The sequence below is a fragment of the Marinobacter xestospongiae genome, assembly GCF_023156385.1.
Classification (GTDB): Bacteria; Pseudomonadota; Gammaproteobacteria; order Pseudomonadales; family Oleiphilaceae; genus Marinobacter; species Marinobacter xestospongiae.
Genome location: NZ_JAKZAK010000016.1, coordinates 56,701 through 114,371, shown reverse-complemented (window position 1 = coordinate 114,371; position 57,671 = coordinate 56,701). Strand labels below are relative to the sequence as shown.

53 protein-coding genes and 1 tRNA gene (2 of these 54 only partly in view) are annotated in these 57,671 nt (G+C 63.0%); 33 read left to right on the top strand and 21 right to left on the bottom strand.

Features of this window, described 5'->3' with window-relative positions; genetic code table 11:
• The 8 genes from MLD24_RS12860 to MLD24_RS12825 all read left to right on the top strand — a co-directional run.
• Window positions 1-462 carry the end of a DUF4347 domain-containing protein gene (locus tag MLD24_RS12860; RefSeq protein ID WP_248166941.1) on the top strand. The gene continues 4,143 nt to the left of window position 1, outside the view, so 462 of the gene's 4,605 nt are visible here — the last part of the coding sequence; its start codon lies beyond the left edge, outside the window; the stop codon is at window positions 460-462.
• Window positions 463-530: 68 nt separating this feature from the next.
• On the top strand, window positions 531-1,202 hold the full coding sequence (locus tag MLD24_RS12855) for an outer membrane beta-barrel protein (protein ID WP_248166940.1): 672 nt from the start codon (window positions 531-533) through the stop codon (window positions 1,200-1,202).
• Between the two features lie 217 nt (window positions 1,203-1,419).
• The gene (locus tag MLD24_RS12850; protein ID WP_227172879.1) at window positions 1,420-2,190 is read left to right on the top strand and encodes a metalloregulator ArsR/SmtB family transcription factor; all 771 of its coding nucleotides are present in this window, start codon (window positions 1,420-1,422) and stop codon (window positions 2,188-2,190) included.
• Between the two features lie 10 nt (window positions 2,191-2,200).
• Window positions 2,201-3,241, top strand: coding sequence for an ACR3 family arsenite efflux transporter (gene arsB, locus MLD24_RS12845; RefSeq protein ID WP_248166938.1), 1,041 nt, complete (start codon window positions 2,201-2,203; stop codon window positions 3,239-3,241).
• Window positions 3,238-3,966, top strand: a complete 729-nt coding sequence (gene arsH, locus MLD24_RS12840) for an arsenical resistance protein ArsH (RefSeq protein WP_425562310.1) — start codon at window positions 3,238-3,240, stop codon at window positions 3,964-3,966. Before arsB ends, arsH begins: the two co-directional genes overlap by 4 nt.
• A 20-nt stretch (window positions 3,967-3,986) precedes the next feature.
• Window positions 3,987-4,991 (top strand): ArsJ-associated glyceraldehyde-3-phosphate dehydrogenase, encoded by a 1,005-nt coding sequence (locus MLD24_RS12835; protein ID WP_248166936.1) that lies wholly within the window; start codon window positions 3,987-3,989, stop codon window positions 4,989-4,991.
• Between the two features lies 1 nt (window position 4,992).
• Complete coding sequence (gene arsJ, locus MLD24_RS12830) at window positions 4,993-6,243, top strand: organoarsenical effux MFS transporter ArsJ (protein WP_248166935.1); 1,251 nt, start codon at window positions 4,993-4,995, stop codon at window positions 6,241-6,243.
• Between the two features lie 28 nt (window positions 6,244-6,271).
• On the top strand, window positions 6,272-6,514 hold the full coding sequence (locus tag MLD24_RS12825) for a Rho-binding antiterminator (protein WP_227172883.1): 243 nt from the start codon (window positions 6,272-6,274) through the stop codon (window positions 6,512-6,514).
• Window positions 6,515-6,660: 146 nt separating this feature from the next.
• On the opposite strand, the gene MLD24_RS12820 is transcribed toward MLD24_RS12825, so the two are convergent.
• Window positions 6,661-6,734: transfer RNA gene (locus MLD24_RS12820), tRNA-Gly, on the bottom strand.
• A gap of 147 nt (window positions 6,735-6,881) precedes the next feature.
• Here MLD24_RS12820 and MLD24_RS12815 point away from each other — a divergent pair.
• From MLD24_RS12815 to MLD24_RS12800, 4 genes are all read left to right on the top strand, one after another.
• Window positions 6,882-9,275: a sensor domain-containing diguanylate cyclase gene (locus MLD24_RS12815; RefSeq protein WP_248166933.1), complete on the top strand. Its 2,394-nt coding sequence runs from the start codon at window positions 6,882-6,884 to the stop codon at window positions 9,273-9,275.
• 131 nt (window positions 9,276-9,406) lie between these two features.
• Complete coding sequence (locus tag MLD24_RS12810) at window positions 9,407-11,131, top strand: potassium/proton antiporter (protein WP_248166931.1); 1,725 nt, start codon at window positions 9,407-9,409, stop codon at window positions 11,129-11,131.
• A 145-nt stretch (window positions 11,132-11,276) separates the two neighbouring features.
• On the top strand, window positions 11,277-11,750 hold the full coding sequence (locus MLD24_RS12805) for a L,D-transpeptidase family protein (protein ID WP_227176181.1): 474 nt from the start codon (window positions 11,277-11,279) through the stop codon (window positions 11,748-11,750).
• A gap of 217 nt (window positions 11,751-11,967) precedes the next feature.
• Window positions 11,968-12,249 carry an Lpp/OprI family alanine-zipper lipoprotein gene (locus MLD24_RS12800; protein WP_227172886.1) on the top strand — a complete coding sequence of 94 codons (282 nt, stop codon included), beginning with the start codon at window positions 11,968-11,970 and terminating at the stop codon, window positions 12,247-12,249.
• Window positions 12,250-12,349: 100 nt separating this feature from the next.
• Here the strand turns inward: MLD24_RS12800 and MLD24_RS12795 are convergent, their stop codons facing one another.
• From MLD24_RS12795 to MLD24_RS12770, 6 genes are all read right to left on the bottom strand, one after another.
• Window positions 12,350-13,147, bottom strand: a complete 798-nt coding sequence (locus MLD24_RS12795; protein ID WP_227172887.1) for a slipin family protein — start codon at window positions 13,145-13,147, stop codon at window positions 12,350-12,352.
• A 22-nt stretch (window positions 13,148-13,169) separates the two neighbouring features.
• The gene (locus MLD24_RS12790) at window positions 13,170-14,636 is read right to left on the bottom strand and encodes an NfeD family protein (protein WP_248166929.1); all 1,467 of its coding nucleotides are present in this window, start codon (window positions 14,634-14,636) and stop codon (window positions 13,170-13,172) included.
• A gap of 265 nt (window positions 14,637-14,901) precedes the next feature.
• Entirely contained in the window at window positions 14,902-15,999 is a 1,098-nt protein-coding gene (locus MLD24_RS12785; RefSeq protein ID WP_248166928.1) for a L,D-transpeptidase family protein, read from the bottom strand.
• A gap of 85 nt (window positions 16,000-16,084) precedes the next feature.
• Window positions 16,085-16,651, bottom strand: coding sequence for a TMEM165/GDT1 family protein (locus MLD24_RS12780; protein ID WP_227172890.1), 567 nt, complete (start codon window positions 16,649-16,651; stop codon window positions 16,085-16,087).
• 290 nt (window positions 16,652-16,941) lie between these two features.
• The gene (locus tag MLD24_RS12775; RefSeq protein WP_248166952.1) at window positions 16,942-18,333 is read right to left on the bottom strand and encodes an MDR family MFS transporter; all 1,392 of its coding nucleotides are present in this window, start codon (window positions 18,331-18,333) and stop codon (window positions 16,942-16,944) included.
• A 25-nt stretch (window positions 18,334-18,358) separates the two neighbouring features.
• Window positions 18,359-18,784, bottom strand: a complete 426-nt coding sequence (locus MLD24_RS12770; RefSeq protein ID WP_227172891.1) for a MarR family transcriptional regulator — start codon at window positions 18,782-18,784, stop codon at window positions 18,359-18,361.
• Window positions 18,785-19,237: 453 nt separating this feature from the next.
• Here MLD24_RS12770 and MLD24_RS12765 point away from each other — a divergent pair, with 453 nt between their 5' ends.
• The 4 genes from MLD24_RS12765 to MLD24_RS12750 all read left to right on the top strand — a co-directional run bounded on the left by MLD24_RS12765 (window position 19,238) and on the right by MLD24_RS12750 (window position 24,134).
• A complete protein-coding gene (locus tag MLD24_RS12765) occupies window positions 19,238-20,122 on the top strand; it encodes a helix-turn-helix transcriptional regulator (protein WP_227172892.1) in 885 nt (294 codons plus the stop codon).
• 71 nt (window positions 20,123-20,193) lie between these two features.
• On the top strand, window positions 20,194-21,918 hold the full coding sequence (locus tag MLD24_RS12760; RefSeq protein WP_248166926.1) for an ExeM/NucH family extracellular endonuclease: 1,725 nt from the start codon (window positions 20,194-20,196) through the stop codon (window positions 21,916-21,918).
• A gap of 94 nt (window positions 21,919-22,012) precedes the next feature.
• Complete coding sequence (locus MLD24_RS12755; RefSeq protein ID WP_248166924.1) at window positions 22,013-22,903, top strand: alpha/beta fold hydrolase; 891 nt, start codon at window positions 22,013-22,015, stop codon at window positions 22,901-22,903.
• 142 nt (window positions 22,904-23,045) lie between these two features.
• Complete coding sequence (locus tag MLD24_RS12750) at window positions 23,046-24,134, top strand: AraC family transcriptional regulator (RefSeq protein ID WP_248166923.1); 1,089 nt, start codon at window positions 23,046-23,048, stop codon at window positions 24,132-24,134.
• Between the two features lie 21 nt (window positions 24,135-24,155).
• Here MLD24_RS12750 and queE read toward each other — a convergent pair whose 3' ends face one another.
• Together queE and queC are read right to left on the bottom strand one after the other, a co-directional pair.
• The gene (gene queE / locus MLD24_RS12745; RefSeq protein ID WP_248166922.1) at window positions 24,156-24,812 is read right to left on the bottom strand and encodes a 7-carboxy-7-deazaguanine synthase; all 657 of its coding nucleotides are present in this window, start codon (window positions 24,810-24,812) and stop codon (window positions 24,156-24,158) included.
• Window positions 24,800-25,477, bottom strand: a complete 678-nt coding sequence (queC, locus tag MLD24_RS12740) for a 7-cyano-7-deazaguanine synthase QueC (RefSeq protein ID WP_248166921.1) — start codon at window positions 25,475-25,477, stop codon at window positions 24,800-24,802. Before queC ends, queE begins: the two co-directional genes overlap by 13 nt.
• Before the next feature lie 152 nt (window positions 25,478-25,629).
• On the opposite strand from queC, the gene MLD24_RS12735 reads away from it, so the two are divergent.
• Complete coding sequence (locus MLD24_RS12735) at window positions 25,630-26,151, top strand: 3'-5' exonuclease (RefSeq protein WP_227172898.1); 522 nt, start codon at window positions 25,630-25,632, stop codon at window positions 26,149-26,151.
• A gap of 55 nt (window positions 26,152-26,206) precedes the next feature.
• On the opposite strand, the gene MLD24_RS12730 is transcribed toward MLD24_RS12735, so the two are convergent.
• Entirely contained in the window at window positions 26,207-26,383 is a 177-nt protein-coding gene (locus MLD24_RS12730; protein ID WP_227172899.1) for a hypothetical protein, read from the bottom strand.
• An 859-nt stretch (window positions 26,384-27,242) separates the two neighbouring features.
• Between MLD24_RS12730 and MLD24_RS12725 the strand changes: the two genes are divergently transcribed.
• The gene (locus MLD24_RS12725; protein ID WP_227172900.1) at window positions 27,243-27,515 is read left to right on the top strand and encodes a hypothetical protein; all 273 of its coding nucleotides are present in this window, start codon (window positions 27,243-27,245) and stop codon (window positions 27,513-27,515) included.
• Between the two features lie 23 nt (window positions 27,516-27,538).
• Here MLD24_RS12725 and MLD24_RS12720 read toward each other — a convergent pair whose 3' ends face one another.
• The 3 genes from MLD24_RS12720 to MLD24_RS12710 are packed head-to-tail and all read right to left on the bottom strand — an operon-like array spanning window position 27,539 to window position 32,131.
• Window positions 27,539-27,955 (bottom strand): response regulator, encoded by a 417-nt coding sequence (locus MLD24_RS12720; RefSeq protein WP_248166920.1) that lies wholly within the window; start codon window positions 27,953-27,955, stop codon window positions 27,539-27,541.
• A 15-nt stretch (window positions 27,956-27,970) separates the two neighbouring features.
• Window positions 27,971-28,522 carry a hypothetical protein gene (locus MLD24_RS12715; protein ID WP_248166919.1) on the bottom strand — a complete coding sequence of 184 codons (552 nt, stop codon included), beginning with the start codon at window positions 28,520-28,522 and terminating at the stop codon, window positions 27,971-27,973.
• A 42-nt stretch (window positions 28,523-28,564) separates the two neighbouring features.
• A complete protein-coding gene (locus MLD24_RS12710) occupies window positions 28,565-32,131 on the bottom strand; it encodes a 7TM diverse intracellular signaling domain-containing protein (RefSeq protein WP_425562311.1) in 3,567 nt (1,188 codons plus the stop codon).
• 174 nt (window positions 32,132-32,305) lie between these two features.
• Between MLD24_RS12710 and MLD24_RS12705 the strand changes: the two genes are divergently transcribed.
• Window positions 32,306-33,349: a hypothetical protein gene (locus MLD24_RS12705; protein WP_248166918.1), complete on the top strand. Its 1,044-nt coding sequence runs from the start codon at window positions 32,306-32,308 to the stop codon at window positions 33,347-33,349.
• Here the strand turns inward: MLD24_RS12705 and MLD24_RS12700 are convergent.
• The gene (locus MLD24_RS12700) at window positions 33,343-33,588 is read right to left on the bottom strand and encodes a hypothetical protein (RefSeq protein ID WP_248166917.1); all 246 of its coding nucleotides are present in this window, start codon (window positions 33,586-33,588) and stop codon (window positions 33,343-33,345) included. The two genes, MLD24_RS12705 and MLD24_RS12700, sit on opposite strands and share 7 nt — an antisense overlap.
• Before the next feature lie 333 nt (window positions 33,589-33,921).
• Here MLD24_RS12700 and MLD24_RS12695 point away from each other — a divergent pair, with 333 nt between their 5' ends.
• Complete coding sequence (locus tag MLD24_RS12695; protein WP_227172905.1) at window positions 33,922-34,266, top strand: hypothetical protein; 345 nt, start codon at window positions 33,922-33,924, stop codon at window positions 34,264-34,266.
• 21 nt (window positions 34,267-34,287) lie between these two features.
• Here the strand turns inward: MLD24_RS12695 and MLD24_RS12690 are convergent, their stop codons facing one another.
• Window positions 34,288-35,574: a serine hydrolase domain-containing protein gene (locus MLD24_RS12690; RefSeq protein WP_248166916.1), complete on the bottom strand. Its 1,287-nt coding sequence runs from the start codon at window positions 35,572-35,574 to the stop codon at window positions 34,288-34,290.
• Between the two features lie 131 nt (window positions 35,575-35,705).
• On the opposite strand from MLD24_RS12690, the gene MLD24_RS12685 reads away from it, so the two are divergent.
• The 8 genes from MLD24_RS12685 (at window position 35,706) to ybaK (ending at window position 44,263) form a co-directional block, all read left to right on the top strand.
• Window positions 35,706-36,524: a M90 family metallopeptidase gene (locus MLD24_RS12685; RefSeq protein ID WP_248166915.1), complete on the top strand. Its 819-nt coding sequence runs from the start codon at window positions 35,706-35,708 to the stop codon at window positions 36,522-36,524.
• Window positions 36,525-36,700: 176 nt separating this feature from the next.
• Window positions 36,701-38,107: an OmpP1/FadL family transporter gene (locus MLD24_RS12680; protein WP_248166914.1), complete on the top strand. Its 1,407-nt coding sequence runs from the start codon at window positions 36,701-36,703 to the stop codon at window positions 38,105-38,107.
• Window positions 38,108-38,144: 37 nt separating this feature from the next.
• Window positions 38,145-38,510, top strand: a complete 366-nt coding sequence (locus tag MLD24_RS12675; protein WP_248166913.1) for a c-type cytochrome — start codon at window positions 38,145-38,147, stop codon at window positions 38,508-38,510.
• A gap of 217 nt (window positions 38,511-38,727) precedes the next feature.
• Window positions 38,728-40,098 (top strand): D-arabinono-1,4-lactone oxidase, encoded by a 1,371-nt coding sequence (locus MLD24_RS12670; RefSeq protein ID WP_227172910.1) that lies wholly within the window; start codon window positions 38,728-38,730, stop codon window positions 40,096-40,098.
• The gene (locus MLD24_RS12665) at window positions 40,098-41,417 is read left to right on the top strand and encodes a DSD1 family PLP-dependent enzyme (RefSeq protein WP_248166912.1); all 1,320 of its coding nucleotides are present in this window, start codon (window positions 40,098-40,100) and stop codon (window positions 41,415-41,417) included. The genes MLD24_RS12670 and MLD24_RS12665 overlap by 1 nt, the downstream gene beginning before the upstream one ends.
• Window positions 41,418-41,473: 56 nt before the next feature.
• Window positions 41,474-42,589 (top strand): phospholipase A, encoded by a 1,116-nt coding sequence (locus tag MLD24_RS12660; protein ID WP_227172912.1) that lies wholly within the window; start codon window positions 41,474-41,476, stop codon window positions 42,587-42,589.
• A 361-nt stretch (window positions 42,590-42,950) separates the two neighbouring features.
• Complete coding sequence (locus tag MLD24_RS12655; protein WP_248166911.1) at window positions 42,951-43,766, top strand: DODA-type extradiol aromatic ring-opening family dioxygenase; 816 nt, start codon at window positions 42,951-42,953, stop codon at window positions 43,764-43,766.
• Between the two features lie 29 nt (window positions 43,767-43,795).
• Entirely contained in the window at window positions 43,796-44,263 is a 468-nt protein-coding gene (ybaK, locus tag MLD24_RS12650) for a Cys-tRNA(Pro) deacylase (RefSeq protein ID WP_248166910.1), read from the top strand.
• Here the strand turns inward: ybaK and MLD24_RS12645 are convergent, their stop codons facing one another.
• The 3 genes from MLD24_RS12645 to MLD24_RS12635 all read right to left on the bottom strand — a co-directional run bounded on the left by MLD24_RS12645 (window position 44,264) and on the right by MLD24_RS12635 (window position 46,841).
• A complete protein-coding gene (locus MLD24_RS12645; RefSeq protein ID WP_248166909.1) occupies window positions 44,264-44,647 on the bottom strand; it encodes a RidA family protein in 384 nt (127 codons plus the stop codon).
• Window positions 44,648-44,716: 69 nt separating this feature from the next.
• Window positions 44,717-45,979 (bottom strand): NAD(P)/FAD-dependent oxidoreductase, encoded by a 1,263-nt coding sequence (locus MLD24_RS12640; protein ID WP_248166908.1) that lies wholly within the window; start codon window positions 45,977-45,979, stop codon window positions 44,717-44,719.
• A 13-nt stretch (window positions 45,980-45,992) separates the two neighbouring features.
• Complete coding sequence (locus tag MLD24_RS12635; RefSeq protein WP_227172917.1) at window positions 45,993-46,841, bottom strand: IclR family transcriptional regulator; 849 nt, start codon at window positions 46,839-46,841, stop codon at window positions 45,993-45,995.
• A 234-nt stretch (window positions 46,842-47,075) separates the two neighbouring features.
• Between MLD24_RS12635 and hutG the strand changes: the two genes are divergently transcribed.
• From hutG to MLD24_RS12610, 5 genes are read left to right on the top strand one after another with little or no spacing between them, the layout of a single operon-like run.
• Complete coding sequence (hutG, locus tag MLD24_RS12630) at window positions 47,076-48,029, top strand: formimidoylglutamase (protein WP_248166907.1); 954 nt, start codon at window positions 47,076-47,078, stop codon at window positions 48,027-48,029.
• Window positions 48,030-48,083: 54 nt separating this feature from the next.
• The gene (locus MLD24_RS12625; protein ID WP_227172919.1) at window positions 48,084-49,052 is read left to right on the top strand and encodes a TAXI family TRAP transporter solute-binding subunit; all 969 of its coding nucleotides are present in this window, start codon (window positions 48,084-48,086) and stop codon (window positions 49,050-49,052) included.
• Window positions 49,030-49,524: a DUF1850 domain-containing protein gene (locus tag MLD24_RS12620; protein WP_248166906.1), complete on the top strand. Its 495-nt coding sequence runs from the start codon at window positions 49,030-49,032 to the stop codon at window positions 49,522-49,524. Before MLD24_RS12625 ends, MLD24_RS12620 begins: the two co-directional genes overlap by 23 nt.
• 21 nt (window positions 49,525-49,545) lie before the next feature.
• The gene (locus tag MLD24_RS12615) at window positions 49,546-51,786 is read left to right on the top strand and encodes a TRAP transporter permease (RefSeq protein WP_248166905.1); all 2,241 of its coding nucleotides are present in this window, start codon (window positions 49,546-49,548) and stop codon (window positions 51,784-51,786) included.
• An 18-nt stretch (window positions 51,787-51,804) separates the two neighbouring features.
• Entirely contained in the window at window positions 51,805-52,563 is a 759-nt protein-coding gene (locus tag MLD24_RS12610; protein WP_248166904.1) for an IclR family transcriptional regulator, read from the top strand.
• Between the two features lie 67 nt (window positions 52,564-52,630).
• On the opposite strand, the gene MLD24_RS12605 is transcribed toward MLD24_RS12610, so the two are convergent.
• From MLD24_RS12605 to MLD24_RS12595, 3 genes are all read right to left on the bottom strand, one after another.
• Window positions 52,631-55,192 (bottom strand): TonB-dependent siderophore receptor, encoded by a 2,562-nt coding sequence (locus tag MLD24_RS12605; RefSeq protein ID WP_248166903.1) that lies wholly within the window; start codon window positions 55,190-55,192, stop codon window positions 52,631-52,633.
• A gap of 106 nt (window positions 55,193-55,298) precedes the next feature.
• Window positions 55,299-56,834: a hypothetical protein gene (locus tag MLD24_RS12600; protein WP_248166902.1), complete on the bottom strand. Its 1,536-nt coding sequence runs from the start codon at window positions 56,832-56,834 to the stop codon at window positions 55,299-55,301.
• Between the two features lie 263 nt (window positions 56,835-57,097).
• Window positions 57,098-57,671, bottom strand: partial view of a FecR domain-containing protein gene (locus MLD24_RS12595; RefSeq protein WP_248166901.1) — the 3' portion only. The gene runs 419 nt beyond the window's last position; only the last 574 of its 993 coding nucleotides appear in the window; its start codon lies beyond the right edge, outside the window — the gene reads right to left on this strand; the stop codon is at window positions 57,098-57,100.

Below are 57,671 nucleotides of genomic sequence, written 5' to 3'. Positions count from 1 at the left end.
ACCCTGGCCGCCGTCAGCGCCGAAAGCGCCCTCAAGGACCTGGTGCAACTGAATGCCCCGGAAGACCGGCCAGACGACCTGGAGATGCCCCTGGGGCTGCTGAGCTTCGGTGCCGAGCTGGAACAAGGCAGTGACAGCGCCACGTTTGAGCTGTACCTCAATGGCGATCTCAACATCAACGGCTACTGGAAGCAGGACAGCAACGGTGACTGGGCCAACCTCGCCAGCGAGGCCTACGGTGGCAGTGTCAGTCAGGTCAACGACCGCCTGCTGCTCACCTTCACCATTGAGGATGGCGGCCAGTTCGATGACGACGGGCAGGTCAACGGCGTGATCACCGATCCGGGAGCACCGGGCTTTCGTGCGCCAGTACCGGAGCCTGAGCCCGAACCGCCGACGCCACCAGGAGCCTTCGATGGCCTGCCGATGGACACCTACTTCGACTGGTTTAACCTTGGATAACAGCTATGTTTAGAAACATCGGCCCGGACACAGGCCAGGAAACAACTAATGAAAACAGGACGAACCCCATGAAACTTTCCATTCTCGCGATGTCCACCTTGCTGCTGGCGGGCACGGCCCAGGCTGGCCCTTACCTGGTGCTGGAAGCTGGCCAGGCTCGGGGTGATTTCGATCTGAACGACTTCAAGGCCTTCAACCAGTCCGTCATTGATGCCGGCGGCACCGCTAGCCTGGACGACGATGACACCGACACGGCCCTGAGCCTTGGCGGCGGCTACCGCCTGAACAACCACTTTGCGGTAGAGCTGGCCTACATGGACCTGGGCGAATACAGCGCCCGCTCCGACACCCAGGATACCGTCGACGGTTTTGACCGCGAGCGCACCATCGAGGAGCGACTGGAACTCAGTGGTCTGGCCCTGCAGGCCATTGGCCGCTGGCCTATCAACAACCTGGCCCTGGAAGGCAGCGCCGGGCTGATCCGTCTGGACCAGGACGGCAGCGCCCGTGCCGAGGGCCAGACGTTCGACAACTCCGGCACGGTGGTGGATTCCCAGTCCACCCGTAGCAGCGCAGACGACAGCGAGACGGTCCCCATGTTCGGCGTGGGCGTGAGTTACCAGTTCACCGACCAGCTACAGGCGCAGGTGCGCTACCGCCGGATGATGAACATCGACTCCGACCTGCAGGACGAGTACGACCTGGACCTGTTTACCGCCGGGATCGGCTTTTACTTCTGATCACCCTCAACCCTGCCGGTGCCCGCCGGCAGGGGCATAACCCGCCCCGTCTTCGAGCACTCTCCCGCTCCACTTCCGCTCTCCCCGCGCCAGCAATTCTGTCGCTGACACCCTATCGCCCCGGCCTCACCGGCGTTATCGACTCAGGGTTCCTTTTTTCCGCATGAGGATATAATATAATCGGCATATTAATTTTCTGGAATATTTGGATTAAGACATGAGCAAAAAGCGACGGGTACTCTTTGTCTGCACCGCCAACAGCGCACGCTCGCAGATGGCAGAGGCCCTGCTGAGATCCATCGCCGGTGATCAGTTCATCGTCGCCAGCGCTGGCACCGCACCGACCACCCCTCACCCCCTGGCGCTGCAGTGCCTGTCGGACGCTGGCATCGACAGCACCGAGCTGCGGGCCAAATCGATCAGTGAGGTCAGCCAGGAGCACTGGGATTACGTCATCACCCTGTGTGACAAGGCCTCACGAGAGTGCCAGCCGATGGCGTCGATGGGACAGATGATTGCCTGGGACTTCCCGGACCCGGTACCCGGTAACCGGCCCTCGGGGTTTGCGCTGGTGATGAAAGAACTGCGGGAACGAATCAGCCTGTTTGTGCTGGTCCACCAGAAAGACAGTCACCGCCCTATTCATTACCCGCCTGCCGGCGTGTTCAAGGCTCTGGGGGATGACAACCGGCTGGCGGCGCTGTTGTTGATCCAGCTTTATGAAGAGCTGTGTGTCTGCGAACTGACTGCAGCCATGGAACTGTCCCAGCCGCGAATCAGCCGATTTCTCGCCCAGTTGCGGGAACAGGCGCTGGTGGAGGATGAACGGCGGGGGCAGTGGATTTACTACCGCCTGCATCCAGCACTGCCGGACTGGCTATTGACCACCCTGCACGCCGCCGCTGCAGAAAACACCAGCGTCCTGGCGCCCATGACCCAGCGCCTCGACGCCATGCCCAATCGCCCCGCCCGTACGGCCTGCCAGTAGGAGCACAACCATGGGACTGTTTGAACGATTTCTCAGTGTCTGGGTCGGGCTGGCGATCATTTTGGGGGTGACCGCCGGTCATCTGTTCCCGGGCCTGTTCGAGGCTGTTGCTGCATTCACCTGGGCCCAGGTGAACCTGGTGGTGGCGGTGTTCATCTGGGCGATGATCTACCCGATGATGGTCCAGGTGGACTTCGCCGCGCTGCGGGACGTTCGGCGGGAGCCCCGGGGGCTGTGGCTGACGCTGTTGATCAACTGGCTGGTCAAGCCGTTCACCATGGCGGCCTTGGGCTGGCTGTTCTTCCGGGTGTTCTTTGCCGACTGGGTGGCGCCGGAAACAGCCAACGAATACATCGCCGGCATGATCCTGTTGGGAGTCGCCCCCTGCACCGCCATGGTGTTCGTGTGGAGCCACCTGACCCGGGGCAACGCCAGTTATACCCTGGTGCAGGTATCAATCAACGACCTCATCATGATCTTTGCCTTCGCCCCCCTCGCCTCACTGCTGCTGGGGCTGTCCGACGTCACTGTACCTTGGGACACCCTGCTGCTGTCCGTCACCCTGTACGTGGTGTTGCCGCTGATCGCCGGCGTACTCACCCGGCGCTACCTGCTGGCGCAGGGGCGTGACCGGCTGGACCTCTGGCTCGCCCACAGCAAGCCCACTACCATCCTCGGGCTGCTGGCGACGGTGGCGCTGCTGTTCGGGCTCCAGGCTGATCGCATCCTCGAGCAACCCCAGGCCATCGGGCTGATTGCGATCCCGCTGCTGATCCAGAGCTACGGCATCTTCTTTATCGCTTACGGCCTCGCACGCACCCTGAAGCTGCCCCACAACATCGCCGCTCCGGCCGGGCTGATCGGCACATCCAACTTCTTTGAGCTCGCCGTGGCTGTCGCCATCAGCCTGTTCGGGCTCACCTCCGGCGCCGCCCTCGCCACCGTGGTGGGAGTACTGGTGGAAGTCCCGGTGATGCTGTCGCTGGTGGCCTTCGCCAATCGAACCCGGCACTGGTTTCCTGAACCCACGCCTTTGGAGGCAACATCATGACACGCCTATTCCCCTTGGCGGCACCAAACCACTGTCCCAACCTCGACATGAGTCGTTTGGATCTGTCCATTCCCGCCTTGCCCGGAGGACCGGATCATCCACCTCGTGTCTTGTTACTCTATGGGTCCTTACGAGCCCGCTCCTATTCACGCCTGGCGGTAGAGGAAGCGGCCCGAATACTCAACCTGCTAGGGGCGGAAACCCGCATCTTCGATCCAAGCGATCTGCCATTGCCTGACCAGATCGAGAACGATGATCACCCGGCTGTGCAGGAGCTACGCGAACTGTCTCTATGGTCGGAGGGCCAGGTCTGGTGCAGCCCTGAACGCCATGGCCAGATCACCAGCGTGATGAAGGCACAGATTGATCACTTACCCCTGTCAATGGGCGGCATTCGCCCCACCCAGGGTAGAACCCTGGCCGTAATGCAGGTCTCGGGAGGCTCCCAAAGCTTCAATGCGGTCAACACCCTACGACAGCTAGGGCGCTGGATGCGGATGGTCACCATCCCAAACCAATCCAGTGTACCCAAGGCTTATCAGGAATTTGATGAAGCCGGCCGGATGCTGCCTTCGGCGTTCTATGAACGCATTGTTGATGTCATGCAGGAGCTGGTCCGGTTTACCTGGTTACTGCGGCCTCACACCGAACAGCTGACCTGTCGATACTCGGAAACCCAGCCCGACACCTTTAACCGGGAACAGGCCATCCTCACCAACCTTTAACGAATCCAGGAGCTCTGACAATGACCACACTCAAAGTCGGTATTAACGGATTTGGCCGCATTGGCCGCCTGGCGCTGCGCGCCGCCTACGACTGGCCGGATGTCGAGTTTGTCGCCATCAACGACCCCGGCGCCAGCGCCGGCCACCTGGCTCACCTGCTGAACTTCGACAGTGTCCACGGGCGCTGGCAGCACCAGGCTGACAGCGATGACCAGGGGCTGGTGATCGGCCAGCACCGAATTCCGGTCAGCCACCATACGGCGATTGCCGAAACCGACTGGTCCGGCTGCGACGTGGTGATCGAGGCCAGTGGCAAAATGAAAACCGTAGAGCGCCTGAACGGCTACCTGGACCAGGGCGTTAAACGGGTGGTGGTGTCGGCTCCGGTCAAGGAAGCGGGCGCCAAGAACCTGGTGATGGGGGTGAACGACCACGAGTTCGATCCCGCCAGCCACCGCATCGTGACGGCAGCGTCCTGCACCACCAACTGTCTGGCTCCAGTGGTCAAGGTGATCCACGACAAGCTGGGCATCCGCCACGGCACCATCACCACCATCCACAGCCTCACCAACACCCAGACCATTGTCGACGCCCCCCACAAGGACCTGCGCCGCGCCCGCGCCTGTGGCAGTTCGCTGATTCCCACCTCCACCGGCTCGGCCACCGCCATCGTGGAGATCTTCCCGGAACTCAGGGGGCGGATTGATGGCCACGCGGTGCGGGTGCCCCTGACCAACGCCTCCCTCACCGACTGCGTGTTCGAGGTGGAGACAGCGACCGATCGCGACACCGTCAATCGCCTGCTGCAGGAAGCCGCCGAAGGCGAATTGGCGGGCATTCTCGGCTATGAAGAACGCCCGCTGGTGTCCATCGACTACCGCACGGACCCACGTTCCGCGATCATCGATGCCCTCTCCACCCTGGTGGTCAACGGCACCCAGGTGAAACTTTACGCCTGGTACGACAACGAATGGGGCTACGCCAACCGCACCGTTGAGCTGATGCGCAAGGTGGGTGCTGCCTGAGATGAATGCCGCCATCCGCCAGTATCTGGTTATCACCGGTAACTACTGGGCCTTCACCCTCACCGATGGCGCCCTGCGAATGCTGGTGGTGCTGCACTTTCACCAGTTGGGCTACTCACCTCTGGCCATTGCCCTGCTGTTCGTGTTCTACGAGTTCTTCGGTGTGGTGACCAATCTCGTGGGCGGTTACCTGGGGGCCCGGCTGGGCCTCAACCGCACCATGAACATCGGCCTGCTGCTGCAGGTGCTTGCCCTGGGCATGCTGGCGGTGCCGGCTACCATGCTGACGGTGCCCTGGGTGATGGCGGCCCAGGCGCTGTCCGGCATCGCCAAGGACCTCAACAAGATGTCCGCCAAGAGCGGCATCAAGCTGCTGGTGCCCGGGTCGGAACAGGGCAAGCTGTACCGCTGGGTGGCCATCCTCACCGGCTCCAAGAACACCCTCAAGGGCATCGGCTTTTTCCTGGGGGGCGCCCTGCTGGTGGCAACCGGTTTTCAGGGTGCGGTCATCGCCATGGCTACCGCGCTGATGTTGGTATGGCTCGCCAGCCTGGTGCTGTTGTCCCAGGAACTGGGCCGCAGCAAAGCCAAGCCCAAGTTCACCGATGTGTTTTCCAGCAGCCGGGCCATCAATGTGTTGTCGTTCGCCCGTCTGTTTCTGTTCGGCGCCCGCGACATCTGGTTTGTGGTGGCGTTGCCGGTGTACCTCCACACCGGGTTTGGCTGGGATTTCTGGCAGGTGGGCAGCTTCATGGCGTTGTGGGTCATCGGCTATGGCGCTATCCAGACCCTGGCCCCGACGCTGACCCGCCGAACCGCCCAGGGCCTGCCGCAGCGGCGTGTTGCCGTTATCTGGGCCATGCTGCTGGCGGGCCTGCCAGCCGCCATCGCGCTGGGGCTGGGCCATGGCGGGCAGGATCAGATCGTACTGGTGGGCGGCCTGTTGTTGTTCGGCGCCGTGTTCGCCATCAACTCCTCCCTGCACAGCTATCTGATTGTCAGCCTGGCCCGCGCCGACGGCGTCTCTCTCGACGTGGGATTCTACTACATGTCCAACGCCATGGGCCGTCTGCTGGGCACGGTGCTGTCGGGCTGGATGTACCAGGCCTACGGCCTGGAGGCCTGCCTGTGGGTATCTTCGGCGATGCTGGTGGTGGCGACGGTGGCGGTGGCGCGGTTGCCGAAGAATCTGGCCAGAGAGACTGGGGAATCGTATCCGGGCCGGGCTAAACCAACGTGTAAAAGCCGTTGAACACAAAGAGAGGTGCGCCAGAGACAGTATGAACTGTGACCAGCACGACTATATCGAGATAGCCTGCACCTTCGGCCTGCGGGTCCGCTTGTTGCTGGCCAGTGGCGAATGGACCGAAGGTGTCGCCCTCGATACCCGCTACAACCAGTTAAGACAGCATTGCCTGTACCTGAAAACCCATGTCGGTGAGCGGGAAATCACGCTGGATTCGATGGTGCGGATGACGGCCGTCACCGATAACCGGTATTTTTCCGATGTGTTTTTCAGCTAGCGCCGGACCTGGAGGTAGGTTGAATACGATCGCCATAGAGGCTCTGGACAGGCGTTTTTACAGCGAAGGGCCACAAGGCTGGCGTCAGGGTAGCAGGCGACGCCGCTAACGCCGTCATCACTCTCCGAGCACCCCATAACGGGTTATGGAGCGGGTGAAGGGAATCGAACCCTCGTATGCAGCTTGGGAAGCTGCCGTTCTACCATTGAACTACACCCGCTGAACTACACCCGCGTCTGGGAGGCTCTGGCGAGACTATAGTCAGCCGGGGCACGATCTGGCAAGGACGTTGTCTGCCCGGGCGACGGCAGGCGGGTGGTTGTTGTGCAATACTGACAACAGTCGCCATTTCCGGGGAGTGGTTGCAGTGATCCTCACTCGCATCAACCGGGAGCTCTTCACCTATGGATGGCCTGTTGTTCTTGTCTTCGCTGTCGGCTTGCTGCTCACCGCCTACCTGACCCAACGGGTGGAGGAAGCAGAAGCCCGCTTGGCGACCTCCCGCTTTGCCCAGGTGGCCCAGCACCGTATTCAATTGGTGGAACAGCGCTTCCACAGTCAAATGCGGGAACTGGAGCAGCTTCGCCGCTACATTCACCTCGACACCCAACTGACCCGACAGCGCTTCTACGACTTCAGCCACTCGCCGGAAGGCATCGAACGGGCCGCCGGCTGGGTGGAAAATCTGCCACGCTCCGCTGTCGACACCTACCTCGCCCGGATGGAACTGGAATACGGGCCGGCGTTCCGGCTAACACCCTTCACCCCGTCGGATGAGGAAGACCGTTTGCGACTGTATCCGGTCACCTACCTCAGCACACTGCTGGAATCCGACCGCGTGGGCGAGGACATCCGCCAGGCGCCCGGACGCCAACGGGCGATGGACCGGGCACTGATCACCGGCGCCACGGTGGTTCTACCGCAGCCGGCCACAACCGCCGGTAACCGGGAAGCAGCCATCATGCTGCTGGCACCGGTATTCCATCCCGCCACGGGCGAAGCCGTAACCGAACGCCACTTCGGCACCCTGCGGGGGTTCGCCTATCTGCAACTGCGACTGGCCAGCCTGGTTGGCAGTGTCACCCGGCCGGATTCACTCGCCCCCACCGCCACCAGTGAGCGGCAGGTCATCGACCTGTCAGTAACCGACATCAGTGAACGGGAAAGCCCTGGCCTGCTCTACGCTACCGATGAGCACAGCCTGCCGTCAGAGATCCAGTTCAGCCAGGAGCTGGAGCTGGCCGATCGCACGCTGAGACTCACCGCCACGCCAGCGCAACCGGAGGCCTGGCGCGCCGGCCCCACTGCACTGGTGGTATTCGCCATCGGCTCGGTCGGCGCCACGCTGGTGGCAGGCTATCTGGCGTTGTTGCTGTTTCAGCGGCGGAGGGCTGAGCGACTGGTGCGCCAGCGCACCGAAGCGCTGGAGGAAGCCAACGCTTACCGCAATGGCCTGCTGGCGTCCGCCCAGGATGTCGCCGTGATCGCCACCGACACCGACGGCATCATTACTCTGTTCAGTGCCGGCGCCGAGAAAATGCTGGGGTTCCGGGCTGAGGAAATGGAAGGCCGGACTCCGATGACCCGCCTTCACCCGGCGGATGACCTCGAGCAGTGGCATCAGCGCCTGAGCCAGCAACTGGGCCGTACCATAGACGAACGCCAACTCTACCCCGCAGCTATTGAGGCCGGGCTGTACAATTCCCAGCACTGGGAATACCAGCACCGCAACGGCGAACGCCGCCAGGTCCAGCTCACCTTCTCCACCATCTGCAATGGCACCGGTGAGGTGCTGGGTTACCTCAGCGTTGGCGTTGACCTCAGCGACTATGTCCGCACCCGTAAAGCTCTGGAGCACAGCGACCATCTGCTACGGGACCTGTCGGCCGAAGTCCCCGGGGTGATTTTCCAATTCCTGATGCGTCCCGATAACAGCAGCTGCTTCCCGTTCATCAGCCAGGGCGTGGAACGGGCGTTCGAGCTGACGGTGGACCAGGTCCAGAACAGTGTTGAACTGCTGTTCGAACGTATCCATCAAGACGACCGGGCCGCCTGCTTCCAGTCCCTTCGAAAATCCCGGCAACAGCTCACCCCCTGGGTGCACGAGTTCCGGGTGCAATTGCCTGAACATGGTATCCGCTGGTTGCTGGGAGAGTCCCGACCGCACCAGCCGGATGACGGCTGCACTGTCTGGAATGGCCACATCAGCGACATCACCAATCTCAAACAACTGGAACTCCAGCTCCGCGAGCAGGCTACGGTGGACCCACTGACCAAGGCCTTCAATCGCCGTCACCTGCACACCCAGTGGCAGCAGGCCATTGCCCGTTACCGACGAACCGGGATTCCACTGTCGCTGATCATGCTCGATATCGATCATTTCAAGGTGATCAACGACACCCATGGCCATGATGCCGGCGACGAAGTACTGGTGCGTCTGAGCTGGCTGCTCAACCACGAAGTCCGCAACACCGACATGGTCTACCGTCTGGGCGGCGAGGAGTTTCTGGTGGTGTGCGAAGACACCGATCTGCAGGGCGCCCGCACCCTGGCTCAGTCCTTGCAGCGCAAGCTCAAGGCCAGCCCGATGCCATTCGTCGGCCGCATCACCGCCAGCTTCAGTGTCACTGAGGTGAACGCCACAGAGGCGATGGACACCGCTTTCAAGCGCCTGGACAACCTACTCTACCGGGCCAAGCGCAGCGGTCGTGACCGCATCGTCTGCTCGGAGATCAGCCACCGTTCGTCCCACCCGGGGTGATGGCCACAGAGTCCGTAAGGGATTACCCCTCAGGCACTTAGCGGCTCCTGGTCGGTTTGGTATCATCAGAGGTCTACCGAGCCCGGCGGATGCGTTGTCACGCCGCAGGCCTGCCAACCACCGGAGACGGCATGGATTCCCTATTGATCCTCATTGGTGCCCTGATGCTGGTGATCAGCATCGTTCTCAGCCCCCTGTCGGCCAGACTGGGGATGCCAGTGCTACTGATATTCCTCATCGTTGGCATGCTGATGGGCGAAGACGGCGCCGGAGGCATCCGTTTTGACAACTTCGAGCTGGCGTTCCTGGTGGGCAATCTGGCGCTGGCGGTGATTCTGCTGGACGGCGGTATGCGCACCCGCGCGGATACCTTTCGGGTCGGTTTGCGACCGGCGCTGATGCTGGCCACCGTCGGGGTATCGATTACCGCCGTCGGCGCCGCTCTGGTCGCCCACTGGGTGTTCGGCCTGCACTGGATTGCCGCACTGCTGCTGGGTGCCATCATCTCCTCCACCGACGCCGCCGCGGTGTTTTCGCTGTTACAGGGACGTGGTCTGCACCTCAACGAACGGGTCAGTGCAACGCTGGAAATCGAATCCGGCAGCAACGACCCAATGGCCATCTTTCTCACCATTATGCTGGTGACCCTGGCGTCGGCACCCGACAGTGGCAGCGTTGGCCAGGCCCTGCTGATTCTGGTCCAGCAGTTTGGCATCGGCGCCTTGATGGGCGTGGCCGGCGGTTACCTGATGGTGGCGGTCACCAACGCCATGCGCCTGACGCCATCGCTGTATCCGCTGCTGGTGGCCGCCTCCGGCATGACGGTGTTTGCCGCCACCCTGGCGCTGGATGGCAGCGGCTTCCTGGCGATCTACCTGGCCGGCGTGATTCTCGGCAACAAACCGGTGCGGATGATGCCGATGATTCTGCAGGTTCACGACGGTCTGGCCTGGCTTGCCCAGCTGTGCCTGTTCCTGATTCTGGGCCTGCTGGTCAACCCTTCGGAACTGCTGCCCCTGGCTGGTGGCGGTCTGGTGCTGTCACTGGCGCTGATCTTCGTGATTCGTCCGTTGGCGGTGATGGCCACACTGTGGCCGTTCGGCTTTAACCGCCGTGAACTGGGCTTCATCAGTTGGGTGGGTTTGCGGGGGGCGGTCCCCATCGTGCTGGCGCTGTTCCCGGTGATGGCAGACCTGCCGGAAGCCTGGCGGCTGTTCGACATCGCCTTTTTTGTGGTCCTGGTGTCACTGATCGTACAGGGCACCACCATGGCACCGCTGGCCCGCAAGCTGCGGCTGGAAGTGCCGGCGGGTGAAGACCCATACCGACGGCTGCCGCTGGACGTGGCCGCTGCCGGCGATCATGAGCTGATGCTGTTCCCGCTGCGGGGCGAAGCCTGGCAGCAGCCCCGGCCGCTGTCGGCGCTGAAACTGCCTCCCAACACGGCGATCGCCGGGGTGTTCCGGCAACGCCTGTGCCATGCGCCGACGCCCGACCTGGAACTGACCTCCGGCGATGTGGTCGCAGTTTTCTCAGAACCGGAGCGACTCACCGAGCTGGGCAAGGTCCTCAGTGGTCGTCACGCGCCCCAGCACCTGGCGGAACGGGCCTTCTTCGGTGACTTTGTGCTCAATGGCGACGCCCTGCTGGGCGATGTGGAGCAGGTCTACGGCATCGAGTTCGACGAACTGCCGCCAGAGCTGTCCCTGGCCGAGTGCTTTGCCCGCCGAACCAAAGGCCACCCGGTGGTCGGCGACAAGGTGATCCTGGGGCCGGTGACTCTGGTGGCCCGGGCTACGGACGCCGATCAGGTCACCAAGGTGGGGCTGAAAATGGACCCGCAGATTACAAAATGACGCTTTCGCCATCTTCGCCCTGACATTCTCTCTATGATATAAAAAGTTCCGGAGACAGATTACTGATTGTTAAGGATTGGCTTTGCGTCCGGGATTCCTGCTTTTCAGCCCGCTCTGGGCACTACTACTGACACTCTTGGCGCCGATGTCAGGCCAGGCATCGGAGCTGACGACGGCTGCACTGACGTCGGCACCCACGGTGAGCCAGGTACTGGTGCGCAAGGAAGACCGTCGTCTGTACCTGATGGCGGGGTCGGACGTGGTTCGAAGCTACCGCATTTCTCTGGGCGACAACCCCGTTGGTCACAAGCTCTACGAGGGTGACGAACGAACACCCGAAGGTCGCTACACCCTTGACTGGCGTAACGAAAACAGCGACTTCTACAAGTCCATCCACATTTCCTACCCCAACGACGAAGACCGCAGCCTGGCGGCAGCCTGGGGGCTGGACCCGGGCGGCAGCATCATGATTCACGGCCTGCCCAACAATGCCGGCGATCTGGCGTTTGCCTACATTGGCCTGGACTGGACCGACGGCTGCATTGCGGTCAGCAATGAGGAAATGGAAGAGATCTGGCAACTGGTGGCGGACGGCACCCCCATTCATATCCTGCCCTGATCAGCTAACCGCACTGTCATCAATGCTTCAGAAAGGTATTAAGTTGCTGTCATCACCGATAAACTTTTGTTGTTACTGAGTTAACATTTTAACCTTGAGTGTTTTACACTGATTCACGATTCCGGTTGTCGCAGCCCCTGTGCACGAACCAACTGGATGTTGGCTATACTGACTTCCGAGATTTCAGGAAGTAACCCGACCAATGAGAGGAATTGATATGCGTAAGTTGACGATCGCAGGGTTCGCACTGGCCACCGCTCTGACTGCTGGTTGCGCCACCACCGACCAAGCCGCCATCGATGAAGCCGCTGCCAACGCCAGCTCCGCCGAGCAGACTGCCAGCAACGCCATGAGCACCGCCAACAGCGCTGCCGCGGCTGCCCGCTCTGCCCAGCAGACAGCGGAAGAAGCTCTGGCCGCAGCCCGTGCTGCCCAGCGCTCTGCCGACGAGGCCAACGAGCGCGCGCGTCGCATGCTGCAGCGCGCCAGCCAGAAGTAAGAGCTGCCTCTTACCTGGGAACAGCCCCGGAAAGCCCCAACCGGCGATTGAATCGACCGGTCTGGCGAGCTTCCCGGGGCTGTTTTTGTATCAGCCGCCGTTATCCTCCGGTGGCGCCGTCTTCTTCCGATGGCTTTGCTGGACCGCTATCGCCACGCTGGAACGCCGCCAGCACATCCAGCGGTAACGGAAACACAATGGTCGACGCATTGCCGGTGCTCATGTCCGACAGCGTCTGCAAATACCGCAACTGCATCGCGCCCGAATCCGCTGCCATCACCTGGGCCGCTTCCACCAGCTTGCGGGACGCCTGCAGCTCCCCTTCGGCGTGAATCACCTTGGCCCGACGTTCCCGTTCTGCCTCCGCCTGACGCGCAATCGCCCGGATCATGGACTCGTTGAGATCGACGTGCTTGATCTCCACGTTCACCACCTTGATTCCCCATTCCTCGGTCTGGGCATCAATGATCTCCTGGATATCGGAGTTCATCTTGTCGCGCTCCGCCAGCATCTCGTCAAGGTCGTGCTTGCCCAACACCGACCGTAGCGTGGTCTGCGCCAGCTGACTGGTGGCCGAGGCGTAGTTCTCCACTCGGATAATGGCCCGCTCCGGGTCCACCACCCGGAAATACAGCACGGCATTGACCCGAACGGTGACGTTGTCGCGGGAGATCACATCCTGACCGGGCACATCCAGGGTGATCACCCGCAGGTCCACCCGCACGATCTGCTGAATGCCGGGAATCACGATGATCAGCCCCGGTCCTTTCACCCCCTGGAACCGCCCCAGGAAGAACACCACGCCCCGCTCATACTCCGGCAGGATCTTGATCGCCGAGGCGATGATCAGCAACAGCACCACCGTGGGTGCCACGTAGGGAATCAACTCACCAAGCATATTGCCTCCTTATGCCATTGCCTCAGGGGGCCTCGACCCGGACGGTCAGCCCCTCAAGTGCCACCACCCGCAGGTCGTCGCCGGCGGCCACCGGACGTTCACTCAGTGCGTTCCAGCGTTCACCGCTGAGCTGCACATGGCCGCCATAGCCCTGGGCCCGGGGCTGAAAATCCTCCAGCGCCCGGGCGTGCTCCGTAACCAGCTGTTCCCGGCCACTGACCGGCCGACGCCGGCGCAACCCCAGGAACCGGCTCACCGTCCACAGGATGAACCCCGCCGCCACCGCAGCGGTGCCACCAATGGCCGGTAGCGAAATCTCGCTGTGACTGCCGTCCATCAGGATGATCGAGCCCGCCACAAAGGCGATCACGCCACCGATGCCCAGCATGCCAAAACTGGGCATGAAGGCCTCACCGACGATAAAGGCAAGCCCAAGCAGAATCAGCGCCAGACCGGCGTAGTTCACCGACAGCACCTGGAATGCGAACAGCGCCAGAATCAGGCAGATTGCCCCGATCACCCCGGGCACCAGAGCCCCGGGGTTGGACATCTCGAAGATGATGCCGTAGAAGCCGATGATCATCAGGAAATAGGCAACGTTGGGGTCGGTAATCACCGCCAGCAGCCGGGTGCGCCAATCCGGCTCCACCCGGGTCAGCGCCAGATCCGCCGTGGCCAGTTGGCGTGGGCCGGTAGCCATCTGCACCGTACGACCGTCCAGCTGCGTCAGCAGGTCGGGCAGGGACGTTGCCACCACATCGATGACATTGCGCTCCAATGCCTCCTTCGCCCCCAGATTGACGGCCTCCCGCACCGCCTGCTCGGCCCAGTCGGCATTGCGGCCATGGCGCTCTGCCAGACCACGGATGTAACTGACCGCATCCTCCAACACCTTGCGCTCCATGGCGGTGTCGCCACGGCGCTTATCGGCAGAGGGCGTCTCCGTTGCATCAGTGGCATCGCTGGCATCGCTGGCATCGGCGGGCGATGTCGATGATGGGGACTCGTCAGTCGGGGCGTCCGGAGCTTCGGAAGGGGCAGGGGGGTCTGGTGAATCCTGGCCGGGCAGGCCACCCAGTTGCACCGGTGTGGCCGATCCCAGATGGGTGGCCGGAGCCATGGCGGCAACGTGGCTGCCGTAGAGGATAAAAGTGCCGGCACTGGCAGCGCGGGCACCATCGGGGGACACGTAGGTCACCACTGGCACCTCTGACGACAGCATCGCTTTGATGATCTGGCGCATGGAGGCCATCAGCCCCCCTGGGGTATCCAGTTGCAGCACCAAAAGCTCAGCGTCGGCGGCCTCTGCCTGTTCAATACCCCGCAGCACATAATCCATGGTGGCGGGGCCGATGGCGCCCTCCACCCTCAGCACCAGGGCCTGCTGCCGTGACTCGCTGTTGGCCATACCGGCCACCAGCGCCAGCAACAGCAGTAGGAAGCTGACGGCAAGTCGCCCCCCGTGGAGTCGATTGGGTGATACAGCCATGGCACCTCCCGAGTTGCGTCGGTAGTGTTGCCACGCCCGGGAGTCTGCCACAACGAACCGGGCGCTCACCGTTACTGATCAAGGGATCACATGGGAGCCTCTGACGGACTCCCCAATAGCAACTATAGCCCGTTAGCCGGGAACCCGGCCGGAATAACCCGGAGCGACCGCCTGCGACATGACAGATCGCACAGGCTTGGCACCCTCGCTGATCATAACGGGCCTGCGGGGCTGTGACCTGAGAACTGGCGACGAAGTTCCGGAATCAGAACCACAACTGCTGGACGGGAGGGGATGGCTCGGCTGCCGGGGAGGCAGCTTCTGGTGAGGGTGTCACGGAGTCTGTCCGCCCGCTGTCTTCGCCGGAGGCCAGTTGCGGCAGGCGCTCGCCAACCATTCTTGGGATACCATCGCCTTTCTGCACGGCCAGCTCGACCTGATGGCGCTGGATCTCAACACCCGGCACGCTCTGGCGCAGCTGCTCCAGGCGATCAGACACCTGCTGCCACAGCCGCTCCCGGTCGCTGTCGCGGTAGTTTTCAGTGGGGCGATGGACTTCCAGCCATACTTCATCGCCATTGAAACCCACTTTCACCGGTTGATCCACCACCTGCACGGTGGTGCCATCGGCCACTTCGCGGGCCAGGGTGGCGATGTCCTGATTGTACATCCGGAAACAGCCATGACTGACCTGCATGCCAACGCCGAAGCGCTTGTTGGTACCGTGAATCAGGTAGCCGGCTTCGCTGAGCAGCAGGGCGTGACTGCCCAGGGGGTTTTCCGGGCCGGGCGGGATCATCCGCGGCAGAAACTCGCCGGCCGCCTCGTATTCCGCCCGAATACTCTTGGGCGGATACCAGGCCGGGGATTCCAGTCGCATGGTGACCCGGGCATCGGTCACCGGAGAAGGATTCTCTTCGGTACCCACACCCACTGGGTAGACCGCCACACCGTCATCGCGGAAATGGTAGAGCCGGTATTCCGCCAGGTTCACCACCAGGCCTTGCCGTCGTCCTTCCGGCAAGACATAACGCCGGGGCAGAGTAATGGCCGTGCCATCCCCGGGCAGCCAGGGGTCGACCTCCGGGTTGGCCTTGACCAGTTCCAGATACCCCAGACCCAGCCGGGTACCAAGGGCCGCGAAGGTGTCTTCGTAGCGGGTGGTCATCATTCCCAGATCGCCGAGCAGATCACCCTGCGGTCGCCAGACCGGAACCCGCGGACGCTCCGGGTCGCTGTCGGCGTCTGCCGCTTCCACGTCCGCGCTGGCGTCACCGACGGCTGGCGCGTCGTCAGCCAGGACGGAGGCCGGGGCAAGCAACGCCACCAGCCAGGCGGCGAACCAGAGATGTCGTTTTGCCATAGGGTACTTCCTGGGCTTTCTGCAAAGTCGGAACCGGTCCCTGGCTTCCTGTTCAGTCTTTTAATGGGCGTTACCAGCCAAGCGCTCAGCCTCGCAGGGTGGTCCATACCGTGACCACGGCCAGCAACAGGAACAGTACGCTGGCGCCGATGCGGGCCGTTGCCAGGGGCAGGCGGTCCATCAACCATTTTCCTGCCATGATAACCGGTACGTTGGCCGCAAGCATCCCCACCGTGGTGCCGACGATCACCCACAGGGTCTCGGTATAGCGGGCCGCCAGCACCACCGTCGCCACCTGGGTCTTGTCACCGATCTCGGCCAGGAAGAACAGCACCGTGGTCGCGGCAAACGCCCCCAGCCCGAGGAATCCGGAGTCATCGCTGTCGTCTTTGTCCGGGATCAGCAGCCAGGCGGCAATGGCCACAAAGCTCCCAACCAGAATCCACGGCAGCCAGGCCGCGGGCAGCAGACTGGCAACCCAGGCCCCCAACCAGGCCGACAGGGCGTGATTCAGCAGGGTCGCCACCAGAATGCCAAGGACAATGGCGCTGCGATTGGCAAAACGGCTGACCAGGAACAGCGACAGCAGCTGGGTCTTGTCACCGATTTCGGCGATAAAAACCGCCAGGGAAGAAGCTAGGAAGGCATCCATACAGATAAGGCTCCAGGGCGGATTTCAGACATGAGACAGAGCCATCCTCCGCCCATGGGAGATGGTCCTGTCCCAGGTCTTGCCAATCCCCGTCAGGCATCTTCTGACGGTGGGACGCGATGGCCATGGAGATGAGCTCCAAGTGTGTTGACCATCACCCGCCAGACAAAGCGATTGCGAAACCGGTCGGTTCGCACTTGCTGGCGAAGGCTACTCCCCCGAGAGTGGCGACAGTATACCCAGCCATAACCGCGGATTCAACGCATGGCCGTGCGAGTCAGCGGTCGGGTTCAGGTCCGCATCCGCCACACCGGCAGCACCGCCAGGGCGACACAGGTCGCTACCAGCCACCAGGCAGTATGAAAGGCCTCAATGGTGGGCAGGCCACCGGTATGATCACCGTATTCCAGGGTCAGGGCCACGGCGTTGATGCCGTAGGCACCGCCAAGCTGACGGGTAAAATTGACGATGCTGGAGCCGGCACCCAGCTCCTCCACCGCCAGCGGATTCAACGCACCGGTGGAGAGCGCCGGCAGCATGAACCCCAGGCCAATCCGACCCAGCACCGCCCACAGTGCCAACCAGAAGAACCCCAAAGCCAGATCAGACAGGGCGAACAGCACCGCCGACAGTGAGAACAACCCAATGCCCACCAAAATCAGGCTGCGGGCACTGTAATGGTCCGCCAATCGGCCCGAAATGGGGAAGGTGATGCCCAGGGCAATCCCCGCCGGCAGCATCAGCAGTCCGGCTTCGGTGGCGGAGAACGACAGTGCACTCTGCACGAACAGCGGGATCAGGTAGGTGGAACCGAACAGCGACAGCCCCAAAGCCAGGGCACCAATGTTGGCATAGAGAAACGCCGGCCGCCGCAGCAGGGTTATGTTCAGCAGGGGATGGCGGGCACGACGTTCACGCACCACAAACGCCGACAACGTCAGCAGTGCCAGGGCAGCTTCGGCCGCAATCAGGCCCTGCTGGCCCGTCAGCTGCTGCAGCCGGTTCAGGGCATCCAGACTGGAGGCGATGGTGATGCCCAGCAGCACCAGTCCCGGCAGGTCAAAGCGGTAGGGTTGAGGTCGGGTAACCGGCCGGGGCAGGAAGCGCCAGGTCATGACAACGCCCAGCAGGGTAACCGGGGCCGGGGCGAACATCACATAGCGCCAGTGCAACTGATCCACCAGGAAGCCCCCAAGCACCGGCCCCAGGGCCGGGGCAAGGATCACGCCCATGCCGTAGATCCCCATGGCCTGACCCCGGCGTTCCCTGGGGAAAATACGGAAGATCAGGTACATGGCCATCGGCTGCATCAGGCCAGCCATGGCGCCCTGGGCGACCCGGGCAAGAATCAGGGTATTGGCATCGGGACTGAAGCCACCGAGAATCGACACCAGCGAGAACATCGCCATGGCGCAACCCAGGGTCTTGCGAATACCGAAATGGTCCAACAGCCAGGCGGACGCCAGCATGGTGGTGGTCATGGCGGCGATGAAACCGGTCGCCAGCCAGTGGGCCTTGCCCTGGCGGATGCCGAACTCCGCCATGATATCTGGCAGCGCGACATTCACCACAGTGGCGCTGAGCACCGTTGCCATGGTGCCCAGCATCACCGTCAGTACCGCCAGCCAGCGCCAGCGATCGCCATAACGGGCCTTCAGATCGTCAACGGAATTGCGACTCAGGGCTGGCCTCCGGCCCGGGTGGGCATTACTTCTGACGTTCGGCGTTCACCATGATCTTCTGGAACACCTTCAGGGCGCACTCAACTTCGTCGTCAGTGACGCCTTCGAGCATCTGATCGCGCAACTCCACCGCACGCTCGTTGAGGTCATCCATGAAGCGCTCACCGTCTTCTGTGAGGAACAGGCGACGGGCGCGACGGTCGTGCTGACAGGGACGGCGCTCGATCAGGTTCTGCTCTTCCAGGCTGTCCAGCAGGCGCACCAGGGTGGGGTTCTCAATCGCCATCAATCCCGCCAATTCGCGCTGGGTCAGGCCCTCACCACCTTTTTGCAGATACACCATGGTGGTCCAGCGAGCCTGGGTGACGCCCAGATCCTTGAGTCGCTCATCCAGCAGCTTGCGCCAGCGTCGGGTCACGCGGGCCACGGCAAACGGAAACTGGTCTTTCATAATCTCGTACTCCATAAAGCAAGATCAGGGAGTCGTTGAACGGGCGGGTGGGCCAGGGACGGGTAACTCGTTCAGACGCTCCGGACATTCCGAGCCCAAAAAAATCGGATCGCTAATAGTAAGCTAATGATCCATTAGAGGATAGAAGAGTGAGGACCAAACGCATCAGGGAAAACCGAAAGCAAACACACTGGAACGCACTCAAAATGACCAACCCAACCACGCCACAAGCCGCGCCAGACGGGCAGTTCACAATATTTTACATTAAGGTGACGTAACACACGAGCGACTGGCATTACTGTTACCATGATTCGGTACTCAGGGATCGAGATACCAGAAAGAACACCAGAAAAGCTGGGTGATTTCCGCACGAGCACCACCGTCCACGGGGTTGAACCCAACTCCGGCCCCCACCCAGCCTAAGAGCCAAGCCCAGTCAAAGAGCCAAGCGACATGAAAAAAACGGAGTGGCCCATTCGATGGGATCTGCTGTTGCGCTACCGCCTCATTGAGATCATCGCACTTTGGGAAGGTCGTTTGACCACTAACCATATCTGCCATGGATTCGGCATTGGCCGCCAGCAGGCTTCCAAGGACATCAATACCTACCTGCGCGAGCTGGCGCCCGGCAACCTGGAATACGACCGCCATCTGAAAGGTTATGTGCCTGCTGAAAATTTCCGGCCGGTCGTGACTCAGGGCGAGGCCGAGGAATACTTCGATCTGATCCGCCGTAACGAGGTGCTGAGCCAGACCTTCGAAACCCTGGATATCGGTTTGCCCAACAGCCGTATCCTGCGATTCCCCCGCCGTCTCGCAGAGCCAACCCTGGCGCGCACGGTCATTGCTGCCATCCGCCAGGGTCGCAAGCTCCGCGCCCAGTATCTGTCCATGGACAGTGCCGACGCCGAGCAGTGCCTGCTGGAACCCCATACTCTGATCTGCGGGCTCGACCGCTGGTACGTCCGGGGCTGGTGTCACAACAGCGAGCAATTCCGCGATTTTCGCCTCAGCCGTTTCCGCCAGCCGCTGACGCTGCTGAGCGAACGGGCCCGGCACGGTCACCACCTGGATGAAGACTGGCAGCAGCTGGTTACCCTGGTGTTCCAGCCCAGCCAGCGCCTCAACCACCACCAGCGCGACCTGATCGCCCACGACTACGGCATGACCGACCAGCGCCTGGAACTGACCACCCGTGCGGCACTGGCGCCTCACTTGCTGCGTCAGGCCGGCCTAAGTGACGCCGCCGAGACGGGCGAGCTGGAGCTGATCAGCCAGACCGAGGCAGCCGCACCTCAGGAAGCCACCGCCCAGCCCCGGGCACTGGCGGAAGCCTGAGAATCAGAACCAGGCCAAGCTATCGCGCCCGGTCCCAGTGGCTGGTGTGCAGCTGGTTACTGGCCTGGCTATTGGCCGTCCTCCAACTGCCAGCCTGGGCAGACTCCTGTGGTGAGCCCGCGCTGGCGATCCACCAGATTCAGGGCGCGGCAGAACAATCCCCCTACGTTGGTCAACGGGTCACGGTGGAAGGCGTTATTACCTACAGCGCCACCGACGCCGGCGAACTGCAGGGCGCATTCCTGCAATCCGCCGACCACCAGCGGGACGATGAACCAGCCACCTCGGAAGCCCTGTTTGTTCACAGCCGTACGCCGCTGTCAGCGCCAGGACGTCGGCTGCGGCTGACAGGCCAGGTGCGGGAGTACCATGGCCTGACCGAGCTGACCCGAGTGCAACAACGGCTGGACTGCGGCCCGGCCCCTCTGCCCACCGCCACCACCATTGCCTGGCCCCCAGCCGACGGCGCCGAGGCCCTGGAAGGTATGCGGGTGCGGCTGGAATCGCCGCTGGTGGTGATCGACCAGTACGATCTTGCCCGCTATGGCACCCTGACCCTGGCGCCTGAACGCCAACCTGTACCCACCCAGATCCTGCCGCCCGGCCCCCAGGCCCAGGCACTGTTCCGGCAGCAACAACGCCAGCGGCTGCTGCTGGATGACGGCCGCCTGCAGCGTCATCCCCAGCCCTTGTCCTACCCAGCCGGCGGCTTCAGCGAGCAACAGACCCTGCGTGCCGGCACCACGGTAGAGCAACTCGCCGGTGTGCTCGACTACCGTTTTGATCACTGGCGCCTGCACCCTGAACGACCACCCATCTTTCGGCCAACAGCCCCCAGACCAGCACCGCCAGCGCCACCGGAGGGCCATCAGCTCAGGGTCGTGGCATTCAACCTGGGCAACTACTTCCCGTACCTTGCAGCGACGGGCCAGCCCCGGGAAAACAGCCGGGGCGCCACCAGCGCCCAGCAATGGCAGCGCCAGCAACAACGCCTGGTCAGCACCATCCAGGCCCTGGCGCCCGACGTGCTGGCACTGACCGAACTGGCCAGCGATGGCTACGGGCCTGCCAGCGCACCGGCTTTGCTGGCCCGGGCACTGGGCGCACAGTGGCGCTTCGTGCGCTCCCCGGACGATGGTCACGACGCCATACGGGTCGGACTGCTGTATCGGGGCGACCGGGTTGACGTGGTTGACGCGCCGATGGCGGTCGATCTGGCGGGGAGTCGGCCAGCGCTGGTGCAAACCTTTCTGCCCATCAACGGCCGACGCTCAAGCGGACTCCCACCGATTCGGCTAGTTGTCACCCATTTCAAGTCCAAGGGCTGCGGCCGGGCCAGGGGCGCCAATCAGGATCAGGACGATGGCCAGGGCTGCTACGCCGCACGGCGAAACCGGCAAGCCGAGCAGCTGGTAGAGGCGCTTACAGAGGCGACGCCCGGCACCGGCACCCTGATCCTCGGGGATCTCAACAGTTATGCACGGGAAACACCGCTGGACCGGCTCGCCAACGCCGGTTACCGGGATCTGCTCAACCCGCCGGACCAATCCGGCTGGCGCTACAGCTATCGGTTCCGCGGCCGCCTCGGCACCCTCGACTACGGTCTGGCCGACCAGACCCTGCTGCCCCACGTCCAGGCCGCCCGAACCTGGGCGATCAACGCCGATGAACCATCGCTGCTGGGCTACCAGCATCCCCGTTTTGGCGACTTGGTGGCCACCAGCAAGCCCTGGCGATCGTCCGACCACGACCCGGTTGTCATCGATCTGGGAACCCCTTTCGCCGCTTTCGACTGACCGCTGGCGCCACCTTGTTCTGCCCCGACAGCCAACGCCTGTCGGTTTCTGCCCGGTACACTGCCAGCAGGTAACCAATGAGTGAGGCCCTGCTGTGACCCTGACCCTTCCCGACCTCTGGCCCCTGGCCCGGACCGGCCATCGCTGGCTACAACCCTGCCGTCGCCGGCAAACCCTGGTGGATGGCCACCGTCTGGTGTGGCTTGAACGCGGCCGGCCGGGCCCGGGGCGACCCACCGTGGTGGTGCTCCATGGTTTTGCGGCGATGAAGGAGAACTGGAGTCTGTGGCTGACTCTGTTACCGCGACACTGGCATCTGCTGATTCCAGACCTGCCGGGGTTTGGTGAAAGCGACTACCACGCCAGGGCCAGCTATCGCTATGAAATCCAGGCCAGCCGCCTGCGAAACTGGCTGACCGACCTGGACGTCGGCCCGACGCACCTGGTCGGCAGTTCCATGGGCGGCGCCATAGCCAGCATCCTGGCCCACCGCCTGGAACCGGCACCCGCCTCGCTGACCCTGCTCAACAGTGCCGGCATTCCCGAGCACGAAGGGGTCGATCCGGAGGCGCCGTTCGAATCGGATCGTGACCGGGTACTGATTCCAGCCTCGCTGGGCGCGGTGTATCGCATGTTCAACGCCGTCGGCAGTGGCCGTCCCCATCCCGGCGCCCTGGCCACTGCCGCGCTGCTGGGTCCGGACCTGCTCCGGCGGCAGCACGCTCATCGGCATATTTTCAACGACATGCTCGCTGATGCCCTGGCCCCGATGCGTTACCTGGGTCGCCGACCCATGCCGCTCCAGGTGCAGTGGGGAGACAAAGACACCATCACCCCAACCCGCTGTGTCGACTATTTCCGGCGTACCATCCCAGCGGCGGATATCCGTCTGTTTCGGGGCGTGGGCCACCTGCCCATGCTGGAAGTGCCCGGCCGCTCCGCGCGCGCGCTGGTGGAGCAGGTGGAGGCGGCATCCAGCCGTTAAAGAAATATGACACCACGTCATGAATTGGCCCCCATATCCCATTGACCCGTCAGCGCAGTCATGGGGCAGGGGTACCAATGCGGTCATAATCGAAGTCGATTGCCACCACCACAATAAGAACAGCACCTACGAGGAAACAGACATGCGAGCCTCACCATCCCAGGCCCAGGACCTCGGCCTGCCAGCGATCTACCTGCACCTGCTGGCGGAACTGCTTCATCGGCTCAACGTCGATGACCAGGCACTGCTGCTGCGAGTGGGGCTGGACCCTGCGCGACTGCAATCCACGGAGTTGCGGGTCAGCCAATCCCAGGCCAGCGAGTTTGTCACCCGGGCGATCATCGAAAGTGGTGAGCCCGGCCTGGGCATCATGCTGGCCCAGGAGATGAAACTGCCGCTGCACGGCGCTCTCGGCACCGCGGTGATGAGCAGTGGCAACCTGGGGGAGGCGCTGGACCTGGTCAGCCGCTACCTGATGCTACGGGCACCGCATCTGCGGGTTCATCATAAGCAGGAAGGGGATCGGGTGGTTTTCCGGCTGGTGTGCGATATCGACCTGGGACCGCTGCAGGGCTTTATCCTCGACGCCATGCTGTTTGGCTGCGTCACCATGGGCACTCAGTTGCTGGGGTCACCGCTGCAAGGCGCGGAGATCCGTCGCCAGGGCAATGAGCCGGCGTACTTCCAGCGTTTCCGCCAGCAGATTGCCGCACCGGTGAACTATCAGTGCCGGGAAGATGCCTTCGTGCTGCCGCGATCCGCCCTCGATGCGCCCATCCGTTTCAGCGACGAGCAGCTGGCCGCCACCTCCCGCGCCCAATGCGAAGAGGCCCTGCAACAGCTGACCGAGGAAGCCGGCTTCGGCTGCCGGGTACGGCGTGTCATCGAGACCAGCCACCCATTCCCGCCAAAGCTGGCACAGGTCGCCAGTACCCTGTTCGTCTCCGAACGGACCCTGAAACGGCGTCTCAAGGAGGAGAGCTGCAGCTTCCAGCAACTGGTGGATGAGGTGAGACTGCAACGGGCCGGGGAACTGCTGGAAAACACCGCCATGAACCTGAGCCAGATCGCCGATGCCCTGGGCTATGCCGATGCCGCCAACTTCACCCGGGCCTTCAAGCGCTGGACCGGCGTCAGCCCCAGCCAGTACCGCAACCAACAGAAACAGGACGCTGCGGAGCCGGCACAGGTGCCGGCGCCAGCGCTGGAACGTCGGGCTGTCAGCCTGTAGGGAGACCTTTAACGATCGCCGCTAATCGATGCCCACGATCTTGTGCATCTGCAGGGTCAGACGCCATTGCGGGTTTGCCAGGCAGTAATCCGTTGCCCGGCGGGTGTTGCTGCGTTTGATCGGGTCATCGCCGTCGTCGGGAACCGCCGGAGACGCCATCGGCGACAGGAAGAAGTGGTCCGCGTCCATCGCCGCAAACCGTTCCGGCAACGCCAGCGGCTGCGGATACACCAGTTTCAGCTCATTGCAGCGGGTGATCACCACCTCGGCATCGGCCTTGGGACTGACGCACAGCCAGTCGATACCCGCCGGCGCCGGCAGGGTGCCGTTGGTTTCCACACCCACCTCGAAACCGGCAGCATGGAAGGCATCAATCAGTGACGCATCCAGTTGCAACAGCGGCTCACCGCCGGTACAGACCACATAGGGCCGCCCCAGGCCAGCGGGCCACAGCTGACGGATGTGCTCAGCCAGAACCGCCGCAGTATCAAAACGGCCACCATTCTGACCATCGGTACCGACAAAGTCGGTGTCGCAAAAATCGCACACCGAGCCGGCCCGGTCCTTCTCCCGTCCATTCCAGAGATTGCATTTGCTGAAGCGGCAGAACACCGCGGCCCGGCCCGCCTGGGCGCCTTCCCCCTGCAGGGTGTAGAACGCTTCCTTTACCCGGTACATGACGGACCGGTCTCGTACGGCAGCGGATCACGGATATCGTGGGCGGCAAACGCCTCCAGCCGCTCAACACAGGAGCCGCAGCGGCCGCAGGCCTGATCGCGACCGTTGTAGCAGGTCCAGGTCTGGCTGTAGTCCAGCCCCAGCGCCAGCCCTTCCGCCAGAATCTCGCCCTTGTCATGCTTGAGGAACGGCGCCTCAATGGCCACCGGATGGTAGTTCGCCACCTGGCAGACCGCGTCCATCTTCTGCAGGAATTCCGGACGGCAATCCGGGTAGATAGCGTGGTCACCGCCATGGGCGCCGAACCACACGGCCCGGGCTTCCACCGTCACCGCGTAGCCGGTCGCCAGCGACAGCAGAATCATGTTGCGATTGGGCACCACAGTGGACTTCATCGAGTCCTCCTCGTAGTGTCCCTCCGGCACGTCAACGTCACTGGTCAGGGCCGACCCGGCCATCACCGGCCCCAGTGAGCGGATATCAATCACCTGGTGCGGCACCCCGAGCTGCTGACACACCTCACGGGCGCACTCCAGCTCCCGCACGTGGCGCTGGCCATAGTTGAACGACAGGGCGTGCACCTGATAGCCCTGGGCGCGGGCCTTGTGCAACAGGGTGAAGGAATCCATCCCGCCGGAGTAGATGACAACAACAGTCTCGCTCATGAATGCCTCGTCTGGCGCACCACGACTCTGGGCCACGGTACGGTGTGGGTGATGGCGGTATTGTAACAAGGGAATGCGAGGATAGGGTTCGCGTCTCTTTGACAGGACGGTTACACTCTGGAAACGGCTCACCAACAAAAATTTCGAACGGCATGACCACCGATAGCAGCCCGGCATTCATTGACTTCGAGGCGTCCAGTCTGGACCTCATCGCCAGCTACCCGATAGAAGTGGGTGTTTGCCTGGCAGACAGCAGCCTGCACAGCTGGCTGATTCAACCCCATGTGCTCTGGAGCGACTGGTCGGACAGTGCCGAACGCATCCACGGCATCAGCCGCAGCACCCTCGAGCGTGAGGGCATCGCCGTGCATGAAGTGGCGCTGCAGCTCAACGAGCTGCTCAGCGGGCAGGTGTACTGCGATGCCTGGACCTTTGACAGCTTCTGGCTGCACCGACTGTTCCGCGCCGCCAAGGTGCTGCCGGCGTTCCAGCTGGAGTCGGTCTCCATGCTGCTGGATTCCAGCCAGGTGCATCAGTGGTCACAGACCCGACACCAGGTGATCGAACACCTTGCCCTGCCGGTGCACCGTGCCGCCAACGACGCCCTTATCCTGCGGGAGACCTGGTGGCGTCTGATGCAGGCGCCACTGGCGAATCACGCCGACGGCGCCTGACGGTCGCGACTGTCACTTGATCGGCATTCCCGGGCGAAGGTGCCCGGCGCACGCTTCAGTGGTGCAGGCGCTTCATCTTGATGGCCACCAGTTCCAGGCCATCGCGGACCGTGGTGAGGGTCCAGTAGGAAATCAGCGCCATCAGACCGGCACCAATAACCGTGAAGGTCAGATCATCCCCCACACCCTGGTTCTGGGCCAGGATCAGGTAAGCCGCGAGCGCGACCAGCAAAACGATTTCTACGAAAAGATCGGAGTGGAACTTGCGGGCAGATCTGGATTCGCCAGACATTTTCTTAGGTTTCAACCTCTGGATAGCAATGGATTGGATAGCTGGCTAAATTATCGCCAAAATCCGGCCATTTGGCTGTAGGCAGTAGCCGCTACGGGGTTTCCGAGGGTTGGCGCCGCAAGTTGCAGGGCGAGGGTACAGACGACTTTTTTCGGGGCAAAAAAAAAGCGCGACCAATTGGCCGCGCTACAAAGGAGAGATCCATTCGGTGACTCACCCGGGAGGGGAGTCGCCGCGGATTGCACAACGTAAAACACGTGACAGGACGAATTATGGTGATCGCAAGCCCAAGCGTCTGTAAGGGTTTGCCGAAGACCGCGGAACAGGCCCGCCATGCCGCGGTTGATATGCTCTGAAGGCGGGTTGATTGGGTAGAAATGCCCATTTGCAAAGTCGGCCGCAGGCGATACACTGCGCCCTGATCGAAACCCTATAAGCTTTGGCGCACAGCGCCAACCTCACCACCGGGAGACAGCCAGGTGTCTGCACTGTCAGCTCTGATTCCAGTCAACGCTTGCCACGGCCATGCTCTGCCAGTGGCGCGCGCCATGGTGGTGATTCACTAACGGCTTTCGGTCTCGCCCGGGAGCCTTGCAGCGACCGGGTCCGCTTCTCCGCATAAGGCCCCGGTCGTCCTGGCCCCGGGCTTAAGAACCCCACAATGTGTTCCGTCACGAACGACAAGCAACCGTTTGTCAGCCGTGGCGCCGTGCCCTTGGCCCCTCCAGGCCTACGGAGGCCGGGACCGGGAACACCGGGGTTCACCTGTTTGCAGCCGCAAAACGATAAGGAGAACACCATGAGAAGACAACCGAGTTCCCGTGCTGCCAACCAGCCCCTGAACCAACGCCAGGGCCCGGTGCGCCGTCCCAACAAGTTGCCGCTGCTGGACGCCATCTGCAAAAAACTGAATCAGCGCGTCAACCTCGACGATGAACAACGGGTGTTGGGGCTGTATGAGCGTGGCTGGATTTTCAAGGGTGTGCTGAGCGGACTGGACGGTGCCGAGGCCCGGTACGTCCGCACCCTCGCCACCAAATACAATTCCTGGATCGCCCGCCAGGTGGCCTGACCGGAACCAGGGCGGTGGAAGCGTCAGTGACGACGCTTCAGACCGCCCTGGATCATGTTGGCCTCGCCGCCATGCACCATGGCGTAGTTGTTGACCACGTCGTGGATCTTTTCCTGGGAATAGGGTTTGACCACGTACCCATTGGCGCCGGCGCTGATGGCCTTCTGGATACTCTCGATGGAATCATCAGCGGTCACCAGCACGATGTGCTGGTCCGGCTGGCTGCGCTTGAACTCCTCCATCAGCTCATGACCATTGCCATCGGGCAGCCCCAGGTCAAGCATGACAATCTCGTAGCGCTCGCTGGCAAAGGCCGCACGGGCGCCCTCAACGTCCTCGCTTTCAACCACCCGGGTGGCACCCGCCTGGTACAACATGTCCCGCAGCAGTTCCCGCATGGTGGCTTCGTCCTCCACCACCATTACCTTCAAATTCTGCATAGTCCCTGTCCTCTGCTAAGGCGTCTCTGAGCGACGCGGAATGCTCAGCGGTTCTGGATCGGGAACCCCGGCAAGCGGGTCCCCGGGCTCATTGCCATCCATCGGTACGGTACCGTCCGGCCGTTGCGACGCCCCGGATTTGGTTAGCATATTACTGATACTGATGGCTGTCGTGTAGAGCGAGATCGCGACAATCAGCAGCACCGGCTGCAGGAACGCCACGAACCCCGGCACCGGCTGACCACTGATGATGCTCAGCATCAGGATGATGGCCGGCCCCATCACCACAAACAGGGTCAGCGCAATGAAGAACACGATCCGCTCCTTGAAGCGCCCCAGTTCCCGTTCGGTGACCAGCCCCAGGACGAACTTGCCGATGGCCAGCCCACCGAGAATGGCCGCAGCGATACTCAGGTCCGGCCGCAGCAGCACCTGGGCGACATCGCCATCCCAGACCCGCTGCATGAAAATGATCAGAAACGGGAACAGCACGAACAGCACATCGGCGTAGGTGCCGTACATCATGCTCAGCGACTGGCCTTCCCGTTGCGGTTCGGTGTCGGTCATCGGGGGTCTTCCTCCTGCTACAGAATCATCGCCACAGCGGCGCTATGGGCCAGAGTCCCGGGTCCGCTCCGATCCCAGGGCCTGTTCAATCAGGGCATCCAGTCCCGTCAGCTGGTCACTGACCCGCTGCCAGTCCACCGGCGTTGTCTTCAGCGACCGCTCCAACTCACCGGCCAGCTCCGTCATCGCAGGATAGCCCATGGCACCCGCCGTGCCCTTGATCTGGTGGGCCTCCTGTCGCAGCGGCTCGGCGGTCTGGGCCGCCCGGGCCCGGGCCATCCGCTGCCGACGCTGGGCCAGGCTGGCGAGAAACTGCCGCACCAGCTGTTCAATGCCGGCGTCTTCATCCGCCACTTCGGCGTCATCGCCGACGGTCGCTTGCGGCAGGTAACGGGCCAGCAGCGCCGCCAGTCGCTCCGGGTCGATGGGTTTGGTCAGCACCCCCTCGCAACCGGCTCCCTGCAACGCCTCAATCTCCCGGGCATCGCCAGCGCTGAAGGCCACCAGGGGCCGCCGGAAGCCGGCCTGGCGCAACAACTGACAGGCATCGACGCCGTCCATGCCGGGCATGTGGCGGTCCATCAGCACCAGTTGCACGGGCTTGGCCAGCGCGGTCCGGACCGCATCGTCACCGCTGGCCACCGCGATCACCTCCAGCCCGAAGCGCTGCAGCATGGTCACCACCAGTTTCCGGTTGTCGTCGTTGTCCTCCGCCACCAGCACCAGGCCTCGGTAGCGTTGCGACGTTGCCGGCCGTGGCGGCGCCGAATCCAGGTAGCGCGCCAGCAGGTCATAGAAACGCTGCTTGTCGATGGGCTTGGCCAGGTGATCGGTGAAACCGGCGCGTCGATAATCGTCGATATCTTCGCTCATCACATTGGCCGTAAGGGCCAGGGTAGGGGTGTTGATGCCGGCCTCCCGCAGCGCCACCATGGCATCGCGACCATTCATCACCGGCATCTGGATGTCCATCAGGATCAGGTCGAAATGCTGCTGACTGGCCACATCCAGCGCTTCCGCACCATTGCCCACGTGCACCAGCTCGGCGCCGGTCCGGGCCACCAGCAGCGACACCAGCTTGCGGTTGACCTCATTGTCTTCAGCACAGAGGATGCGCCCGGCCAGCTGCGGTGCCTGCACCAACGGCAGGGGCCGGCTCTGATTCAGTTCCGAGGCATCCCGCAGTTGCACCACATCCTCAAGCGGTCCGGTGGCGATGGTGACGTCAAACTCACTGCCGTCACCGTAGCGACTGCGCACCGAAATGGCTCCGCCCAGCAGTTCTGCCAGACGCCGGGAGATGCTCAGCCCCAACCCGGTGCCACCATACTGGCGGGCAATCGCGGCACTGCCCTGGGCGAAGGGGTCGAAGAGCCGCTGCAACTGCTCAGGCTTCATGCCAATGCCGGTATCCGCCACCCGGGCATGGAGCCTCTGCTCAGCCCAGTCGCAGGCAAGTGCCAGGGTGATGGACCCCCGCTCGGTAAATTTCAGCGCATTGCCGCACAGGTTGATGAGAATCTGGCGGAAGCGGGTGGGGTCGGTCTGGATGGTCTGGGGCAGGGGAAACTCGCAGTCAATGCTGAAGTCCAGCCCCTTCTCCCGCGCCCGGGACTCAAAGAAGGCCCGCAGCTCATCCAGCAGCTCTGGCAGGTTAACGGTGACAATGTCCACCGCCAGCTTGTTGGCATCGATCTTGGAATGATCGAGGATATCGTTCACCAGGTCCAACAGATGACGGCCACTGCGTACCACCGTCTCGGCGCTGTTGCGCTTCTCCGCCTCGTTCAGATCCGGCTCCAGCAGGGTTTCACCATAGCCGATGATCGCCGCCAGCGGGGTACGGATCTCATGGCTCATATTGGCCAGGAACTGGCTCTTGGCTTCCGCGGCATTGCGGGCCAGTTCCTTGTCGAGACGCTCCTGCTCCCGCTCTTTCTCGATCTGCTGGCGCTGGTGACGTTCGGTGGCATCGATACAGGTACCTTCCAGAAAGCGGGGGTCGCCTTCGGCATCGTAGACAGTGTGGAGGGAGATGTTGGCCCAGCGGTCCTCGCCCTGGCGGGTCTGGAAACGGGCCTCAATGCCCTTGACCGAGCCGTGGTGCTGGATCTGATCCACTACCCACTCCCGTACCCGGTCATCCGCAAAGCAGGTGGCGAGCACATCCTGGCGCGCCTTGATCAGTTCACGGCTGCTGGCAAACCCCAGCAGCTCCGCCATCGCCGGATTGGCGGTGATGAAACGCCGGTCCAGGGACATCTGGAACACCCCTTCCACGGCGTTGTCGAACAGCGACTGGTACTGGCGCAGATTGGCCAGGGCACGCTGGCTCCAGCTCAGGGCTTCACCCTGGACCAGCTTGATGCGATCCGCCAGGGCAAACGAGAACAGGATGATCTGGCCGGCCAGGCCAATCTGGCTGGCGTGGGCCGTGACAATGTTTAGCGGCAGGTACCCCATCACGGTGAGGGCGTACACCACAAACCCGCTCAGGGCGACGGTCCAGGCGTAGAAGTAGGCTCGTGCAGCCGGATTGTAGTGGCGCCAGGACAGGTAGCTGACCACGATCATCACCACACACAGCAGGATGGTAACCAGCACACACCATTCCATGGCGATGTGGTAGGGCATCACCGTCGCCAGCCCCAGGGTGGCCAGCACGCAGTAGAGACTGACCCGAATCACCTTGTCCAGCTCCGGCGAACGCCACCGGGTCTCCAGCAGCGATCGCGCCATCAGCAGGCCGAAAAACCAGGTGCCCATGATCTGGTAATGCAGATAAGCCTTGTCGAAGAACCAGGGGCGCTCGCCAAACAGCTGGGTACCATGCACCTGTTCGGTGACAATGAACATCACCGCCATCACCAGGTACAGCACGTAATAGATGTTGCTGCGCTCCCGCACCGACACCGCCACGAACAGATTGTAGGCCAGAATGCCGAGGATGCTGCCCAGCAACAGCCCCCGGAAAACCTCGTCCACACTGACCTTTTCCAGGTAACGGTCCGGCTGCCACAGGGTCAGTGGCAGTCGCAGGGTATTCTGGGTGGCAACGCGCAGGTACAGTCGCAGCGGCTCGCCGGCCGGCAATTGCAACCGGAAGGTGGGGTTGGGCACCGCCAGCTCGCGCTGGCTCCAGTCACGACTGTAACCGGCATGGCGGTGTTCCACGACCTCGCCCTGACGCACCAGGTAAAGATCCAGATCGTCCACCAGCGGCAACGCCAGCTCCAGAATCCAGGTCTGCGGGTCGCCCCGGGGCGCGGCGGCCAGGTCGATTCTGGCCCAATAGGCCGACTCGGTGTAACCGAAGTTGAGTACGCTGCCCTGGTGCCGGTTGAATGTCGGACCATCGCTGGCCATCACGTCGGCGAGACTGAGGGACCGCTGCGGGTCCTCCAGATACCACAGGCAGCGGCCGAGGTCGTAGGACTGGCTGCTGGTGGAGAGGGTCAGCGGACGGTCATCGCAACCGGTGCGGGCCTGTGCCTGAGACACCACCAACACCAGCAGGACCAGCCCCATGAGAGCCTTGCCCAGCACCGACCCCAGCAATCCCGTCGGGGCAATCGGGCAACGATGGGCTCGGTCTTCGGGATGACGCAAAATGTGATCTCCGAGGGGGAAGCACCTGGCTGTTTGCATTACCGTGAGTTGTTATAGTGTTTTGACATTTCCGGCATTTTCAGACAACAACGCCCAGCGAGAATAATAACTCCCCGGCTATCCGACTTCACTGTAGCGCGATATCCCGGGGGACGCACCCGAGGAACCCTGCGAATGAGACATTACCCGCTCTTAGTTGCCGCCCCCTTCGTCGCCCTGCTGGCAGGCTGTGGCGCCGATACCGGGGGTGACAGCGCCTTCAACCCGGCGACAGATGTGGAGTTGCTGTTTTCCACCTTTATCCTTAAAAACACCGAAACCGTCGACAATCTCCAGCACACCCGGTTTGACGATTTTTATCGCGGTATCCAGCCACTGGATAGCGACGATGCTGACGCGGCAGAGGTCACTGGCCAACTGCGCGGACTGGTGCACTCCCTGATGGGTGCAGATGCCGATGACTCCGGCCAGACTTACGACCGGGTCCGTAATCCGCTGGACTTGATGAATCAGGTGATTGCGGCCAACGAGGTGGCCAATTTTGTCGAAGGCCGAAATTACATCAGCGATCGCATCGACGAGGGCAAACCCGCCACCTACAACACCAGGAGCAACGAGTCACTGATCCGCTTCGTTGACCAGGCCGCCACCCTGAACCAGGAACCCCTGCCGGTCCGCGAGTGGCGTTACCAGACCCTGGCCTGGACCTATACCCCTTACGATGAAGACGGCAATGCCGGGCATGACAAGGTCTTCCGCACCATCCAGCACATCGCCCGGCAAGACGACAGCGCCGACGAGGACGACCTGCCGCAACTGGTCAGCTTCCTGGCTGGCACCCAGTTCGACGCCAACAACTTTGTCACCACCGGCTACAACCAGCCGGAGATGGCCACCGTCAGTTTCGCCACCCGAACTCTGGGCAGCCTGGAGCTGCGTCAGGAGTTCATTGGCGAGAAAACCGATACCCTGTTTATCAGCGACACCGACAGCCCCTGGTTCACCATCAATGGCACCACGCCGGACTGTGTGCGGGCGGAGCTGGACTATCCGATGCAGGTGCTGAGGCTGTACACCTCAACCGGGGAGTCGGCCACCATTGACCACGACAATGACCCGGAGACGCCCAAGGAAGACAACCCGGCCCACTGCGGCATGAAAGACATCGGTGACGAAACCCTGAGCTTCGCCACCGTGGCTGTGCCGGCGCGTCAGTAGCGCTGATCCAGCTCCCATTGGGCGATGAAGCCGAGTTTGCGATCCAGCATGCGCTGGTAGGTGGTGATCATCAGATCCGCGTAGGGGGCGTTGACCAGACGCAGGCTTTCGATCCGTCGCTCAAGCTGGGCGACTTCATCGTGGATGCGCTGGTTGACGTGGGAGCGGACACTGTCGTGCTGGTCCAGATCCACCGCCCGCGAAGGGGCAGCCGGGGAAACAATGGCGTGACGATTCATGGCTCTCATCCAATGAGTTCTGGTTATAGCGGACAGGACACCCTCGTTCTGTCCGACGCAATCGCCGACGTTGCTATCGATGTTGGCAACCATCGATCTTGGCAACTATCGATGTTGGTAATACCGGGCAACTGCGTTGTTCCGAGTATAGCAGGCTGAAAGCCTGTGCAAGGAATCTGCTGGCATTGTGCACAGATTAGGTTGCAAAGACAATAATCTATGAACACAAGTTCATGGATTGTCCAGCTTCCTGTCCGCTCGTTCCGCCAGCGTCGCCAATGCTATAGTTCTGCCAAAGAGTGCCCGCCAAACACTAGGCAAGGAGTCATCATCATGAACCAGACCTCGGTTGCAGATACCCTGCGGGAGTTCCTGTCGCTGATGGAACTGCTCGACGACGCCTACTGGGAGGCGGCAACGATCCAGCACAAGGACATGATCTACGACATCATCAGCATCTTTCACCAGGAAGTGGCGGAACTGAACAAGCTCAGCATCATGGACCACCACTACCCCTACGAGGTCATTACCGAAGGCATCCGCCGGGTCGTCCCCAAGCTGGAGCGCCTGGACGACGCCCGGGAAGACGTCATCCAGCGCACCCAGACCCTGACCGACTTCCGCGATGTGCTGTCCTCGGTACTGGGCATCCTGGAGGCCCAGCTGCAGGAGCTGTAGGAACCTACGGCCCTGAATCGCTCAGGCCACCGCCAGTGGTCGCTGGGCATCCGGGATCAGCGGGAACTCGTCACACACGGTGTACACAAACCGCACCAGCGCCGGCAGGTGATGGGCCACAATCGGCAAGCCGGTGTTGAGCAGGCTGACGGAAATATCCCGGGCGGTATCGGCCCAGCACAACTTGTTGATCAGCCCCAGGTGACCGAAGGCAAAACGGCTCTGCTGGCCCCAGATGCCCACCGGATTGCCTCCCAGCATCAGGCCGGCACTGAACCGCATCGGCACCAGCATGGTACGGTCGATCTGCAGCGACCCGAACTGCTGGATCGCCCGCCGTACGGTAATCTCGGCGCAGATGCGACGCCCCTGCCAGACCCCGCCGTTCAGCATCATCTGGAAGAAACGCCCCATTTCCTCGGCGGTACCGCAGAGGTTGCCCGCCGGGATCACCGCGGCCTGGAAGCGGGGATCGTTGACCACCTGCTCGATGGTCACAATGTCGCCGCCCAGTGCCCGACTGACCACCCAGGACACCGGAAATGTCGGCCGTGGCCCGGTGGCGTAATTAAGCGCCAGGTTATCCAGCGACGGTCCGGCTATGCCGTAAGTAAACCAGCGCATGCCCATGGGCTTGCGCAGAAACTGATCCAGGAACGCCTCAATGCTGGCGCCGGTGACCTTTTCCAGCACCCGCTGCAGCACGAACCCCCCGGTGATGGCGTGGTAGGCCACCTTGGCGCCGTCCACTTCCACCGGTTTGGCGTCGCACAGCAGCCGCCAGATTTCGTCCCGGTCCCACAACACATCGATCGGTGTGTCCTTGGGAATCGCGGGAATGCCACCACGGTGGGACAGGATCTGGTGGATGGTGATGGTGCGCTTGCCATGGCGGCCAAACTCCGGGCAGTAATACGCCACCGGGTCCATCAGGTTGATCAGGCCCTTTTCCGCCAACATGTGCATCAGCAGGGCGGTCACCGCCTTGGCCGCCGAGAAATAGCACACCGGCGTATCCGTAGTCATCGCCACTTTCGGGGTGTCCGGTTGGTCGCCGGGACCGTTGCCGCGGGCATGACCAATGGCCCGGTGCAACACCGGTTCTCCACGGTGGCGGATCGACAGCTGGATGCCGGGATGGACGCCGGTCTGGTAGAGTCGTTCCACGCTGCGCCAGATCCGTTCCACGGTCTGGTCGCTGACCCCCACCGCCGCCGGGTTTTCACCGGCCGCATCGATGTGGGTCACCGATGCCAGATCCTGGGGTACGGCGAAGGTATGGAAGGCGCGACGGGCGAGCTGTTTCATGGCAGATCCTTGGGCGTCTGGCAGCGAATGTTCGGAATTCCCTATGATTCTAGCTGCTGGCGGCGGGCACATTGGCCGAACCGCACTGCCACTGGCGTCAGCCGTCATAACCCTACAGACCGAGGCTTCCCGTGTCCCAGCCTGCCATGATCTTCTCTGCTGTTGTCCTGTTGTCGATTGTCATCGCGGCTTTCTACGGCCTGTTCATCTACCCGCGCCAGCGCCGCCACCACCTGCTGCGACAGCCGTTTCCGGCGTCCTGGCAGGCGTTGCTGGAGGAGCGTATGGCCCTCTACCGACGCCTGCCCCAGAGCCGGCGAACCAGTCTCCATAACCATCTGCGTCTGTTGCTGGACCGGGTGGAGTTCTACGGTTGCGCCGGCATCACCGTCGACGAGTCGATGAAGGTCCTGATCGCCGCCCACGGCGCCCTGCTGGTGAACGGCCTGTCGCCGACCTACTACCGCCGGCTGCGATCCATTCTGGTCTACCCGGGCGCCTATCGGGTCCAGGAGGCGGTGCACGACGGTGAGGTGCTCAGCCACAGCGCCCAGGAGCGGCTGGGGGAATCCTGGGAACAGGGCCGGCTGGTGCTGGCCTGGGATACTCTCGCCCGGGAGGCCGCCGACGAACACGCCGACAGCAATGTCGCCCTGCACGAGTTCGCTCACCAGCTTGACCAGGTGGACGGCCAGTCCGACGGTGCGCCGCCCCTGGCCTCCGCGGAACTGGCGGAACACTGGCAAACGGTGTTCAGCGACGCCTGGCACCGTCGCCAGCGCGGCGGACACCACAGCGTCATCGACGAATACGGTGCCACCTCACCGGCCGAGTTCTTTGCCGTCACCAGCGAGACATTCTTTCTCCATCCCCGGGCCCTGGCCCACGAGGAGCCGGAACTGTATCGCTGCCTGAGCGCCTTCTACCACCTCGATCCCGCCCACTGGTAGCACCGGCTTTGGCCCGGTCTACCGGGCCGGCACTCTCGACCGCGGACACTTGACAGCCAAAACGTGATAGACAATCATGTTTACTTCAGCCACCAAGGCTGTGGTCACGCCGTGCGCGTGCCGCCAAAACAACAGGCTTTCTCTGGCCAATAAAAACAACGACCCGGGAGATTGAAGTGATCGACTCCACCCAAACCGGCCGCCTTCGCGCAGCCAGCCTCCGCGTTCGCCCATCCAGACTCCGTCCCAGCGCCCTGGCCCTTGCCGTCGCAGCCCAATTGGCCAGCACCACGCTGTTGGCCCAGGGCTTCTACGTTGATGAGCAGAGCGTCCGTCACCTCGGCAACGCCTACAACGGTATGGCCGCCATCGACGACGACCCGTCGGCGGTCTATTACAACCCCGCCGCCATGACCAGCGGCGACAATGGCCGCCTCGCCGGTAACCTCACCGTACTCAACAACAACCTGGACTACGACGGCCACCCGGTGATGCTGTCCAACGCCGATGGCGGCACTCCGGTGCCAGTGCAGGGCGACCGGGTCGAGGTCAGCGATACCCAGCCACTGCCGACCCTGTACCTGACCCTGCCGCTGGACGACGACCTGGTGTACGGCATTGGCATCAACGCCCCGTTCAACACCGGTAACGATCTGGGCGACCGCTCCAAGGCCCGGTATCAGACCATCGAATCCACCATTGGCACGATCACCCTGACCAATGCCTTTTCCTACCGCGTCAATGATCAGCTCAGCCTCGGTTTCGGGGTGATGGCGCAACAGGCCACCGCCGATCTGGTGCAGGCCCTGAGTCCCGGACTGGTGTGCCTGGATGGCGGCATGGGCAGCGCCGGCTGCGAGGCCATGGACCTCACCATCGACGGCAGCGCCGACTTCGATGGCCGGGTGGACATGGAAGGGGACGAGCTCTCCGTGGGCTACAACCTGGGCCTGCTGTACCGCATCAACGAACGTCAGCAACTGGGCTTTGGCTACCGCTCCAAGATCGACCACAAGCTCGACGGCGACGTCACCGTCACCATGCCGGTGACCTTCGACCAGGTGTCCGGCTCGATGACCACCCGCATCACCACGCCGGCCATCGCCAACGTCAGCTACCAGCACCGGTTTGACCGGCTGACCCTGCTGCTGGATGCCAGCTGGACCGACTGGAGCGAGTTCGACGCCCTGAAGTTCCGCGCCGAGGACCCGAATGTGCAGGCGCTGCTGGCGGACCAGACCTTTGACTGGGACGACTCCGTTCGAGTCGGCATCGCTGCCGAGTATGCCCTCAGCCCCAGCCTGACCCTGCGCGGCGGCGTCGCCCTGGACCAGTCACCGATTCCCGACCAGCACGCCACCGTTGATCTGGGCCAGGACGACTACCACCAGTTCGCTGTCGGTCTGAGTTACCAGCCCAGTACCGACCTGGTGATCGACGCCGGTTACATGCTGGGACTGACCAGCAGCCGTGACATCCGTCAGGGCGATATCACCGACCCGAACCAGAACCTGGCACAGCTGGAGGGTGAGACCCACTACACCTTCCACTCGCTGGGGTTGGGTGCGCGCTGGTCCTTCTGACCGGCGCGGTCACCAAATCAACAACACGAGAGAAACCATGCGCAAAGCACCCCTTTCCCTGCTTGCCCTGACGCTCGCCGGTCTGCTGGCCGGCTGTGACCAGGGCCCGGATCAGGCCACTGTGGTGGCCTACGCCGCCTCCGCCCAGCCCGCTGACCCGGCGCTGGCGGAGATCTATCAGCGGTCGTGCCAGGCCTGCCACAGCCGTGGCACCTCCGATGCACCGCTGGTGGGCGACGAAACCGCCTGGCAGCCGCGGCTGGAGCAGGGCATGGACACCCTGCTGACCCACGTAGTGGAGGGCTATGGCGGCATGCCGCCCTACGGCCTGTGCATGGATTGCAACGCGGCTGAGTTCGAGCAGCTGATCCAGTTCATGTCCCATTACCCGGACAATTCTTAAGGAGCAACTGATTGACTCAGGATCACCTCTGGCCTTCAGAGCGGTTCACACTCAAGGCGCGGCTTTGCAGGAAGGCTGGCTGCCTTTCAAAAAGTCGCAACGCTGAGTGTGGATCGCTCTGAAGGCCCCGATGGGCGTGCGCTGAGCGCGCAGAGGCAATTCGGAGTCAATCGGGGGCTCCCTTACTCCCATTACAACCAGAGGCAGGACACACGCCATGGCAAATCGTCGGGAATTCCTCAAAACCCTGGTGGCCGCCGCAGCGGCCACTTCCTTGCCAGTGCAGCAGGCGCTGGCCAACAGCGGCACGGATGGCCAGCGCCTGGCCTGGAAGAACTGGTCCGGCTCCCAGATCAGCCACCCCCAGACCCGCATCGCGCCGGCCACTGTCGCCGAACTGCAACAGCAGGTTCGCGATGCCCGCGGGGTCATCCGCGCGGTGGGCTCGGGCCACTCGTTCTCGCCACTGGTGCCGACAGACGACACCCTGATCTCCATCAACCGGCTGAGCGGGGTACTGAGTCACGACGACGCCCGCCAGCAGGCCACCATTGCCGCCGGCACCCGTCTCGGCCAGCTGGGGGGACCGCTGGAGGAGCGCAACCAGGCCCTGATCAACATGCCGGACATTGATCAGCAGACCCTCGCCGGCTCCCTTGCCACCGCGACCCACGGCACCGGCGCCGGACTGCAGTGCCTGTCGGCCAATATCGAGGCCCTGTCCCTGGTCACCGCCCGTGGCGAGCAGGTGCAGTGCAGCCGCGACCACAACCGCGAGCTGTTTGATGCCGCCCGGGTTGGCCTCGGCGCCCTCGGCATTGTCACCGACGTCACCCTGCAGAACACCCGGCCCTACCGGCTGAAACGGGTGTCGGAATGGATGCCGATCGAAGACATCGTCGCCAACGCCCAGGACACCGCCGACAAGTACCGCAACTTCGAGTTCTTCTACATTCCGTTTGCCGGTATGGGGCTGCACGACACCCAGGAGTTCACCGACGAACCGGTGTCCAGCACCGAGAAGTTCGACCAGAACGACGGCGCCCGCGACCTGCAGAACGTCCGCGACATGCTGAGCTGGTCCGACACCATGCGACGCATGGTGCTGCAGGGCATCCTCAAGACCATCGACAAAGAAGTGAAGGTGGCATCGTCCTGGCAGAACTACACCAGCGAGCGCAATGTCCGTTTCAATGAGATGGAATACCACCTGCCCCGGGAAGACGGCCTCAAGGCACTGATGGAGATCAAGGAGGTGGTGGAGAACAACTTCCCCGAAGTGTTCTTCCCGTTCGAGGTGCGCTTCGTCAAGGGCGACGATATCTGGCTCAGTCCGTTCTACCAGCGCGACAGCATTTCCATCGCCGTCCACCGCTTCTTCGAGGAGGACTACAAGCCCCTGTTCAAGGCGGTGGAGCCGATCTTCCGCAAGTATGGCGGACGTCCCCACTGGGGCAAGCTCAACACCCTCACCGGAGCAGACTTCAAGACCCTGTACCCCCACTGGGATGACTTCCGCGCGGTGCGCCAGGAGATGGACCCGGACGGCCGCTTCCTCAACCGCTACCTCAAGGACCTGCTTGCCTGATGCACAACAGCGAAGCCTTTTCCCACAGTCGCCGCCGGCTGCTGCTTGGCGGCGCCGCGGTGGGCCTGGCCGCCGGGATCGGCTGGCTACGGCCAGGCGCCGCCAGCGGCAGTCATAGCGCCTACTTCCAGAGCCTCAGCAAGGCCGCGGACCGGAACGGGGTGTTCCAGCCCCAACTGATTGTTGATCAGCAGCGAATGCTGGCCAACCTGGACCGCCTTACTGCCGCCCTGAAGAATCAGTACCACTACCGCATCGTCGCCAAATCCTTGCCGTCGGTGGAGCTGCTGGCCACCCTGATGGAGCGGGCCGGCACCAACCGGCTGATGGTGTTCCACCAGCCGTTTCTGACCCAGGTCGCCCGCGATCTGCCCGCCGCCGATGTGTTGCTGGGTAAGCCACTGCCCGTGGCGGCAGCGATGCGTTTCTACCAGCAGCTGGCCGCCGACACCACCGACTTCCAACCGGAACGGCAACTGCAATGGCTGATCGACAGCCCTGAACGTCTGGGCCAGTATCACCAGCTGGCGCAGCAGCGCAGCCAGCCCATGCGGCTGAACCTGGAAATCGACATTGGCCTGCACCGGGGCGGTATCCAGTCACTGGAGACCCTGGAAACCATGCTGCAAACCATCGATGCCTCCCCCTGGCTCACCTTCTCCGGTTTTATGGGCTACGAGGCCCACATCGCCAAGGCCCCTGGCAGCAACGACTGGCTGCGGGACCAGGCCATGGAACGCTACCGGGCTTTCGTTGCACGGGCAGAGCGGACCCTGGGCCGGTCCATCCGCGACCTCACCCTCAACACCGGCGGCAGCACCACTTACACGCTGTATCGGGACCGCCACGACCAGGTGGTGGCCAACGAAATCGCCGCCGGCTCGGCACTGGTGAAGCCCACCGACTTCGACCTGCCAACGCTGGCAGACCACGTGCCGGCTGCGTTCATCGCCACCCCGGTGCTGAAGGTGCTCGACCGTACCGAAATTCCCGGTGCGCCGGGTCTGGGCCGGTTGATGAGCTGGTGGAATCCCAACCGGGAGAAAACGGTGTTCATCTACGGCGGCTACTGGAAAGCGGTTCCCGAATCCCCCGCCGGCCTCAGCATCAATCCGGTGTATGGGCGCTCCACCAATCAGGAGATGCTCAATGGCAGCGCTGACCTGACCCTGAAGCCCGACGACTGGGTGTTCCTGCGCCCCACCCAGAGCGAGCAGGTCTTCCTCCACTTCGGTGGCATCGTCCGCTACGACGCCGACCAGCAGCAGCTGGACGGACACTGGCCGGTGCTGGGGAGCCGCATTACCGGCCAGTCATAGGGCTGACCAGGGAATGGTGATAGGCTCATTGCTGCCAAATCACAGGGGAAGCAGGAATGAGCTCATCTCAGGTCCGGGCGCGGGGCGCCCACTGGCTGGCAGTCACGCTGGGACTGACCAGTGTTGCGGCGGTGGCCGAGGAGACCGATCCATACACCCTGCCGGCCGCCGAGCTGGAGGAGTGTGCGTTACTGGAGAACGGCATCAAACGGCTGGCCTGTTTCGATGCTGCGGTGGACACCGAAACCCTCAACCGCAGTTCCAGCCCGGAGCAACGCCAGCAGGCGGAAAAGAAAACCGAGCTGATCGGACCCCGGGCCTATGACGCCAATGGCGAAGTGGAAGACAAGGAAGACATGGCCGAAGCCCTGGTCAGTCGCCACATCGCCACCGAGCGGGCGTTCATGTCGTTCGCCGGCAATTTCCTGCCCCACAAGCAGAGCTACCTGCTGCCCTACACCTACACCCTGGACACCAACCCCAGGCCCCACAGCCCGACGCTGGGTTTCACCGACTACGACTACGACGTTGAAAACCACGAAGCCAAGTTCCAGCTGAGTTTCAAGGTGCCCTTGCTCAGCGGCGTGTTCGACAAGCGCACCACGCTCTGGTTCGGCTACACCCAGACCTCGTTCTGGCAGCTCTACAACAAGGACGATTCGGCGCCGTTCCGGGAAACCAACTACGAGCCGGAAGTGTTCATGCGTTACGACCTCGGCATGGACCTGGGCCCGGGCCGTATCGATGTGGTGGAGCTGGGCTTCACCCATGAATCCAACGGTCGCACCGAACCCCAGTCCCGCAGCTGGAACCGCATCAATGCCTCCGTCACCTACGGCGTCGGGCGCTGGCTGTTCGCGGTCAACCCCTGGTACCGCATCCCGGAGAAGCGCTCGGACGACAACAACCCGGATCTGGACCGCTACCTGGGTTACGGCGACCTGTGGACGCTCTACAAGGTGGACGAGGCCCGCACCGTGTCCCTGCGGCTGCGCAACAACTTCCGCACCGAGGACAATCACACCTCAGTGGAACTGGGCTACAGTTTCCCCCTGGGTCAGTCGGTCAAGGGCTATATCCAGTATTACAACGGCTACGGTGAAAGCCTGGTGGACTACAACGTCCGAATCCACCGGCTGGGGGTCGGGATCATGCTCCACGACTGGCTCTAGTGTCCCGTCTGGTTAATTCGTTAGCTTACTGCTTGTCTCTGAGGGTTCTGACCAAGGCGCCGCTGTGCCGATGTGGTGGTTCCACATCAAACAGTGGCAACACAGGCTCAGAGCCCTCAGAGACAAGCCCTTCGGGAGCCACTGACAACCCGAATAGCGTCGTTGTACTGCCTCGATTTGGAACCACCAAACCGTCACCAGCACGCCTAGCTCTTCGGGTTGTCAGTGGCTCAGTAAGTCAACGAATTAACCAGACGGGACACTGAAGCTTCAGTTTTTCTGAACGAGTTGGCCAGCTTCTTCCGCTTTGCCCGCATTACGGCGCCGGGCAAGATAACGCGGTAACCAAGGAGATCGCCGTATGGCCCAGATTCTGTACCTGCCCCACGGTGGTGGCCCGCTGCCGCTGCTGAATGACCCCGGTCACCAGGCACTGACCGACTTCCTCACCCGGATTCCCGAGCAGCTAGCACCGCCCGAGGCCATCCTGGTGATCAGCGCCCACTGGGAGGCACCGCGCGTAACCGTTACCACCGCGGCGCAACCCGACCTGCTGTTTGACTACTACGGCTTTCCGGAGGCCGCCTACCAGCTCCGTTACCCGGCCCCTGGTGAGCCGGCGCTGGCCGCGGAGATCCTGCAACGGCTCAAGCAGGCCGGCATCGAGGCCGACGGCGACGACCAGCGCGGATTCGATCACGGCCTGTTCGTGCCCCTGTTGCTGATGTACCCGGACGCCAACATACCCTGTGTCCAGCTGTCACTGCATCAGGACCTCGACCCCCAGGCCCACCTGGCCCTCGGCGAAGCGCTGGCACCACTGCGCCAGCGCAACCTGCTGGTGATTGGCTCGGGGCTGTCATTCCACAACATGGCGCTGCTGAGACAGGGTGGAGGTGATGGTCATTATGACGCCGACATCGCCGACTTCCACCGCTGGCTGATCGAGACCTGCGCCAGTGACCTGAACCACGACCAGCAACGGCAACGTCTGCTCAACTGGCAACAGGCCCCCGCCGCCCGCCTGTGCCACCCTCGCGAGGAGCATCTGCTGCCGCTGCACGTATGCTGGGGCATGGCCGGGGGCGACAACGCCGCCGAGGTGGTGTTCAATGACCGCATCCTGGGCCATCAGGCCGTCGGCCTGTTGTGGTCAGAGCTGTCCGGCCACGCCTGATCCGAACCAACCACCAGCAGAGGCACCCCATGACACCCGGCATCAACATCGCCCGGAAAGCGGGCATTTCCCACACCATCCACGAATACAGCCACGAACCCGGCAGCGAATCCTACGGCACCGAAGCGGCGGACAAGCTGGGGCTGGCCCACCATCAGGTGTTCAAGACCCTGGTGGCCAAGGTGGATGGTCGGGAACTGGTGGTGGCGGTGGTGCCGGTCAGCGCGATGTTGTCGCTGAAGCAGATCGCCCGGGCCGCCGGTGGCAAGAAAGCCACCATGGCGGAGCCGACGGAGGTGGAGCGCAGCACCGGCTATGTCCTCGGTGGGGTCAGTCCGCTGGGGCAGAAGAAGCGACTGCGCACCTTTATTGATGACTCCGCCACGACCCTGGAGCGCATTCATGTCAGCGCCGGACGAAGGGGGCTGGAGATTGAGCTGGCGCCTGGCGACCTGCAACAGCTCACCGGCGCCCGGCTGGCCCCCCTGCAGGCCTGATCAGTCCTGCTGCGCCATCGCCGCGTAGACCACCAGTTCCACCTTCATCTCCTCCCGGGCCAGTCCGGCCACCACCACCGCGGCACGGTTCGGGTAGGGCGCCTGGAAATACTCGGCGTAGATGCGATTGACCACCGCCAGGTCCGCACGCTCGGTGACGTAGATCATCACCTGGGTCACCGCCGACAGGTCAGTGCCGGCGCAGGCCAGGGTATGGCACAGGTTGTCCAGGGTCTGGCGGGTCTGGGCTTCGATGCCCCCGGCCACCACCTGACCGTCAGCGTCGATGGGAATCTGCGCGGTGAACAGGATGCCATTGCCAATAGTGGCCCACTCCAGTGGCGACGGCGAGGCATACAGGTCGGTTTTTACGGTAGAGATCATGGTGTTTCCTTAACGAGCGTCTGATTAAACTAGTGAATGTGAATGGATGGCACGGGCGGTGCCGGCGCCCTACTTCTCGGCGCCAGCCAGGTGTTTTTCGACCGCGCTGACGGCACGGAACCCCAACTGCCGGAACGGCTCCGGAGGCATCCAGGCCGCCCGCCCCAGCACACCGGGAACGTCGAGATGGGGCTGCTGACAAGCCAGCCGCGCCAGCTCCGAACCCAGCAACCAGCCCTTTAGGATACCGACACCGTTGCAGCCGATGGAGGCAAACAGTCCCGGTTCCAACTGTCCCCACAACGGCGCGCCGTTAAAGGTGAGGGAGGTGGTCCCACCCCACCAATGCTCCAGCCCCAAAGATCGCAGCTGCGGGTAGCGCCGGGTCAGGCTGCGCATCAGTTCCTTTGCCACTTCCTGACCTCCTTCGTGCTCATATCCGTACATACCCCGCACCATCAGCCGACGGTCCTCGGTGGTACGGAACGTTGACCCCAGCCGATGGGCCGGCAGTAGACCCCACTGTCCGCCGGGGGCCAGGGACTCGAACAACGGCGCCGGCAGACGTGGGGTCAGGCCGGCGTAGGTGAAGATCTTGACGCTGTAGGCCCGGCCATAACCCAGACCGGCGGCAAAAGCGTTATTGGCCAGGAACACCTGACCGGCATAGGCGGTGCCATTGGGGGTACGCACCAGCCAGCGATCGCGCTCCCGGCTGATCACCATGGCCGGGCTGTGTTCATGGACGGTGACCCCGGCCGGCGCGGCGGCAACCAGGGCGCGGATCAACTGACGGGGGTTCACCAGGCGACTGCCGGGCAAGGCCAGGCCCTGTCGATAGTGGTGGCTGCCGGTGAGAGCGGTGACGGCGTCCCGATCCAGCCACTGGCAGGGTTGGCCTGAGGCTTCCAGATGCCGGGCCATGGCCTGCAGATGCTGCTGCCCCCGCGGTGACGCGGCGCCCTTGAACACCGTCGCCGTGGCGCTCTGATCAAGATTTGCCAGCGTTGCCATGGTGTGATGAACCGTGCGGTAAGCCTGATACAGCGACTGCGCGGCCTCCGCCGACGGCGCGGCCAGGGCGTGCTCCAGCATGAACCCGGAGTTCCGCCCCGGCGAGCCGGCGCCCACGGCATCGGCTTCCAGCACCCGGATGTCTGCACCCGGGCGCAGACTGGCGAGGGTTCGGGCGATGCCCAGGCCGGTGTAACCGGCGCCGATCACGACTGCATCACAGTGCACCGGTCCCTGCAGCGGCGCAGCCGCCGCACCATCGCTATCAACCACCTGCCAGCCGCAATGGCGCAGGTAATGGGGGTGGGTAGATGTCATCGTCAATACCTCATCACACGATGGTGTCAGCAAGATCGTTGTCACGACCCTCGTTGCTATCCTCGTTACTATCTTCGTTACTACCTTCGTTACTACCAAAAAAAGCCTGGCGAATGCGGCTGGCGGCCGCCTGCAGCCCGGAAATCAGCGCCTCGTCGTGGCCATCACTGAGCCGCGAACGTCGCAGGCAACAGCTCACCGCAGCCACCGCCCGCTGGCGATCATCCAGCACCGGCACCGCTATGCCGGTGAATTCCGGCGGATCACTGCCCTCCACCCCGCGAGTGAACTGAAGGTGCCGGCACATCGCCATCGCCTGCGCCACCTGGGGCACCTGAATGCCATAGTCCCGCCGCAGGCGCGGGCCATTGTGGTCAAGAATCTGCTGCTGCTCGTCCTCGCCCAGGAAACTCAGGACCGCCACCGACGCCTGGCCAACACCGCAGAGAATCTCATCACCACATTGACGGGTGTAACTGCGGGCCGGAAAGCGACCGTCGTAGATCGCCAGACACATCACCGTCATCCCATTGGGGACCATCAGGAAGAAGCTGTCGCCATGGCGCTCGGCCAACTCCAGCAATGGCAGTCGGGCAACATCGGCGATGCCGCCACGCGCCTGCTCCCCCCAACGCAGCAGGGCCGGCCCCGCCAGCAGCGGTCCCCGGGGCAGGGGCTGTCGTAACAGCCCCATCTGCCGCAGGGCACGGGTCAGCCGGTACAGGGTGGGGGTGCTGAGGTCGGTCATTGCTTCCAGCTGGGCCACGGTCAGCCCCCGCTCCCCGGCACGCACCACCAGATCCAGGACCCGGTAGCTGCGATCCAGGGTCTGAATGCCGCTGCCATGGTTGCTGTCCGTCATCGGCTACCGCCCCCCATCAATCGTCCGCTGGCGCTGCTGATCGGCCTATCGGTTGGCACTATACGCCGCGCTCCGGGAAGCGCCTTATCAGCAGGCGATAATTTCACCAAAACAGGCGAAACAAAATCATATGAGTATTTAGAATTTAAATATGAATAACTTGTTGCCATATACGGTTTGAAACGATCAGTTTATGTGCTTATATGCGTCTTAAGTTAATATCTAGGTGTAACTATGGCAATCGATCTTCAACCCCAACCCTGGCAAGGCAGACTCGATCCGGAAGATGGCCCGTCTTCGGTACGCTGGCATCAGCGCATCGACCCGGCCAGCCAGACCCCCGGCCACGCCGAGTTCGGTTTACTGGGGTTTGCCTGTGACGCCGGCGTCCGCCGCAACAAAGGCCGCCCCGGCGCTGCTGCGGGACCAACGGCGTTTCGCGGCCAACTGCGCAACCTGGCCTGGCACGGCGACCGGTCGCGGATGCTGGACTTCGGAGACGTGGTGGTTGAAGGCGATGCCCTGGAGGCTGGCCAGGCCCGCCTGGCCGAGGCGGTGGCCGAGAGTCTGGACCGGGTCTACCGGTTGCTGGTGATCGGCGGTGGCCACGAAACCGCCTGGGGCTGCTTCAGCGGGCTGTACCAGACCCTGCCGGCCAACACCCGGGTAGGCATCATCAATCTCGACGCCCATTTCGATCTACGCAAACCGGGGGCCGATGGGGTATCCTCCGGCACCCCTTTCTACCAGATCGCAGAAAAGCTGGGCACCGATGCCTTCCATTACTGCTGTCTGGGCGTTTCCCGTACCAGCAACACCCAGGCGCTGTTCGACCGGGCAGACGAACTCGGGGTGTTGTACCGGGAGGATCGGGAAATGCTGCCCCGTCATGTTCCCGAGATCTGCCAGCAGATCCGCGATTTCTGTGCCGCGGTGGACGTCCTCTACCTCACCATTGATCTGGATGTGCTGCCGCACTTCCAGTCTCCCGGTGTCAGTGCGCCGGCGGTGCGGGGGGTGTCGCTGGAAGTGGTGCAGTCAGTAATAGAGGAAGTCCTGCGCAGCTCCGTGCAATGCCGCTACGGCCTGCCGCTGGTGGACATGACCGAACTGAATCCGGACTACGACGTCCATGGCATCACCGCCAAAACGGCAGCGATGCTGGCCGACACTCTTCTGTGTCGATAACCGTCATCACGCGATGGCACCAGAAAGACCCACTCTCATCAGGAGACGATAACAATGACCAAACTGAAAAAGTTCCTTCTCTCTGCCGCCCTCAGTGCGGGTGTGGCCGCTACTGGCGCCGCCCAGGCCCAGGACCGGGTGTTCTTCGGCATCGCTACCGGCGGCACCGGCGGCACCTACTACCCGCTGGGCGGCATGCTGGCCCAGGTGATCTCCAACAACGCCGAGCTGGAAGGCAAGAAACTGTCCGCCACGGCGGAAACCGGTAACGCCTCGGTAGCCAATGCCGGCCTGCTGGGCCGTGGTTCGATCGAATCCGCCTTTGTCGCCGCCGACATTCTGGACGCCGCCTACAATGGCCGTAACCAGTTCGAAGGCAAGGCCATCACCAACCTGCGGGCCCTTGGCGCACTCTACCCGGAAACCGTGCAACTGGTCGCCCAGCCGGGCCTGGAAACCTTTGCCGACCTGGCTGAGCATACCGTCAGCTCCGGTTCCCCCGGTTCCGGTCAGTGGCAACTGCTGGGTGACCTGCTGGCCGCTCATGGCATGAGCCGCGACGACATCGGCGAGGACTACTCCTCGTTCTCCCAGTCCGCCGAAAAGCTCAAGGACGGTAACCTGGATGCGTCGCTGATCACCGCCGGCTCTCCCACCGCCTCCATCACCGAGCTGGCGAACGGCCATGACATCAACATCATCCCGCTGTCCGGCGCGCCGATCGCCAAGCTGCAGGAAACCCAGCCGTACTACGCCTCCGCGGTACTGCCGGCCGGCACCTACAACGGCGTCGACCACGATGTGGACACCATCGCCGTACGGGCCATCTGGGCGACCCACGCCGACCTGCCGGAAGACATCGCCTACGCCGTCACCAAGGCGCTGTATGAGAACACCGAAACCCTCGGCAAGGTTCACGTGAAGGGCAAGGAAATCAGCGTTGAAACCGCGCTGCAGTCCGTTTCCATTCCGTTGCACCCGGGCGCTGAGCGGTACTTCCGTGAAAAAGGCATCATCGAATAAGCGCTGCGCGTTGCCGTGGCTGGTGGCAGGCCTGCTGGGCCTGTTCACCAGCACCGCGGATGCGGCGGCACTGCGTGTGACGGTGCACCGCGGCGGGCAGTTCCTCGCCTGCATCCCGCTGCCGCAACCCCGCTTTGAGCTGTCGTTCATCCATTCGGTGTCGCTGACACCGGTTACCGATGTCTACCAGCTGACCACCGCCGATAACGACGGCTGGACCCTGCTGCAGACCCGGGAGCGGTTCATCGCCCACGGCCAGGGCTTGCCCTCGATGGCGAACGAACCGGATGCCACGGCCTTCCGTCACCACGACGGCGTTTTTGAGCTGGAGATGGCTCGTCCCATCCCCCGGCTGATTGTGCGGACGGACGCCCGTTTCAGGAATCGACTGCACACCGGTCAACAGACCGTTGATCTTAACCAATGGCCGGACAACGGGCTGCTGATCGCCCCCGTGTCCCGCTGTGACTAACACCCCACCGAGTGTACAGGCATGAGCAACTCGCGAACCTACGACTCCGATCAGGCCGGTGGCCATCCCCCTGAGATGCACCAGCAGGATCTGGACAACCTGATCAAGCAATTCGACAACGAATCCAACTTCCGGGACCTGAAGGGCGTGCTGAAATGGCTGGTCACCGCCGCCTGTGTGGTGCTCAGTCTGTTCCACATCTACACCGCCGGTTTCGGCCTGCTGAATGAGGTATCCCACCGTACGGTCCACATGGCCTTCATCATGGGCCTGCTGTTCCTGGTGTTTCCCCGCCGCCGGCCAAAGCGGCCCAAAGTTGCCACCACCATGGGCCTGGCCTACGGTGCGTTCTACCTGTTGATCGCCTACCAGCTGGTCGGCGCTCTGGGTAGCCAGATGCCAGCCTGGTGGGGCTGGGGCATCTACGCCTTTGCAGTGATGATGGCGATTTCGGCCCTGCCTCTGAGTTTCCTCGGCAATGGCCACAAGCCCGGCTGGCTGGACTGGCCGCTGGCGGTCGCCGGTGCCGGCTTCTCGGCGTACCTGGTGATCTTCTTTGAAGAGATTTTCATCATCAACGTAGGCTTCCCGCAAACCTTCGACTACCTGATGGGCGGCATTGCCATCATGCTGGTGGTGGAAGGTGCCCGCCGCACCATGGGCGAATCGCTGTCAGTGATCGGCGTGCTGGCCCTGCTGTACGCCATGTTCGGCCCGCAACTGCCGGGCGTGATGGCGCACCGTGGCTATGACGTTATCCGTCTGGTGGAACACCTGTACCTGGGCACCGAAGGTATCTACGGCATTGCCATTGGCGTGGTCGCCACCTACGTCTTCCACTTCGTGCTGTTTGGCGTACTGGCCCAGGCCTCCGGTCTCGGTCAGCTGTTCATTGAACTGGCCACCATGGTCGCTGGCCGTTACAGCGGTGGTCCGGCCAAGGTATCGGTGGTGTCCTCCGGGTTCTTCGGCATGATTTCCGGCTCCCCGGTGGCCAACACCGTCACCACCGGCGCCTTCACTATCCCGATGATGCAGCGCTACGGCTTCAGCGGCCGCTTCTCCGCCGCCACCGAGGCGGCGTCCTCCTGCGGCGGCCAGATTACCCCGCCGATCATGGGCGCCTCGGCGTTCGTGATGTCGGAAATGCTCGGCGTGCCCTACAACGAGCTGATCCTGATCGCCATCATCCCGGCGGCCTTCCACTACCTGGCCACCCTGTGCATGGTGCACTTCGAAGCCCGTCGCCTCGGCCTCAAGGGCATGCCGTCCGACGAGATTCCCCGTCTCGGCGATGTCATGGCGCGCCACTGGCACCAGGTGATCCCGCTGGTGGTCATGGTGACCCTGCTGCTGATGCAGTTCACGCCCTTCCTGGCGGCGTTCTGGGGCATCATCCTCACCATCGTCTGCTCCTACATTCCGCTGCTGCTCAAGCCGCTGGGCTTTGACCGGCTGGATCACGAAAGTGTGCTGACGCCACGGCGGCTGATGCATGGCCTGGAAGAGGGCGCCAAACAGTCCATCGCCATCACCGCGGCGTGTGCCTGTGTCGGCTTCCTGCTGGGCGTGACCACCCTGACCGGTCTGGGCTTCAAGTTCTCCGGCGCCATCGTCGGCCTGGCCCACGATTTCGGTGGCACCCTGAGTGCGCTGATTCCGTTCGACCTGGTCACCGAGGACGGCCTGACGCTGTTCATCGCGCTGATCCTGGTGGCACTGGCCTGCATCCTGATGGGCGCCGGCATCCCCACCACGCCGACCTACATCATCCTGGCCTCCATTGTGGCGCCGGCGCTGGACGATTTTGGTATCGCGCTGCTGGCCACCCACTTCTTCATCTTCTACTACGGTGTGCTGGCGGACGTGACGCCCCCGGTTGCCCTGGCGGCTTACGCCGGTGCCGGTATCTCCGGTTCCGACCCGATGCGTACCGGTACCACCGCGTTCCGGCTGTCGATGGGTAAGGCACTGGTGCCGTTCATGTTCCTGTACGCACCCAGTCTGCTGTTCCTGGACTTCACCTGGACCGAGTTCAGCCTTGCCATGATCAGTGGGGTGCTGTGTATAGTGGCACTTTCCGCCGCCTACATCGGTTACTTCAGCGCGCCGCTGTCGCGGGCCGAGAAGACCCTGCTGACCATTGCCGGCCTGGTCTTGGTTGGCAACAGCCCGTGGCTGATCGCCATCGCCGGCGCCGTGGTGCTGGTGATTCTGGGGCGGAACTATCGCAACGGCCAGTCGTCACTGGCGGTTGCCTAAACGGAGGGAGATCAAGCCTTGAGTGAAAAGGACTACACGGTTCCGGCCCTGCAACGGGGCCTGCGCATCCTGGAGATGTTCGACAGCCAGCGCCGGACCATGAGCCAGGCGGAAATGGCCGAACAGCTGGGGGTCAGCACCAGCTCGCTGTACCGCATCGTGCAGACGCTGACCAACATGCAGTACCTGAACAAGATCGGAACCAACACCTACACTCTGGGCACCCAGGTGGTGTCACGGGGCTTCAGCTACCTTGCCAGTCGCGAGATTGTCGAGGTGGCCGCTCCGTTCATCACCCGGCTGCGTGACAGCACCTCGCTGTCGAGCCATCTCGGCATCCGCGATGGCGCCGAAACCCTGTACGTGTTCCGCGCTCTGGCGCTGCAGCGGCTGTCGGTCAACGTGCCACTGGGCACCCGCTTTCCCTGCCACACCACGGCCATGGGACGGGCGCTGCTGATGGGCATGACCCCGGCGGAGCTGCAGACCCTGTACCAGGGCCAGCGCATCGACGGCTACCCGGTGCCTGCGCCACAAACCATGCCGGAGCTGATAGCCCAGTGTGAGAAGGAGCGCAGCCAGGGCTGGAGTCAGCACTACTCGGATTACTCCACCGCGCTGGCGGTACCGATCCGTAACTTCACCGGCAACGTGGTTGCGGCCATCAACATCTCCGGCCCCGACCCGGTGATGAACAGCGATGCCGTCCGCCAGCAACTGATCGACGCCCTCCAAGACACCGCCCGGGAGATCATGCGTCAGTTGGGTGGCTGCTAGCGGCCACGATCGCCACCCATCCCCAGAAACCACAACGCCCGCAGATTCGGGCGTTTTTTATGCTGGCTCAGAACTGATAGCGCAGCTTCAGGTTCCAGCTGCGGGGTTCGCCCCAGTGAACGCCGTTGTAAAAGCCGACATTGCGGTAGTAAGCCTCATCCAGCAGGTTGTACACATGCAGGCTGGTGGACAGATTGTCGAGCCAGCGGTACTGGGCCATCGCATCCACCAGATAGAAATCCGACTGGGTAATGCGGGCCGACTCGGTGACCGGCGAGCCGTTGTCGTTGAACTCGCCGGTCGGCCTTTTGGCGTCGTCCCAGATCTTGCTCTGCCAGGTCACCCCGCCGCCCACACTGAGCCGGTTCCACTGGCCCGGGAAACGGTAGCCACTGAAGACCCGCAGCAGGTTGCGGGGCCGGTTACTCTGCAACGTATTACCGTCGGCATCCTCCACTTTGGTGTGGGTGAAGCCGAATGACAGGTTCCAGTTGGCGGTGATATCGCCCTGGGCTTCCAGTTCCACGCCGCTGACCTCGCTGCCCTTGCCGGTGCTGCGGTAGGGCAGGCGACCACCCGGCAACTGGAAGTGACCGTTCTCATCGTAGCCTTCCGGCGGGTTGTCCGGATCGAAGCTGCCCGGTTTCAGGTCCCGGGTGTCGTCCCGCTCCGCCAGGTTGTCCTGCTCGCCGCGGAATGCGGCCACTGACAGCGTCAGCCGGTCCTCAAACAGACTGCTCTTGAGGCCCAGCTCGGTGTTGTCCCCCACCACCGGGTCAAGGAAGTCGCCGTTCATGTCCTGGTAGTCCTGGGGTTTGAAGATGCTGGTGTAGCTGGCGTACACCGTCAGCTGGTCACTGAGGTCGTAGGTCACCCCAAGGTACGGCGTCAGTTCACGGTCCACCCCATACGCACTGCGCTCTTCCAGCTCACCGTTCTCATCGTAGCTGCGGGCGCTGTAGTCCCAGTCGCTGAGGCGGGCGCCGACCGTCACGTGCAACGGATCGATCACGCTGAAACGGGCGGTGGCAAAGCCGGCGCTCTGTTTGGTGCGGTAGCGGTCAGCATCAAAGCCCAGATCGGTGACGGTGAACTGCGGGAAGCGGCCATCAAAGGTGCGCCAGTCCTCGATGGTGGTGTAACCATCCGGCACCGGGTCCCGCACCAGGAACGGCACGTTGCGCTTGCTGTCGGTTCTGGCGTAACCGAACACCAGTTCATGGTCGCGGCCAAACAGCGCGAAGGCACCGTTGACCTGGACATCGACCGTGGTGGTGTCCATCTCCTGATCGGCATTGCTGCGCCAGGCTCGCATGCCGGTTCCATCTGCAGCCGGGTAGCCACCGCCACCAAACCAGCGCGCGCCACCAAACTCCTTGGTGTCATCGACGTAGGACAGCTTGAGGTTCCAGCCGTAGCCAAAATCATGCTCAAGGCTGCTGAAGAGCTGTTTCTGCTGCACCGACCACTCGCTCCAGCCCGGCGCCCAGTTGGTGCTGCGGGGCAGGTTGGCCTTGCGACCGTCCGCCATCCAGTAGGGCACGGTGCCCCAGGTGACACCGGTGGTGATGGGTGCCTGGTAGTCATAGCCCAGGGTGATCAGGGTACGGTCGGTCAGGTCAAACTCGGCCACCCCGTACAGCACTTCCTTGTCCAGCTGGTAGCGGTCACGAAACGAATCCTCTGCCTGCTTGACCCCTACCAGCCGCGCCCGCAGGCGTCCGTCCAGGGCGACCGGACCGCCCACATCGAACTCGCTGCGCCAGCTGTCCCAGCGTCCGAGCTGGCCGGCCACCGTCGCCTGGAAGTCCCGGGTCGGGCGCTTTCGCATCAGGCTCACCGAGCCACTGGGATCACCCGCCCCGGTCATCATCCCGGTTGCGCCGCGCACCACCTCGAGCCGGTCGTACACCGCCGCGTCGCTGTTGAGGGACACGTAGGGACCACCCTGGGGCATCAGCACGCCGTCCACCAGGTAGTTATTAATGGCGTAGCCACGGGAATAGAAGCGGGTACGCTCTGTGTCATTGTTGGTGCGGTAAACGCCAGGGGTCCGCTCCAGCACCTCGTTCAGGCTGTCCACCCCGAGATCGTCCAGTCGCTGCCGGGTGACCACCGTCACCGACTGGGGCGTTTCCCGCAGCGACAGGTTCAGCCGATTGGCGGTACTCATGGTGTCGGTGCCGTACGAACCGCTGCCTTCGGTGGTGCCCGGCGACTGTCCTGCCGCTGTCACTGAGATTGGCGACAGCATGATGGCACCCGCGTCCGCTCGCTTGAGGGCATAGCGGTTTTCACCCTGGGCCACCGCCTCCAGCCCCGTGCCTGCGAGCATCGCAGCCAGCCCGTCAGTAACCCCAAAGCGGCCGGTCAGCCCCGGGCTTTGGCGCCCCCCGGTCAGCGCCCCATCGATCGCCAGCAGGATGCCCGTGGCCGCGGCAAAGCGGTTCAGTACCTGATCGAGACTGCCGGCGGGAATCGCAAGATCCACCTGGTTGCGGGCCTGCTGGGTCGTCGTCGCCGCCTGCACCATGGCCGGTACGGCAACGACGCTGCAGCCCAGCCCGGCGACCAGGATCGCCCGTGGCAGGGCCGCACAGCGGAAGGAGGAAGGAAGGTTGATGAGCATAGAACGTCCTCGTACGGGAAACAGAGTCCACGGTCAGCGTGGGTATACCCTGTTTCCCGTACGAGAACGCAAAAGTGCTACAACAACGGCCACGTTTTCGTGGATGTTACGGCAACCGCAGGTTGCTGACGCCGGCTTTGCTCCAGCAGAGGGTATTGACGGTGTCACAGGTGTGGGTGATATAGCCGTCAAAATCGTAACGGTAGTAGAGCGTATCACCAACCACCTGAATGCCGTTGATCCTGGAGTTTCTCGGCTTGTCCAGTCGCATCAGCGGCAGCACATCGCCGGCGTCATTGACCTCGTAGATCACCCCGTAACCGTAGGTCATCTGACTGTTGGAGTCCGCCTGACTAAAACCGGATACACCGGCCATCAGCAGGCGGCCGCTGTCAGTCAGTACGGTGTCGAAGAGCATGTCCTCATCATGCACATGGAACAGTTGCGAGTGGAGGGTCTCGCCGGTGGAGCTGTCAATCCGCGCCAGGTAACTGTCCCATTCACTGCTGCCCCCCGCCGCGCCGGCCTTGCCATAGCGGGTGCCGCCGGTCAGCACCAGCTCGTCCCCGCGCCACAACACGCTGGTCAGCGCCTCATCATGGCCCTTCAGACCGGCAATGAAGGTGCGCAACTTGACACCATCCGGGCTGAGCACAGAGATGCCCACATCGGAGCCAGGGTTCGGGTCCGCCAGTGGCTGGCCGAAATGGGCCTGGTACAACCGGGCATTATCTTCACGGGGCTCGGTACCCTGGAACAGTTCAAACGCCACCGCAACGGCGCCATCGTCACGGACGGCCATTTGGCTGACATTGGTCAGGTCGCCGAACCAGAGATCGCGATTAGCCGGCATGATTTGCTGGTCCCAGGCCACGGTCAGATCGGAATTGAACCTGTACACCTTGATGCCATAGGTATGGGCCACCAGGTAAGGCACGCCGTCGTGGACCTGCAGACGGGCGAGAGTATTCGCGCCGATCTGGGGCCGGTTGTTATGGCTCAGACTCTCCTCCACCCGGCGGCTCGGCGTCTCAGCGTTACGCTCATAGAAGTAGTAATACAGCTCCTGCTCGTTTGGCTGGTCTTCCAGCCAACGTTGCTGCAGGGTATTGCCGGCACCGTCAAGCTGGGTGAATCGCAGCTCAAACCAGCCCTCTGCAGGACCCGGTCCGTCATACGCGCTGGGCACGGCTTCCAGCAGCAGCACCCGGCTGCCATCCTGTGCCGCCATATCCACGACGATGACGCCGTCCTGCGGTTGATAGCGGAACGCCTGCTGGCCGTCGATGTGGCAGCTCATGCTCTGTTGCCAGCCCGGTTGCCAGGCGCGGCCCATCGGGAGCGGATTGTCCACATCAGTTCCCCGTTGCACCTGACACCAGAGCCCTTCGGCACTCACCGCCAGATCGGTCACCTGGACCTGGTATGGCTCCGTCAGCTCAAAGTTCACCCGCACATCCGACGCCGGCGGCGCCACCGCGATATCCAGCAAGTCACCATTGCCCGGTGGCAGCGGCACATCCCCGGACAACGCCGGTGGCGGGTCCGTCGGCTTGTCATCGGGGTCGGAATCACTGCCAGAACCACAGGCACTGAGCATGCCCGCCATCAACAGGGCGGCAACCAGCCGTTTGCTTTCCAAAATCGTACTCCTGGATCAAGGGTCAATCAGAGGGTTTTAACGCGCCTTCCCGAAAGGGTCTATAAAACATCAAGATAACGGCAGAATCGGGACGAATCACTGGCTCTTGGGGCGGTGTCGGTCGCCAGCGTCAGCAGCCTCTGACCGTCCCGCAGGGGGATTCGGGACTTACCAGAAGCTGATTGAGAACAGCCCATCATTCTTATAGACGAGTCACCAGGCCAACAAGTGACAGATGTCATGCTGCAATTGCAGGGGCAGGCTCAGGACGCCTTGACGGTGACCCAATAATCAGTGATCGACTGCACCGACACCGGTAGCGCCTGGGCCAGCGCCTGCAGGATGGCATCGGTGTCGTCGAGCGGAAAGACGCCGGACACCACCAGATCGGCCACCGCCGGATCGCATCGCAGTCGCCCCGGGCGGTAGCGATCCAAGTTGCGGATAAAGTCCCCCAGACGCTGCTGCTCCGCCACCAGCCGCCCCTGGCTCCAGGCGGCTTCGGTCGCTGCCACTGGTGCCGGCACACTGACCGCCCGGCGCTGGAAGTCTGCCTGCTGGCCGGCTTCCAGACGCATCGCCGTGCCCCAGCGCGGGGCCAGGTCGACGGCGCCGTCAAACACCTGCACCCGAGTGCCGACACCGTCTCCGGGCAGGCGCCGCACGCTGAACCGGGTACCTACCGGTCGCACCACACCGGCGTAGGTGCCAACACTGAACGGACGCGGGGTTGGCGACGGGTCCATCGCGGTGGTGACGAGGATTTCACCGCGATACAGCCGCAGGTGACGACGGGATGGCGTGTAAAACAGGTCCAGGGCGGTGTCGGTATTCAGC

Coding starts and splice junctions, on each gene's coding strand:
- MLD24_RS12635 (WP_227172917.1), bottom strand. CDS start 46,841: ATGACGGACAGCAACCATGGCAGCGGCATTCAGACCCTGGATCGCAGC.
- MLD24_RS12750 (WP_248166923.1), top strand. CDS start 23,046: ATGCGAGCCTCACCATCCCAGGCCCAGGACCTCGGCCTGCCAGCGATC.
- MLD24_RS12795 (WP_227172887.1), bottom strand. CDS start 13,147: ATGCTTGGTGAGTTGATTCCCTACGTGGCACCCACGGTGGTGCTGTTG.
- MLD24_RS12625 (WP_227172919.1), top strand. CDS start 48,084: ATGACCAAACTGAAAAAGTTCCTTCTCTCTGCCGCCCTCAGTGCGGGT.
- MLD24_RS12850 (WP_227172879.1), top strand. CDS start 1,420: ATGAGCAAAAAGCGACGGGTACTCTTTGTCTGCACCGCCAACAGCGCA.
- ybaK (WP_248166910.1), top strand. CDS start 43,796: ATGACACCCGGCATCAACATCGCCCGGAAAGCGGGCATTTCCCACACC.
- MLD24_RS12695 (WP_227172905.1), top strand. CDS start 33,922: ATGAACCAGACCTCGGTTGCAGATACCCTGCGGGAGTTCCTGTCGCTG.
- MLD24_RS12790 (WP_248166929.1), bottom strand. CDS start 14,636: ATGGCTGTATCACCCAATCGACTCCACGGGGGGCGACTTGCCGTCAGC.
- MLD24_RS12690 (WP_248166916.1), bottom strand. CDS start 35,574: ATGAAACAGCTCGCCCGTCGCGCCTTCCATACCTTCGCCGTACCCCAG.
- MLD24_RS12855 (WP_248166940.1), top strand. CDS start 531: ATGAAACTTTCCATTCTCGCGATGTCCACCTTGCTGCTGGCGGGCACG.
- MLD24_RS12665 (WP_248166912.1), top strand. CDS start 40,098: ATGCACAACAGCGAAGCCTTTTCCCACAGTCGCCGCCGGCTGCTGCTT.
- MLD24_RS12655 (WP_248166911.1), top strand. CDS start 42,951: ATGGCCCAGATTCTGTACCTGCCCCACGGTGGTGGCCCGCTGCCGCTG.
- arsH (WP_425562310.1), top strand. CDS start 3,238: ATGACACGCCTATTCCCCTTGGCGGCACCAAACCACTGTCCCAACCTC.
- MLD24_RS12670 (WP_227172910.1), top strand. CDS start 38,728: ATGGCAAATCGTCGGGAATTCCTCAAAACCCTGGTGGCCGCCGCAGCG.
- arsJ (WP_248166935.1), top strand. CDS start 4,993: ATGAATGCCGCCATCCGCCAGTATCTGGTTATCACCGGTAACTACTGG.
- MLD24_RS12715 (WP_248166919.1), bottom strand. CDS start 28,522: ATGACCGACACCGAACCGCAACGGGAAGGCCAGTCGCTGAGCATGATG.
- hutG (WP_248166907.1), top strand. CDS start 47,076: ATGGCAATCGATCTTCAACCCCAACCCTGGCAAGGCAGACTCGATCCG.
- MLD24_RS12735 (WP_227172898.1), top strand. CDS start 25,630: ATGACCACCGATAGCAGCCCGGCATTCATTGACTTCGAGGCGTCCAGT.
- MLD24_RS12605 (WP_248166903.1), bottom strand. CDS start 55,192: ATGCTCATCAACCTTCCTTCCTCCTTCCGCTGTGCGGCCCTGCCACGG.
- MLD24_RS12780 (WP_227172890.1), bottom strand. CDS start 16,651: ATGGATGCCTTCCTAGCTTCTTCCCTGGCGGTTTTTATCGCCGAAATC.
- MLD24_RS12825 (WP_227172883.1), top strand. CDS start 6,272: ATGAACTGTGACCAGCACGACTATATCGAGATAGCCTGCACCTTCGGC.
- MLD24_RS12700 (WP_248166917.1), bottom strand. CDS start 33,588: ATGAATCGTCACGCCATTGTTTCCCCGGCTGCCCCTTCGCGGGCGGTG.
- MLD24_RS12800 (WP_227172886.1), top strand. CDS start 11,968: ATGCGTAAGTTGACGATCGCAGGGTTCGCACTGGCCACCGCTCTGACT.
- MLD24_RS12785 (WP_248166928.1), bottom strand. CDS start 15,999: ATGGCAAAACGACATCTCTGGTTCGCCGCCTGGCTGGTGGCGTTGCTT.
- MLD24_RS12725 (WP_227172900.1), top strand. CDS start 27,243: ATGAGAAGACAACCGAGTTCCCGTGCTGCCAACCAGCCCCTGAACCAA.
- MLD24_RS12645 (WP_248166909.1), bottom strand. CDS start 44,647: ATGATCTCTACCGTAAAAACCGACCTGTATGCCTCGCCGTCGCCACTG.
- MLD24_RS12705 (WP_248166918.1), top strand. CDS start 32,306: ATGAGACATTACCCGCTCTTAGTTGCCGCCCCCTTCGTCGCCCTGCTG.
- queE (WP_248166922.1), bottom strand. CDS start 24,812: ATGTACCGGGTAAAGGAAGCGTTCTACACCCTGCAGGGGGAAGGCGCC.
- MLD24_RS12675 (WP_248166913.1), top strand. CDS start 38,145: ATGCGCAAAGCACCCCTTTCCCTGCTTGCCCTGACGCTCGCCGGTCTG.
- MLD24_RS12835 (WP_248166936.1), top strand. CDS start 3,987: ATGACCACACTCAAAGTCGGTATTAACGGATTTGGCCGCATTGGCCGC.
- MLD24_RS12720 (WP_248166920.1), bottom strand. CDS start 27,955: ATGCAGAATTTGAAGGTAATGGTGGTGGAGGACGAAGCCACCATGCGG.
- MLD24_RS12615 (WP_248166905.1), top strand. CDS start 49,546: ATGAGCAACTCGCGAACCTACGACTCCGATCAGGCCGGTGGCCATCCC.
- MLD24_RS12660 (WP_227172912.1), top strand. CDS start 41,474: ATGAGCTCATCTCAGGTCCGGGCGCGGGGCGCCCACTGGCTGGCAGTC.
- MLD24_RS12640 (WP_248166908.1), bottom strand. CDS start 45,979: ATGACATCTACCCACCCCCATTACCTGCGCCATTGCGGCTGGCAGGTG.
- MLD24_RS12805 (WP_227176181.1), top strand. CDS start 11,277: ATGTCAGGCCAGGCATCGGAGCTGACGACGGCTGCACTGACGTCGGCA.
- MLD24_RS12810 (WP_248166931.1), top strand. CDS start 9,407: ATGGATTCCCTATTGATCCTCATTGGTGCCCTGATGCTGGTGATCAGC.
- MLD24_RS12770 (WP_227172891.1), bottom strand. CDS start 18,784: ATGAAAGACCAGTTTCCGTTTGCCGTGGCCCGCGTGACCCGACGCTGG.
- MLD24_RS12765 (WP_227172892.1), top strand. CDS start 19,238: ATGAAAAAAACGGAGTGGCCCATTCGATGGGATCTGCTGTTGCGCTAC.
- arsB (WP_248166938.1), top strand. CDS start 2,201: ATGGGACTGTTTGAACGATTTCTCAGTGTCTGGGTCGGGCTGGCGATC.
- queC (WP_248166921.1), bottom strand. CDS start 25,477: ATGAGCGAGACTGTTGTTGTCATCTACTCCGGCGGGATGGATTCCTTC.